The sequence below is a fragment of the Candidatus Walczuchella monophlebidarum genome (assembly GCF_000709555.1).
GTDB classification, from domain to species: Bacteria; Bacteroidota; Bacteroidia; order Flavobacteriales; family Blattabacteriaceae; genus Walczuchella; species Walczuchella monophlebidarum.
In genome coordinates, this window is the sequence record NZ_CP006873.1 from 115,224 (window position 1) to 172,894 (window position 57,671).

43 protein-coding genes, 10 tRNA genes and 3 pseudogenes (2 of these 56 cut by a window edge) are annotated in these 57,671 nt (G+C 33.3%); 23 read left to right on the forward strand and 33 right to left on the reverse strand.

All coding sequences use genetic code 11. The features are described from left to right. The 3 genes in view from thrA to thrC are tightly spaced (at most 15 nt apart) and all read left to right on the forward strand, a layout consistent with a single transcriptional unit that may run on beyond the window. Positions 1-2,026: the 3' portion of a bifunctional aspartate kinase/homoserine dehydrogenase I gene (gene thrA, locus FNIIJ_RS00600; RefSeq protein ID WP_038436120.1), read on the forward strand. The gene continues 398 nt to the left of window position 1, outside the view; 2,026 of the gene's 2,424 nt are visible here — the last part of the coding sequence; its start codon lies off the left edge, out of view; the stop codon is at positions 2,024-2,026. Between the two features lie 4 nt (positions 2,027-2,030). Then, the gene (locus FNIIJ_RS00605) at positions 2,031-2,972 is read left to right on the forward strand and encodes a homoserine kinase (protein ID WP_038436121.1); all 942 of its coding nucleotides are present in this window, start codon (positions 2,031-2,033) and stop codon (positions 2,970-2,972) included. A gap of 15 nt (positions 2,973-2,987) precedes the next feature. Further along, entirely contained in the window at positions 2,988-4,301 is a 1,314-nt protein-coding gene (gene thrC / locus FNIIJ_RS00610; RefSeq protein ID WP_038436122.1) for a threonine synthase, read from the forward strand. A gap of 2 nt (positions 4,302-4,303) precedes the next feature. Here thrC and clpB read toward each other — a convergent pair whose 3' ends face one another. Beyond that, complete coding sequence (gene clpB / locus FNIIJ_RS00615; RefSeq protein WP_038436123.1) at positions 4,304-6,904, reverse strand: ATP-dependent chaperone ClpB; 2,601 nt, start codon at positions 6,902-6,904, stop codon at positions 4,304-4,306. Between the two features lie 192 nt (positions 6,905-7,096). On the opposite strand from clpB, the gene prfB reads away from it, so the two are divergent. Beyond that, positions 7,097-8,188 carry a peptide chain release factor 2 gene (prfB, locus tag FNIIJ_RS00620; RefSeq protein WP_038436124.1) on the forward strand — a complete coding sequence of 364 codons (1,092 nt, stop codon included), beginning with the start codon at positions 7,097-7,099 and terminating at the stop codon, positions 8,186-8,188. 147 nt (positions 8,189-8,335) lie between these two features. Here prfB and secA read toward each other — a convergent pair whose 3' ends face one another. The 3 genes from secA to metE all read right to left on the reverse strand — a co-directional run bounded on the left by secA (position 8,336) and on the right by metE (position 14,088). After that, complete coding sequence (secA, locus tag FNIIJ_RS00625; RefSeq protein WP_051673238.1) at positions 8,336-11,431, reverse strand: preprotein translocase subunit SecA; 3,096 nt, start codon at positions 11,429-11,431, stop codon at positions 8,336-8,338. Further along, complete coding sequence (locus FNIIJ_RS00630; RefSeq protein ID WP_051673254.1) at positions 11,388-11,642, reverse strand: DUF2795 domain-containing protein; 255 nt, start codon at positions 11,640-11,642, stop codon at positions 11,388-11,390. Before FNIIJ_RS00630 ends, secA begins: the two co-directional genes overlap by 44 nt. Before the next feature lie 160 nt (positions 11,643-11,802). Then, a complete protein-coding gene (metE, locus tag FNIIJ_RS00635) occupies positions 11,803-14,088 on the reverse strand; it encodes a 5-methyltetrahydropteroyltriglutamate--homocysteine S-methyltransferase (RefSeq protein ID WP_038436126.1) in 2,286 nt (761 codons plus the stop codon). A gap of 52 nt (positions 14,089-14,140) precedes the next feature. Here metE and fmt point away from each other — a divergent pair, with 52 nt between their 5' ends. The 4 genes from fmt (at position 14,141) to pheT (ending at position 18,483) form a co-directional block, all read left to right on the forward strand. Next, positions 14,141-15,091 (forward strand): methionyl-tRNA formyltransferase, encoded by a 951-nt coding sequence (gene fmt, locus FNIIJ_RS00640; protein WP_038436127.1) that lies wholly within the window; start codon positions 14,141-14,143, stop codon positions 15,089-15,091. A gap of 62 nt (positions 15,092-15,153) precedes the next feature. Next, positions 15,154-15,227 (forward strand) — tRNA-Met (locus FNIIJ_RS00645). Positions 15,228-15,287: 60 nt separating this feature from the next. Continuing rightward, positions 15,288-16,394 (forward strand): DNA polymerase III subunit beta, encoded by a 1,107-nt coding sequence (gene dnaN / locus FNIIJ_RS00650; RefSeq protein ID WP_038436128.1) that lies wholly within the window; start codon positions 15,288-15,290, stop codon positions 16,392-16,394. Between the two features lie 10 nt (positions 16,395-16,404). After that, complete coding sequence (gene pheT, locus FNIIJ_RS00655) at positions 16,405-18,483, forward strand: phenylalanine--tRNA ligase subunit beta (RefSeq protein WP_051673239.1); 2,079 nt, start codon at positions 16,405-16,407, stop codon at positions 18,481-18,483. A 295-nt stretch (positions 18,484-18,778) separates the two neighbouring features. Here the strand turns inward: pheT and obgE are convergent, their stop codons facing one another. From obgE to FNIIJ_RS01780, 4 genes and pseudogenes are all read right to left on the reverse strand, one after another. Continuing rightward, the gene (gene obgE / locus FNIIJ_RS00660) at positions 18,779-19,774 is read right to left on the reverse strand and encodes a GTPase ObgE (RefSeq protein WP_038436130.1); all 996 of its coding nucleotides are present in this window, start codon (positions 19,772-19,774) and stop codon (positions 18,779-18,781) included. Between the two features lie 48 nt (positions 19,775-19,822). Beyond that, positions 19,823-20,106, reverse strand: a pseudogene (locus FNIIJ_RS01915) (dihydrolipoyl dehydrogenase); the annotation flags it as partial. A gap of 97 nt (positions 20,107-20,203) precedes the next feature. Then, a complete protein-coding gene (locus FNIIJ_RS01720; RefSeq protein WP_038436131.1) occupies positions 20,204-20,557 on the reverse strand; it encodes an FAD-dependent oxidoreductase in 354 nt (117 codons plus the stop codon). After that, the gene (locus tag FNIIJ_RS01780) at positions 20,517-20,732 is read right to left on the reverse strand and encodes a hypothetical protein (RefSeq protein ID WP_038436132.1); all 216 of its coding nucleotides are present in this window, start codon (positions 20,730-20,732) and stop codon (positions 20,517-20,519) included. The genes FNIIJ_RS01720 and FNIIJ_RS01780 overlap by 41 nt, the downstream gene beginning before the upstream one ends. Before the next feature lie 325 nt (positions 20,733-21,057). Between FNIIJ_RS01780 and dapA the strand changes: the two genes are divergently transcribed. From dapA to FNIIJ_RS01570, 4 genes and pseudogenes are all read left to right on the forward strand, one after another. After that, positions 21,058-21,963, forward strand: coding sequence for a 4-hydroxy-tetrahydrodipicolinate synthase (dapA, locus tag FNIIJ_RS00675; protein ID WP_038436134.1), 906 nt, complete (start codon positions 21,058-21,060; stop codon positions 21,961-21,963). 62 nt (positions 21,964-22,025) lie between these two features. Continuing rightward, positions 22,026-22,313 carry a DNA-directed RNA polymerase subunit omega gene (locus tag FNIIJ_RS00680; RefSeq protein ID WP_038436136.1) on the forward strand — a complete coding sequence of 96 codons (288 nt, stop codon included), beginning with the start codon at positions 22,026-22,028 and terminating at the stop codon, positions 22,311-22,313. Positions 22,314-22,517: 204 nt separating this feature from the next. Further along, positions 22,518-22,810: pseudogene (locus FNIIJ_RS01855) on the forward strand (histidine--tRNA ligase); the annotation flags it as partial. Between the two features lie 543 nt (positions 22,811-23,353). Next, positions 23,354-23,605, forward strand: a complete 252-nt coding sequence (locus tag FNIIJ_RS01570) for a His/Gly/Thr/Pro-type tRNA ligase C-terminal domain-containing protein (protein ID WP_051673241.1) — start codon at positions 23,354-23,356, stop codon at positions 23,603-23,605. On the opposite strand, the gene lipB is transcribed toward FNIIJ_RS01570, so the two are convergent. Then, positions 23,599-24,318 (reverse strand): lipoyl(octanoyl) transferase LipB, encoded by a 720-nt coding sequence (lipB, locus tag FNIIJ_RS00690; RefSeq protein WP_038436137.1) that lies wholly within the window; start codon positions 24,316-24,318, stop codon positions 23,599-23,601. The genes FNIIJ_RS01570 and lipB overlap by 7 nt on opposite strands. 72 nt (positions 24,319-24,390) lie before the next feature. Continuing rightward, complete coding sequence (gene rplS, locus FNIIJ_RS00695) at positions 24,391-24,765, reverse strand: 50S ribosomal protein L19 (protein ID WP_038436324.1); 375 nt, start codon at positions 24,763-24,765, stop codon at positions 24,391-24,393. 127 nt (positions 24,766-24,892) lie between these two features. Here rplS and FNIIJ_RS00700 point away from each other — a divergent pair. The 5 genes from FNIIJ_RS00700 (at position 24,893) to FNIIJ_RS00720 (ending at position 29,338) form a co-directional block, all read left to right on the forward strand. Next, a tRNA-Arg gene (locus FNIIJ_RS00700) sits at positions 24,893-24,967 on the forward strand. 521 nt (positions 24,968-25,488) lie between these two features. Beyond that, entirely contained in the window at positions 25,489-27,915 is a 2,427-nt protein-coding gene (lon, locus tag FNIIJ_RS00705) for an endopeptidase La (RefSeq protein ID WP_038436138.1), read from the forward strand. Between the two features lie 5 nt (positions 27,916-27,920). Continuing rightward, entirely contained in the window at positions 27,921-29,159 is a 1,239-nt protein-coding gene (gene lysA / locus FNIIJ_RS00710) for a diaminopimelate decarboxylase (protein ID WP_038436139.1), read from the forward strand. Between the two features lie 9 nt (positions 29,160-29,168). Further along, positions 29,169-29,253: transfer RNA gene (locus tag FNIIJ_RS00715), tRNA-Ser, on the forward strand. Positions 29,254-29,263: 10 nt separating this feature from the next. Further along, positions 29,264-29,338, forward strand: a tRNA-Val gene (locus FNIIJ_RS00720). Positions 29,339-29,374: 36 nt separating this feature from the next. Here the strand turns inward: FNIIJ_RS00720 and FNIIJ_RS00725 are convergent. The 6 genes from FNIIJ_RS00725 to ilvD all read right to left on the reverse strand — a co-directional run bounded on the left by FNIIJ_RS00725 (position 29,375) and on the right by ilvD (position 36,420). Then, positions 29,375-29,449, reverse strand: a tRNA-Val gene (locus FNIIJ_RS00725). Positions 29,450-29,669: 220 nt separating this feature from the next. Continuing rightward, positions 29,670-31,616 (reverse strand): ATP-dependent helicase, encoded by a 1,947-nt coding sequence (locus FNIIJ_RS00730; RefSeq protein ID WP_051673242.1) that lies wholly within the window; start codon positions 31,614-31,616, stop codon positions 29,670-29,672. Between the two features lie 115 nt (positions 31,617-31,731). Further along, a complete protein-coding gene (gene ilvC, locus FNIIJ_RS00735; RefSeq protein ID WP_038436141.1) occupies positions 31,732-32,778 on the reverse strand; it encodes a ketol-acid reductoisomerase in 1,047 nt (348 codons plus the stop codon). 40 nt (positions 32,779-32,818) lie between these two features. After that, on the reverse strand, positions 32,819-33,043 hold the full coding sequence (locus FNIIJ_RS00740) for an ACT domain-containing protein (protein ID WP_038436142.1): 225 nt from the start codon (positions 33,041-33,043) through the stop codon (positions 32,819-32,821). Between the two features lie 3 nt (positions 33,044-33,046). Further along, on the reverse strand, positions 33,047-34,732 hold the full coding sequence (gene ilvB, locus FNIIJ_RS00745; protein WP_038436144.1) for a biosynthetic-type acetolactate synthase large subunit: 1,686 nt from the start codon (positions 34,730-34,732) through the stop codon (positions 33,047-33,049). Next, positions 34,729-36,420: a dihydroxy-acid dehydratase gene (gene ilvD, locus FNIIJ_RS00750; protein ID WP_038436145.1), complete on the reverse strand. Its 1,692-nt coding sequence runs from the start codon at positions 36,418-36,420 to the stop codon at positions 34,729-34,731. Before ilvD ends, ilvB begins: the two co-directional genes overlap by 4 nt. Positions 36,421-36,556: 136 nt before the next feature. Between ilvD and lysS the strand changes: the two genes are divergently transcribed. Then, positions 36,557-38,053 (forward strand): lysine--tRNA ligase, encoded by a 1,497-nt coding sequence (lysS, locus tag FNIIJ_RS00755; RefSeq protein ID WP_038436146.1) that lies wholly within the window; start codon positions 36,557-36,559, stop codon positions 38,051-38,053. On the opposite strand, the gene argH is transcribed toward lysS, so the two are convergent. Both argH and FNIIJ_RS00765 read right to left on the reverse strand, forming a co-directional pair. Continuing rightward, the gene (gene argH / locus FNIIJ_RS00760) at positions 38,048-39,376 is read right to left on the reverse strand and encodes an argininosuccinate lyase (RefSeq protein WP_038436328.1); all 1,329 of its coding nucleotides are present in this window, start codon (positions 39,374-39,376) and stop codon (positions 38,048-38,050) included. The two genes, lysS and argH, sit on opposite strands and share 6 nt — an antisense overlap. Positions 39,377-39,394: 18 nt before the next feature. Next, positions 39,395-39,742, reverse strand: a complete 348-nt coding sequence (locus FNIIJ_RS00765; RefSeq protein ID WP_038436148.1) for a 4Fe-4S binding protein — start codon at positions 39,740-39,742, stop codon at positions 39,395-39,397. Positions 39,743-39,879: 137 nt separating this feature from the next. On the opposite strand from FNIIJ_RS00765, the gene rpsU reads away from it, so the two are divergent. From rpsU to truA, 3 genes are read left to right on the forward strand one after another with little or no spacing between them, the layout of a single operon-like run. Then, complete coding sequence (gene rpsU, locus FNIIJ_RS00770; protein WP_233485132.1) at positions 39,880-40,074, forward strand: 30S ribosomal protein S21; 195 nt, start codon at positions 39,880-39,882, stop codon at positions 40,072-40,074. Between the two features lie 27 nt (positions 40,075-40,101). After that, on the forward strand, positions 40,102-40,896 hold the full coding sequence (locus FNIIJ_RS00775; protein ID WP_051673243.1) for a CPBP family intramembrane glutamic endopeptidase: 795 nt from the start codon (positions 40,102-40,104) through the stop codon (positions 40,894-40,896). Positions 40,897-40,908: 12 nt separating this feature from the next. After that, the gene (gene truA, locus FNIIJ_RS00780) at positions 40,909-41,652 is read left to right on the forward strand and encodes a tRNA pseudouridine(38-40) synthase TruA (RefSeq protein ID WP_038436152.1); all 744 of its coding nucleotides are present in this window, start codon (positions 40,909-40,911) and stop codon (positions 41,650-41,652) included. Between the two features lie 12 nt (positions 41,653-41,664). Here the strand turns inward: truA and rpoC are convergent, their stop codons facing one another. The 15 genes from rpoC to prfA all read right to left on the reverse strand — a co-directional run bounded on the left by rpoC (position 41,665) and on the right by prfA (position 55,450). After that, complete coding sequence (gene rpoC / locus FNIIJ_RS00785) at positions 41,665-45,897, reverse strand: DNA-directed RNA polymerase subunit beta' (RefSeq protein WP_038436153.1); 4,233 nt, start codon at positions 45,895-45,897, stop codon at positions 41,665-41,667. Positions 45,898-45,966: 69 nt separating this feature from the next. After that, positions 45,967-49,764 carry a DNA-directed RNA polymerase subunit beta gene (gene rpoB / locus FNIIJ_RS00790; protein ID WP_038436154.1) on the reverse strand — a complete coding sequence of 1,266 codons (3,798 nt, stop codon included), beginning with the start codon at positions 49,762-49,764 and terminating at the stop codon, positions 45,967-45,969. Between the two features lie 25 nt (positions 49,765-49,789). After that, positions 49,790-50,146 (reverse strand): 50S ribosomal protein L7/L12, encoded by a 357-nt coding sequence (gene rplL / locus FNIIJ_RS00795; protein WP_038436155.1) that lies wholly within the window; start codon positions 50,144-50,146, stop codon positions 49,790-49,792. Between the two features lie 24 nt (positions 50,147-50,170). Continuing rightward, positions 50,171-50,713, reverse strand: coding sequence for a 50S ribosomal protein L10 (gene rplJ, locus FNIIJ_RS00800; RefSeq protein ID WP_038436156.1), 543 nt, complete (start codon positions 50,711-50,713; stop codon positions 50,171-50,173). Continuing rightward, positions 50,710-51,405, reverse strand: coding sequence for a 50S ribosomal protein L1 (gene rplA, locus FNIIJ_RS00805; RefSeq protein WP_038436158.1), 696 nt, complete (start codon positions 51,403-51,405; stop codon positions 50,710-50,712). Before rplA ends, rplJ begins: the two co-directional genes overlap by 4 nt. After that, a complete protein-coding gene (rplK, locus tag FNIIJ_RS00810; RefSeq protein ID WP_038436159.1) occupies positions 51,406-51,858 on the reverse strand; it encodes a 50S ribosomal protein L11 in 453 nt (150 codons plus the stop codon). Positions 51,859-51,881: 23 nt separating this feature from the next. After that, a complete protein-coding gene (gene nusG, locus FNIIJ_RS00815; RefSeq protein ID WP_038436160.1) occupies positions 51,882-52,424 on the reverse strand; it encodes a transcription termination/antitermination protein NusG in 543 nt (180 codons plus the stop codon). A gap of 12 nt (positions 52,425-52,436) precedes the next feature. Beyond that, positions 52,437-52,616, reverse strand: a complete 180-nt coding sequence (secE, locus tag FNIIJ_RS01900; RefSeq protein WP_038436161.1) for a preprotein translocase subunit SecE — start codon at positions 52,614-52,616, stop codon at positions 52,437-52,439. Between the two features lie 17 nt (positions 52,617-52,633). Continuing rightward, a tRNA-Trp gene (locus tag FNIIJ_RS00825) sits at positions 52,634-52,706 on the reverse strand. A gap of 19 nt (positions 52,707-52,725) precedes the next feature. Beyond that, positions 52,726-53,913: an elongation factor Tu gene (tuf, locus tag FNIIJ_RS00830; RefSeq protein WP_038436163.1), complete on the reverse strand. Its 1,188-nt coding sequence runs from the start codon at positions 53,911-53,913 to the stop codon at positions 52,726-52,728. A gap of 34 nt (positions 53,914-53,947) precedes the next feature. Beyond that, a tRNA-Thr gene (locus FNIIJ_RS00835) sits at positions 53,948-54,019 on the reverse strand. Between the two features lie 3 nt (positions 54,020-54,022). Beyond that, positions 54,023-54,095 (reverse strand) — tRNA-Gly (locus tag FNIIJ_RS00840). A gap of 9 nt (positions 54,096-54,104) precedes the next feature. After that, a tRNA-Tyr gene (locus tag FNIIJ_RS00845) sits at positions 54,105-54,186 on the reverse strand. A 9-nt stretch (positions 54,187-54,195) separates the two neighbouring features. Beyond that, positions 54,196-54,269, reverse strand: a tRNA-Thr gene (locus tag FNIIJ_RS00850). A 122-nt stretch (positions 54,270-54,391) separates the two neighbouring features. Next, entirely contained in the window at positions 54,392-55,450 is a 1,059-nt protein-coding gene (prfA, locus tag FNIIJ_RS00855; RefSeq protein ID WP_394332473.1) for a peptide chain release factor 1, read from the reverse strand. 290 nt (positions 55,451-55,740) lie between these two features. Here prfA and rho point away from each other — a divergent pair. Further along, positions 55,741-56,880, forward strand: a pseudogene (gene rho, locus FNIIJ_RS00860) (transcription termination factor Rho); the annotation flags it as partial. 34 nt (positions 56,881-56,914) lie between these two features. Further along, positions 56,915-57,671, forward strand: the 5' portion of a protein-coding gene (locus FNIIJ_RS00865; protein WP_038436167.1) for an anthranilate synthase component I family protein. It continues 653 nt past the right edge of the window; only the first 757 of its 1,410 coding nucleotides appear in the window; the start codon lies at positions 56,915-56,917; the stop codon falls past the right edge of the window.

Sequence of the window (57,671 nt, forward strand, 5' to 3'; positions counted from 1 at the left end):
AATAAAGGAATACGGGTTTAAAACCATTTGGAAAGATAGTCAAGAACTCATAGTTACTGATGAACGATATGGTTGTGCGCAGGTAGATATTATAAAGAGTTATAAAAAGATTCAATATTTTTTTTCTATCGAATCTGCTCCATATGCCATATTACCAGGATTTATTGCATCTTCTCCTCGTAAAGAAGTTACAACGCTAGGACGTGGAGGATCAGATTATAGCGCTGCTATTATTGCAGCAGCTTTAAAAGCAGAAGTATTGGAAATATGGACTGATGTTAGCGGTATCATGACAGCTGATCCACGGATAGTTTTGCAAGCTTTTCCTATTGAAAATCTGTTTTATGAAGAAGCTATAGAGCTTTCTAATTTAGGGGCTAAGGTTATTTATCCACCTACGTTACACCCAGTCATAGAAAAACAAATTCCGATTTTGGTTAAAAATACTTTTTCTCCATCAGAAAAAGGCACCAGAATAAATAACGCCCCATGTTTTAAACATTCAGTTACAGGAATTTCAGTAAAGAAAAATATGACAATGATCACCCTTAAAGGCATAGGGATGATAAATATATTGAATTATTTAAAACGTCTATTTACAGTTTTGTCTCGTGAAAAAATTCAGGTACTCTTTTTTAGTACTTCAGAGCATTCCATTCTCCTGGGGATAGAAGAATCTGAGGTAATGCAAATAAAAAATAGTATAAACAATGAATTTTCTCAAGAGATTGATAAGAAGTATTTATTTCCAGTATTAGTAGAGCAAGATTTATCTATTATAACTGTTATTGGAGATAAGACAAAAAATATGCATAGGACTTCTGCTAGAATGTTTATCACATTATCCAAAAACAATATTTACATACGGGATTTAGCATATAATGTTTCTAAAAAAAATATGTCAGCAGTCATAAAGAACAGTGATTTTAAAAAGGCATTAAATGTCCTTCATGAAACTTTTTTTGAAATCCCTCCTAAGCCAATCAATCTGTTTGTTGCCGGGATCGGAAAAGTAGGCAGAAAACTTTTAGAACATATTTCCATCCAAAAAACTTACCTTATAAAAGAACTTCAGATTCAAGTTATGGGTCTTTGCAATAGTAAAACTATGTATTTTGAAGAGCAAGGTATCGATGTGAAAAACTGGAAAAAAAATCTAGAATCTGGTAATAGGATGAGACTTCACAGATTTATTGAAAAAATTCATCTAATGAATATGCATAATAGTATTTTTATAGATGCTACCGATAGTCAAGATGTAGCGAGAACTTATGATAAGTTATTTGTAAAAGGAATTGGGGTCATCACTTGTAATAAAATCGCGTGTTCTTCTTCTTACAAAGATTATAAAAATCTTAAAAAGATAGCACGATATTTTAAAGTCCCTTTTTTTTTAGAAACAAATGTAGGGGCAGGATTACCTATCATTAGTACTCTGAATGATTTATTGAATAGTGGAGATAAAATTCATTTAATAGAGGCGGTATTGTCAGGTAGTATTAATTTTATTTTTAATCACTTCAAGTCAGGTCGTACTTTTTCAGAAACGGTTAGAGAAGCACAGAAAAGAGGATATACTGAACCTGACCCTCGCATTGATTTAAGTGGCATAGATGTAATGAGAAAAATACTCATTTTAGTTAGAGAATGTGGAGACTCAATGGAGTTGTCCCAAATTAGACAAAAACCTTTCCTACCTGAGGAATGTGTAAAAGCTAATAACGTTGAATCCTTTTATGAAAAACTATCCCAATATGAAAACTATTTCGGAAGACTTCGTGAAGAAGCTAAAAATAAAGGGAAAAAATTACGATTTATGGCAAAATATGAAAAAGGCAACGCTAATGTTGAACTTAAATCCATAGGACCTGAACATCCTTTTTATCAATTGGAAGGGGATGATAATATTATTCTTTACAAGACACAGCGTTACTACGAACAACCCCTTATTATTAAGGGTGCCGGTGCTGGGGCTGAAGTGACTGCTTCAGGGATTTTATCAGATATCATAAAGGCGTCTAGATAAAATCATGCAAAAAAATGCCATAAAAATATTTTCTCCAGCTACTATTGCTAATGTTTCTTGCGGATTCGATGTTATTGGTATGGCATTAGAAAGACCCGTTGATGAAATTATCTTAAGAAAATCATCCCATTCTGGGATCCGTATTCTTAATATACATGGAGCCAGACTTTCGACCCGACCGGATAAAAATGTAGTTGGGGTAGTTCTCTATACCATGTTAAATCAGCTTCCTAACATCAAATATGGGTTAGAAGTAGAAATCTTTAAGAATATCCAGCCTGGAAGTGGCATTGGTTCTAGTGCTGCTAGTGCTGCCGGAGCAGCCGTGGGGGCTAACCTTTTGCTAGGAGATCGTTTTACCACAACTGAACTTGTCAAGATTGCCATGGAAGGAGAAAGATTCGCCAGTGGAATTGCACATGCAGATAATGTAGCCCCAGCAATCATGGGCGGATTTACTCTTGTAAGAAGTTATCATCCTCTAGATCTAGTTGAACTGCACGTACCAAAAAATTTGTGGGCAACCGTACTTCATCCTAAGATAGAAATTAAAACTTCTGAAGCAAGAGAAATACTTAAAAAAAAAGTCCTAATGAGTGATGCTATTAAGCAATGGGGTAATGTAGGAGCACTTATAGCAGGGCTTTATCAGGAAAATTATGAACTTATTAGCCGATCTCTGGAAGATGTCATTGTTGAACCAGTACGGTCTATACTTATTCCGTCTTTTTACAAGCTGAAAATGGAATGTAAAAAAGCAGGGGCCCTTGGAGGAAGTATTTCTGGTTCAGGTCCATCAGTATTTATGCTAAGTTGTGGTAAAGCAAAAGCCCAATACGTAGCTAAGTGCATGGATGAGATATATGCAAAATTAGGAATAGATTATACCATCTATGTTTCTCCCATTAATTCTCAAGGAATACAATGGGAATGGATCACAGAATAAAAATTTAAGAAAATAATGTGGTTTTTTAGCCTAAAAAATTCTCAATATCGCGTAGAATTTAAAGAGGCTCTTAGTACAGGGTTAGCTCCGGATAAAGGATTATTTTTCCCGGAAAAAATTCCCCAAATATCAAAAAACTTCATTAATCAGATTTCAGAGCATAATTTATATGATCTCACTTTTGAAGTGATATATCCGTACGTTACGAACACGATTACAAAAGAATATCTTAAAAAAATAATTCGGGAAACACTTAGTTTTCCATTTCCTATTCAAGCTATAAAAAAAGATATATACGCACTTGAACTTTTTCATGGACCAACACTCTCTTTTAAAGATATAGGAGCTCAATTCATGGCTCGTTGTATAAATTATTTTCAGATAGACCACCCTTCAAAGATTACTGTTCTAGTAGCTACTTCCGGAGATACTGGAGGAGCTGTTGCAAACGGATTCTATAAAGTTCCTAATGTCAAAGTACTTATTCTTTATCCTTCTAAAAAAGTAAGTCCATTGCAAGAATTGCAATTAACTACTTTAGGAGAAAATGTTAGTGCTATAGAAGTAGAAGGAGATTTTGACGATTGTCAAAGTCTTGTTAAAAGCGCTTTCCTGGATGAACAATTGCAAAAAAAAATAACGCTTACTTCAGCTAACTCTATAAATATAGCAAGATGGCTACCACAGATGATTTATTATTTCATAGCCTATCGGTCATTGATAGGGGGTAAATCCAATAAAAAAATTGTTTTTTCTGTTCCAAGTGGGAATTTTGGAAATTTATGTGCTGGAATGATGACTTCTAAAATGGGACTACCTATAGAACATTTTATTGCCTCTACCAATATAAATGACACAGTCCCAAGATTTATGCAAAATGGCATATATTCTCCAATAGAATCAAAAGCTACTATTTCAAATGCTATGGACGTAGCTGATCCTAGCAACTTAGGACGACTATTGCATTTACACCCTTATTATAAGGATTTACAAAAGTATATGACCGCTTATAGTTTTTCAGACTATCAAACAATTGATAGTATACAGAAAATATGGAAAAATACAGGGTATATGCTAGACCCACATGGTGCCATTGCTTATCTAGGACTAGAACAATACTTCAATAAAAAAGGTAGAGATTCTTCTACTATTGGTGTTTTTTTAGCAACAGCTCATCCCGTAAAATTTGTAAACAAGTTTCCCCAAAAATTCCGTTCTCAGATTTGTATTCCTGATACGTTAAAACCGATGATGAAAAAAAATAAAAAAAGATCTAGGATATCAAAAGATTATAGTACCTTTAAAAGGTATCTTCTTGATAAAATATAAATTTAGGAATCTTTTCTAAAGACTATCCCTTTTTCTGGAAAAAAATCGAGTCGTAATGTACTTCCTTCAGGGATATTACCAGCGAGTATTTCCTTTGAAAGCTCATTCAATACTTCATGTTGAATGAGACGTTTTAATGGACGTGCTCCAAAATAAGGATCATATCCTTTTTCACTTAGATATTTTATGGCTTCAGGGCTCGCATTTAGTATAATATTGTTCCGATACAAAATTTGCGTAAGTTTTTTTAGCTGTATACTTGTAATAGCATAAATTTCTTCCTTAGTTAATGGCTTAAAAAGCACAATTTCATCAATTCGGTTAATAAATTCAGGTCTTACTACTTTTTGAAGTAGACTTAATAGTTCTTCTTTCACCGGTTTTATACTATCATATTGGGAGCCTATACGCTCAAAATGTTTATGAATGAGTTCAGAACCTATGTTAGAGGTCATTATTATAATAGAATTTTTTAAATTTACTGTCCGTCCCTTATTGTCAGTGAGCCTACCATCATCTAGCACCTGCAATAGTATGTTGAAAACATCTATATGAGCTTTTTCTATCTCATCTAGCAGAATAACAGAATAAGGACGGTGTCGTATTGCCTCAGTGAGTTGCCCTCCTTCTTCATAACCTATATATCCAGGAGGAGTACCGATAAGTCTACTTACAGAATGTCGTTCTTGATATTCACTCATGTCAATACGAACCATATTGGTTTCATCATTAAAAAGATATTCGGCTAGTGCTTTGGCGAGCTCGGTCTTACCTATCCCGGTAGTACCTAAAAACAGAAAGGAACCGATGGGACGTTTTTCATCCTGAAGTCCTGCACGTGAACGACGTACAGCATTAGAAACGGATGCTATAGCAGCATGTTGCCCAATTACCCTTTTATGTAATTCTTTTTCCATATTTAAAAGTTTTTCTTTTTCACTCTGCAACATCCTTGTAACGGGTATTCCTGTCCATAGAGAAACTACTTCAGCTATTTCTTCACGGGTTACCTCTTCTTGAATTATTTTTTTCTCTGGACTTTTCTCCAGAAGTTCTTTTTCTAGATTTTTAACTCTTTCTTCCTCTTCCTTAATTTTCCCGTATCTTAATTCCGCCACTTTTCCATAGTCTCCGTAACGTTCTGCTTGTTCTGCGGCTATTTTATATAATTCTATACTTTCCTTAGATTTCTGAATTCCTTCTACTAGTTCTTTTTCAGATTGCCATTGTGCGTTGAGTTCCTTACGTTCGTCATTAAGCTTATTTAATTCTTTCTTCAGAAGAGCAACTTGTTTATCATCGTTTTCTCGTTTAATGGCCTCTATCTGGATCTCAAGATGCGTAATTTTCCTATCTAGAACATCAAGAGATTCAGGTTTTGAATTAATCTCCATCCTAAGTTTAGCAGCGGATTCATCCATCAAATCTATGGCTTTGTCTGGAAGAAAACGATTACTTATATAACGTTGTGAAAGTTCAACTGCTGCGATGATTGCCTCATCTTTTATACGGACCTTATGATGAGACTCATATCTTTCTCGAATTCCACGAAGAATAGAAATAGCTGACTGAGTATTCGGTTCATCTACATAAACATGCTGAAATCGACGTTCTAGTGCCTTATCTTTTTCAAAATATTTCTGATACTCATTTAAGGTCGTAGCTCCTATAGCACGTAAATCCCCACGAGCTAAGGCTGGTTTTAGAATATTAGCAGCATCCATAGCACCTTCCCCACCTCCACCAGCTCCAACAAGAGTATGAATTTCATCTATGAAAAGCACGATATGACCTGCAGATTGCGTTACCTCCCTAATCACAGATTTTAGACGTTCTTCAAATTCTCCTTTATATTTTGCTCCGGCAATTAATGCACCCAGATCTAAGGATGATATTTGTTTATCTTTCAAATTATCTGGTATATCTCCATTAATAATCCGATGCACTAGCCCCTCGGCAATAGCCGTTTTTCCTACTCCTGGTTCTCCAATAAGTATGGGGTTATTTTTTGTACGTCGTGAAAGGATTTGTAGCACACGACGAATTTCCTCGTCACGACCAATTACTGGATCTAGCTTTCCTTCACAAGCTAATTTATTAAGATTTTTAGAGTATTTTTCCAATGCGTTATAAGTTATATCCACTGTTTTAGAACTAATAGGACCGTTATTCTTACGAATATCTGCTATAAGTTTTTCAATATCTATTTCCTTAACTCCTTGATTTTTAAATAGTTGTGAAACCGAATCATTTGCTTGAAAAATCGCCCATAAAAGATGTTCGATAGAAACAAAACTATCTTTAGTTTTATCAGCAAGGATTTCAGCCTTATTAAGTGTTTGCAATATTTTTGGACTAAGATGTTGCGCAATATTTCCGGTTATTCTTGGCAACTTGTCAAGTAGTCGATAGATTTCTTGCTCTAGGGATTTCCGATTTACTTGAAGCTTTTTTAAAAAAAAGTGAGTCAAATTTTCATCTATTTCTAATATTCCCTTTAAAAGATGCACGTTCTCAATAGATTGTTGATTTAGTTCTTGGGCTATAGTTTGAGCCCTTTGCAAGGCTTCCTGTGACTTTATTGTCAATTTATTAGGATTCATAAGTAATTCCCAGTTTCTTTGATTTCAAAAGAGTTTGACGTATAAAATAATCTCTTAATAGACATCTTCTTGTAACAGAGAATAATAAAAACATGTTTTGGATGAGAGATGATAATTATCGTAATATCTTATGCCTTACTTGGATACTTTTTCTTAAGTATATTTAAAGTCTGAAAGATATTCTCTATCTGTATGGTAATACAAGAACAAGTAAAAGAGATAGTTCAGAGAGTAAAAGATCTTTATTCGTCTCTCGAAATAGAGAAGAAACAATTGGAAATAAGCAATGAAGAAGAAAAAACAACTTCTTCTTACTTTTGGAATGATCCTATACATGCGAAACAGGTTATGAAAAATATCCAATCTAACAAGAAATTAGTAAAAAAATACCTAAAAGCAAAATGTGCTGCAGAAGAATTACAAGTACTTTATGATTTTTTTAAAGAAGGAGAAGCTAATGTAAAAGAAATAGAAAAACAGGTAGAAAAAACAGAAAAAATTCTGTCGTATATAGAATATAAACATATCCTGTCTGAGGAAGAAGACCTGTTAAGTGCAGTCCTACAAATTTCTTCTGGAGCAGGAGGTACAGAGAGTTGCGATTGGTCTAACATGCTTATGAGGATGTATTTAATGTGGGGACAAAAAAACAACTACAAAATAACAAAAATTCACCATGTTCCAGGAGATATAGTAGGGATTAAATCAGTCACGTTAGAATTTGAAGGGGAATATGCCTTTGGTTACCTCAAAGGAGAAAATGGCGTTCACCGGCTAGTCCGTATTTCTCCTTTTGACAGTAATGCTAAAAGACATACTTCTTTTGCCTCGGTCTATGTTTATCCTCTGATCTCGGATTCTATTGAAATAGAAGTCAAATCTTCCGATATTGTTTGGGAAACTTTCCGTTCTAGTGGAACAGGAGGACAGAATGTGAACAAAGTAGAAACAGGAGTTCGGTTACGATATCAAGGTCTTATAATAGAAAATACAGAATCTCGATCACAGCAAAGAAATAAAGAGAAAGCTTTACAGCTTCTAAAATCTAGGCTTTTTGAAATAGAAATGCAGAAGCGTCTCTATAAACGAGAAGCAATAGAGACAAAGAAAAAGAAAATTAAATGGGGATCCCAAATTAGGAATTATATTATGCATCCGTATAAACTGGTAAAGGATTTACGCACGGGTTACGAAACTTCAGATGTAGATTCGGTGATGAATGGGGAATTAAATGATTTACTAAAGAAAAGTTATATGGTCAAAAGTGCTATTCAGACTTCTTGACCACTATTGTTAGCGTAGGGTGACCTTCTCTTACGTGGTTAATCATCGGTTTTAGACGTAATTAGGTGTAGACACTTTTTTTATGTGTAAAGATATCGCTAAGGCAGGACTAGCAATGGGGGGGGACATAATTATGGTGCTTACTCATTAGTTGGGTGATATAATTTTTTCCTGGGAATCGTCAAACTCCGGGAAAGAAAAATTTGCTTGAAAAAGGAAAGAAATAGTTTCTCTATTAATCTCGTTCATAGTCTTATGAAAGAGATTGAAAGCTTCCACTTTATAAATTAGTAAGGGGTCTTTTTGTTCATATACGGCATTTTGTACAGAATCACGTAGTTCATCAATCTCTTTGAGATGTTCTTTCCACTTCTCATCTATAAGAGATAAAACCGTTGCGCGTTCACATTCACGGATCAAACTTTTTCCTTTACTTTCATAAGCTTTCTTAATATCTAAAACTGCATAAATATTCCTAACACCATCAGTAATAGGGACTTGTATTAGTTTATATTGTGAATGATAAATATTTTCAATAAGAGGAAAAAATATTGCTGCAATATGTTCTTGTCTCAATTGAAGACTATTGATAGCATCATGATAGAGACTATTTACAATTTCTTTTCTCAAAGAAAAATCTTCATCCTTTATCAGTGACTCTGATGCAAAATGATGAACCCATTCAGATTGGAAATGCTCAAAATGATTTAATTCTTTGTTACTTGAAACAAGATTCTGTATAGTATAATATAGCATAGTTGCTATATCAATAGAAAGACGTTCTCCTAATAAGGCATTTTTTCTTTTCCTATAGATTACTTCACGTTGTTTATTGATAACATCATCATATTCAAGTAAACGCTTTCGAATCCTAAAATTCTTTTCTTCTATTTTTTTCTGTGCTTGCTCAATTGAACGAGTAATCAATGGGTGTTGTATAAGATCTCCTTCTTTATGACCCAATTTATCCATTACTTTAGCAATCCTAGATGATCCAAATAAACGCATTAAATTATCTTCTAATGATATAAAAAATTGAGAACTTCCTGGATCTCCTTGTCGTCCAGAACGTCCACGTAACTGCTTATCTATTCTTCTAGAATCATGACATTCTGTCCCTAATATCGCTAATCCCCCAGCTGATTTGGCTTCAGGAGAAAGTTTAATATCAGTTCCTCTTCCTGCCATATTTGTAGCTATAGTAATTACTCCTTTATTCCCAGCTTTTGCAATAATATTGGCTTCTTCTTTATGTAATTTAGCGTTCAAAACATTATGGGGTATTTTTTTAAGCTTAAGAGTACGACTTAATAATTCTGATACCTCTATTGAAGTAGTTCCTACAAGAATAGGACGTTTTTCGATTTTATAAATTTTTAATATTTCATTAATAATAGCATTATATTTTTCTCGTTTAGTTTTAAAAACAAGATTTTGATAATCTTTACGTTGGACTGGTTTATGTGGAGGTATAGTTACTACATCAAGTTTATAAATTTGCCAAAATTCTCCAGATTCAGTGGCTGCTGTCCCAGTCATTCCAGCTAATTTTTTATACATTCTAAAATAATTCTGCAAAGTAATAGTAGCAAAAGTTTGCGTCGCTGATTCGATTTTAACGTTTTCTTTTGCTTCAAGAGCTTGATGCAATACATCAGAATAACGACGACCTTCCATAATTCGTCCAGTTTGTTCATCAATAATTTTTACACTGCCATCTAAAACAATATAATCTATATTTTTGTCAAAAAAAGTATAAGCTTTAAGTAATTGATTAAACATATTCAGACGTTTTGATTTAATAAAAAATTCTTTTAACAGTTCTTCTTTTTGTTTCTTTTCTTTTTTTTTAGGTAATTTTTTAGATTCAAGTTGAACAATATCAGTAATAAGATCTCGTACAATAAAAAAATTTGTATCAGAAATCTCTTTTGAAAGAAAATTTATTCCTTTATCCGTAAGTTCGATTGTATTATTTTTTTCGTAAATAATAAAATAAAGATTCTCAGAAATTTGATGCAGATCTTTATCCTGCATAAATTTATATTCAGTATTTTGAAGTAATAGACGAATGTTTTCTTCATTGATAAATTTGATTAAAGGCTTAGATTTAGGGAAGCCACGATATACTTGCAATAATTTAAATCCTCCATTTTTTGTATCTCCTAATTCAATAAGTTTTTTAGCTTCATTAAATGTTTTGTTCAGTTGAATTCGTTGTTGCTGAATAATGTTTTCAACTTTTGGTTTAAGTATATTAAATTCATTATAAGTTTCTGGAGAAATTGCTCCTGATATAACTAATGGAGTCCTCGCGTCATCTATTAAAACAGAATCTATTTCATCTATTATAGCATAGTTAAGTTCATGTTGAACAATTTCTTCTGTAGAACAAGCTATATTATCACGTAAATAATCAAATCCAAATTCATTGCTAGTACCGTAAGTAATATCAGCAGCATAAGCTTTTCTTCGCATATATGTATTAGGAAAATAATTATTTATGCAATCTACACTTAAACCATGAAATTCCATTATAGGAGCCATCCAAGCTGCATCTCTTTGAGCTAAATAATCACTAATTGTTACTATATGTATTCCTCTTCCTGTAAGAGAATTCAGATAAATAGGCAAAGTAGCTACTAATGTTTTCCCTTCTCCTGTAGCCATTTCAGCAATTTTTCCTTGATGAAGAATCACTCCTCCTATTAGTTGGGTCTCATAATGTACCATATCCCACACAATAGGTTTCCCATTAGCATCCCAAATATTTTTCCAAATAGCTCTATTTTTTTGTAACCCTACATATTTTTTTTTATAGGATAAAATTTTATCAAAAGGAGTAATTTGAACCTGAATTTCTACATTTTCTTTAAACCTACGTGCTGTTTCTTTAATTACCGCAAAAGCTTCTGGTAAAATTTCTAAAAGTATTTTTTCTTCAAGATTATATAATATTTTTTTTTTGCTATCTATAATTTCATAAAGGTTTTCTTTAACATCAACATCTTTCTCTTTGTCAGCTTGTTTATGTAAAGAAATAATATTATTATAAATTTTTTTAGTCTTTTTTTTTAATATTTTTTTAAATAAAATAGTTTGATACCGCAATTCATCATGAGAAAGTGAACTAATAGTTGGCTCAAACTTTTTGATTTTTTTTAAAAATTGTTTCGCGTTCTGAATATCTATTTCATTCTTATTTCCGAAGAAACTTTTTAGGATTTTTTCCCGAAAATTCATCTTCATTGAAAAATAAATCCTCATTAGTAGGATAATCTATCCATATTTCTTCTATAGATTCATAAGTATCACCGTCATCTTCAAGTTGTTGAAGATTCTCTATTACCGCCAAAGGAGCTCCACTACGCATGGCATAATCTATAAGTTCATCTTTATTCGCTGGCCAAGGAGCATCCTCAAGATATGAGGCTAATTCTAACGTCCAGTACATAAAGGACAGAAAATAATTTTCAGGTCCAAAAACTTGATCAGTTGGGAACATAATGACGGGGATTCCCACTTCCCTAATAAAAATAAGCATAGTAGAATTTTCCGCAAGTAGGAGAGGACTTATGTGTACTACATAATGCTCTTTATTGGTTATTGGGCAGCTAGGTTATATTTATAAATTCTCTACGTGCTTTTTTCGCTGCTAAGACCATATTTTTAAGAGATTGTATAGTTTCTGGCCATTTCCGTGTTTTTAATCCGCAATCAGGATTAACCCAAATGTTTTTCGCGGGTAATAACCGAGTAGCCTGGTCTAACAAAGAACTTATTTCTTCTACACTGGGTATCCTAGTCGAATGGACATCGTATACGCCTGGACCAATTTCATTGGGGTATTTGAACCGTGAAAAAGCCTCAAGTAGCTCCATATGAGAACGAGAAGTTTCTATAGTAATGACATCAGCATCCATTTTGGCAATATATTCTAAGATCTCATTAAACTCGCTATAGCACATGTGGGTATGAATCTGCGTGGAATCTGTTACTCCACTAGAGGCTATTTTAAAAACATGAATAGCCCATTCTAGATATTTATTCCAATTATTTTTTTTCAATGGCAGACCCTCTCTTAGAGCAGGTTCATCAATTTGTATGATCCCTATCCCTGCGTCTTCCAGAGCTAAGAGTTCATCACGAATAGACCAGGCTATTTGTCGTGCTGTTTCCGAACGAAGCTGATCATTACGAACAAACGACCATTGTAAAATGGTAATAGGACCAGTCAGCATCCCTTTTATAGGTTTTTTTGTTTGTTTTTGAGCAAAACTACTCCATCGAACAGTCATATCTTTCGTACGGCTTACATCTCCATAAATCACGGGCGGTTTTACACAACGACTCCCATAACTCTGTATCCAGGCATTTTTCGTAGAAAGGAAACCTTTAAGTTGCTCACCGAAATATTCTACCATATCATTACGTTCGAATTCTCCATGTACTAAAACATCTAGATCTATTTGTTCTTGTTTTTGTATGACATCTTTGATAGATGTTTCTATTTCTTTTTCATAATCCTGAAGACTCAATTTCCCTTTTTTAAAATTCGCTCGAAATTTTCTGATTTCAGAAGTTTGTGGAAATGATCCTATAGTAGTAGTAGGGAATAATGGGAGTTGAAGACATTCACGTTGAATCGGCCTACGAGATTCAAATGTACTGTTTCTATGAAAATCTTGCTCTTTAGTAGAGGCCATACGTTTCTTTACTCCTGAATCATGAATAATTGTTGAATCAACAGAGCGTTTATGCGATTTACTATTTTCTTTTAGAAGAAGAGTATTTCCTTCAAAAATGCAACACAAATCAGTTATTTCATGAATCTTTTGACGGGCAAAAGCCATTCTATCTTTAATTTCTGGATGAATATCAGTTTCCAAATTCAAATCAAAAGGAACGTGTATAAGAGAACAACTTGGTGCAATCATCAACCGTTCTTTTCCTAATACATTGGCAGCTTTCTTAATATGTTCTATGGAAACAGAATATTTGTTTTTCCAAATGTTTCTTCCGTCAATAACTCCTAATGAAAGGAGTCGATCTTTTGGAAAAGAGTAAAGAATTCCGTCTAGTTGATTAGGACATCTGACAAGATCAATGTGTAGAGCAGATACTGGAAGTTTGAACGCTAGAGAACGATTTTCATATAATCCTTCGAAATATGTAGTTAAAAGAATTTTTATACCGGAATCTTCTTGAGTAAGATGTTCATAAGCTTTTAGGAAAGCATGTTTTTCTTTCTCACTTAGATCCATTACTAAAAATGGTTCATCTAATTGGAACCAATCAGCTCCTTGTTCTTTAAGACGTTTAAAGATTTCTATATATACAGGAATAAGCCGATCTAAAAGATCAATCCGATGAAAACCTTCTAGTTTTTCCTTTCCTAGCAAAAGAAAAGAAACTGGACCTATGAGTACTGGTTTAGGGACTTTCCCAAGTATTTCTTTAGCTTCATTAAATTCCTCAAAAATCTTGGTCCCATGTAAATTAAACGTTTGATTAGGTAAGAACTCAGGCACGATGTAATGATAATTTGTATCAAACCATTTAGTCATCTCCATCGCGGTAACATCAAAACCGTTTTTTTGATAACCTCGTGCCATAGAGAAATAGAGATCAATAGGGGAAATTAAAGAAATTAAAGGAGAATACCTATCTGGTATAGCGCCCAGCAAAAAAGACATATCTAGAACATGATCATAAAAACTAAAATCATTACAAGGAATTCCATCTAACTCTGATTGTAGGATCCAATGTTGTTTACGAAGTTCTTTAGCAGACTTAAACAATTGTTCCTCTCTGATTTTTTCTTCCCAGTATTGTTCTATAGCTTTCTTTAGCTCACGATCCATTCCTATTCTAGGATAACCTAGATTGTGTTTTCGCATCTCCTATTTTTTCTACAGGGTAAATTTATATTAAAAAAAAATTCCAATTCGGATGAAGAAGTATCCAAAAATAGTATTTATGGGTAGCTCAAGTTTTTCTGTTGTCTCTCTTGAAGAAATTTTGAGAAAAAAATATAATGTTATTGGGGTAGTTACTGCTCCAGATCATCCTTCTGGAAGAAAACAAAAATCTAAATTTTCGGTAAAAGAATGTGCAATTCAGAATAATCTGGCGCTTTTGCAACCAACAAATTTGCAAAATACTGATTTCTTAGAAGTTTTCCTGTCTTGGAAAGCTGATCTAATTGTCGTAGTTTCCTTCCGTAAAATTCCAAAGTGTATTTGGGAAATACCTCCTTTAGGTAGTTTTAATCTTCATGCTTCTTTGCTTCCAAATTACCGTGGCGCAGCTCCTATACAGTGGTCTATTATGAATGGAGAAAAAGAAACTGGAGTCAGTACTTTACTATTAAATGATAAAATAGACACAGGAGAATTGCTATTGCAGAGAAAAACTTTTATTGGGCCAAAAGAAACTGCCGGAGATCTTTATCAAAGATTGGCTAATATCGGTGCTAATGCAGTGATTGATACTATTCAAGGAATTATTGAAAATAAAATAAAACCTAAACCACAGGCTATAAACGGGACTATAAAAAAGGCTCCTAAGCTATTTCATAGAGATGGAAAAATTAATTGGAAAGATTCCATCGAAACTATTTATAACAAAATTCGTGGTCTTAGTCCTTTTCTTGGAGCTTGGACGCAGTTAATGGATAATTCAGGTAAAAAATGGAAGTTGAAAATCTATTATGCCAACTGTATACGTGAAAAACATGATCTAACAGTAGGAAATATTCTCATAGAGAATAAATATATGAAAGTCTCTATAAAAGAGGGATATATTTCTATTGTAGAAGCACAAATAGAAGGAAAACGACGTATCCCTGTAAAAGATATCATAAACGGAATGCAAGGAAAAAATTATACCATAATTACATAATCTACTTATTAAAAAAAAATAAATGTATATTTAATATCCTTAACCGTAATATCCTTAACCGTGGCGTGGTAGCTCAGCTGGTTAGAGCGTCGGATTCATAACTCGGAGGCCGGGGGTTCAATACCCCCCCACGCTAAAATTTTGGAGAGACCCTATTTGTAGAGATCCCCTATCAATATTATAAAATATAGTTTCTATGAAATTCATAGTTTCAAGTTCACAACTTTTAACCCAACTTAAAATATTACTTGGACTAATTAGCAGTAGTAATGCTCTACCTATTTTAGATAATTTTCTTTTTGAATTACAGGGAGACCAGCTTATTATTACTTCGTCCGATTTAGAGACTACTATAAGTTGCAAAACGCAAGTAAATTCTTACACAGTAGGTAAAATAGCAGTTCCAGCAAGGTTGATTACTGATATAATAAAAAATTTTGATGAGCAAACACTAACGTTTTCTACAAGAAGAGATACTCTAGAAATTACTTCAGAACAAGGATCTTATTCTTTACCCTTCCAAAATGGTGAAGAATTTCCTAAAGCTCCTATTCTAGAGAGGCAAAATCTGTTGCTGTTAAAAACAAATACTTTATTAAAGGTGATCAATAAAACTCTTTTTGCTACCAGTTCCGATGAATTTTTACTAGTAATGACGGGTGTTCTTTTCCAACTGACTCCTGAAGGATCTACTTTTGTCGCTACCGATGCTCATCAACTGGTTAAACATGTGATAAAAGATTTAAAGACCGAAAAAATTACTGAATTCATTCTTCCCAAGAAACCATTGAAGCTGCTTAAAAATATGCTTCCTGAAGAAGGGGAGCTAACTATAGAATATAATGAAACTAATACCCGTTTTATTTTTGACCACCAAATTCTGACATGTCAACTAATTATTGGAAAATATCCAAATTATGAAACAGTAATTCCAAAAGAGAGTAATAAAGTTCTTACTATTAACCGAAAGTTATTTTTAAGAATTCTTAAAAGAATTTCTATTTTTTCTAATAAAACCACAAATAAAATTTGTTTCCATTTCAATAGAGACCAAACAAAAATAATTACAGAAGATGTTGATTTTTCAAACAAAGCGCAAGAAATCTTTCCTTTCGATTATAAAGGAGAAGACATTACAATAGGTTTTAATTCAAAATTTATGATAGAAATACTATCCCATCTACGTTCTGAGGAGATAATATTTAAAATGTCGGAACCTCACCTAGCCGGTATTTTAATCCCTTTAGAAAATGAAGAAGGAGAAGTTCTGATGTTAGTTATGCCTATAATGCTTAACGATTAAAAATATTTGCATGAAAATATCTTACAACTGGCTTACGAAATATTTATACTCTGAATTAACGGCTAACCAGATTTGTGAAATACTTACTGATATAGGGCTTGAAGTAGAAAATTGTGAAGAATTATATAGTCCACTTTTAACGAAAAAGGATTATCTACTTGAAGTAAATATTACACCTAATCGGTCATATGCTATGAGTCATTTTGGTATAGCAAGAGATATTTATGCTGCTCTCAAGGTGAGAAAATATAAAGTAGAAATTCATAGACCTGATATAAAGAATTTTAAATCAGAGAAAAATGTTTTATGTTTCCCTATCTCTATCAAATCTCCTGAACATTGTATTCGTTATAGCGGATGTTTTATAAAAGGTGTCAGAATCGCCCCCTCTCCAACTTGGCTCCAGAAACGGTTACAATCTATACAATTAAATCCTATTAATAATGTCGTAGACGTTCCCAACTTTGTTATGAACGAGATAGGGCAACCTATTCACGTTTTTGATTCTGATAATATTAAAGGAGAAAAAATATACATAAAAACATTATCTAATAATGGGATCCCGTTTCAAACAGTAGATAAGAGAAAATATCTCCTTCATAAGGACGATCTAATGATTTGTGATACTCATAGACCACTTTTTTTAGCTGGGATTTTAGGAAGTATTCATTCAAGCGTTACTGATAAAACACAAAATATATTCCTTGAAAGCGCCTGTTTTAATCCTATGAATATCAGAAAAAGTGTTAAAAGACATGCCGTGAACACTGATGCTTCCTTTCGAGTGGAACGTGGAACAGATCCAGAACAAGTACTTTATGCTCTAAAACGAGCAGCACTACTAATACAAGAAATTGCAGGGGGAAGAATATCTGAACCTATAGATCTTTATCCTAAACCTGTAAAATGTTTTACAATAGAATTGCGTTATGAAACAATCAATCGTATTTTAGGTGAAACGCTTAGGAAGAATGAAGTAAAAAAAATTCTTTACTTATTGGATCTAAATATTTTATCAGAAAATAAAAAAATGCTAAGGGTTTCTGTTCCACCTTATAGGATAGATGTCCAAAACGAATGTGATATCATCGAAGAAATTTTCAGAATGTATGGATATAATAGGGGAAAAACATCTGGAACCTTTTGTTTTTCTCTAAAGGGAGAAAAAAAAATACCTAATTCTGAAACAACGAAAGAAAAAATATCAACTTTTTTGAATGCACAAGGCTTTTATGAAGTAATTAATTTATCTCTTACGCATTCCAAATATAAACAATTCTTCAGGGACGAATCTTTTAAAGATATTGAACTATTAAATCCGCTTAGCGAAGATTGCTCCCTTTTGAGACAAAGTTTATTGTTCGGACTTTTAGAACGTGTTTCTCATAACATTAATCATAGGAATACTTTTTTAAAACTCTTCGAATGGGGAAAAATTTATGGAAAAAACCCCGAAAAATATATAGAAAATGAACGGTTATCGTTGGTAATAAGTGTCAAACAAAATAAAAAACATTGGTTACACTCCAAAGAATTCTTTTCATTTTTTGCCCTAAAAGGGATTGTGGAAGCTTTACTAAAAATAAGTGGGGTTACCCATTTTGAACAAATACTTACAGAAGACAACCTTTTAGGTAAAAGTATTTTGTTTACCTATAAACAGTATGATCTAGTTAGACTGGGAAGTGTCAAGAAATCTATAATAGAGCATTTTGATATTAAACAAGAAGTATTTTATGCTGAAATATATTGGGAATATTTAATAAAAATATTTCAGGTAAACAGAATTGTTTTTAAGAAATTGCCTAAATATCCTGGGGTTCGTAGAGATTTATCTATTTTGATAAATAGAAATATATCTTTTGAAGAACTCTATCAAGAGTCGAAAAAAACAGAAAAAAAACTTCTTAAAGAAGTACATCTATTTGATGTATATGAAGGAGAAAAGCTCCCTTTCGGTAAAAAATCTTATGCTTTGAGTTTCTATTTTGAAGACCAAGAACGGACTCTAACTGTTGATCGTATAAATCAGGTTATGGATAACATACGTCACGCTCTTAAAAAATCCTTTGATGCAGAGTTTAGATAGAATTATGGATCCCCATTACTATTTATCTCAAACAATATGAGAATCCAATTTTTAGTCTTTTTATTTTTTTTATTCCTGACATTCTCAGGATTTTGGTGTATAATATTCTTAGTTTCTATAATTCCCTACTGGATCACAGCTGAAGTTTCTGGGATAATAAGGATGAAGTGCAAAGAAAACCTTTAACCCAACAAAACAAAAAAATATACAATTCATTTGTGGCCTGGAGCTATAAAAGCATCTTAGAGAAAATTATTAATGGCAGAAACAAATTGTTTAAATCCGCTGCCTGAAGTTATTTTTGTCCTGAAGGGGTTTTAATACGTTTCCATAAAGCCTCTTTGAGTTCTTCTAATCCTTTTTTATGATGAGAAGATATGAATATAGTATGTAAATCTATAGGAATTTTTTCTTTAAGACTTTGGTAGTCTAATAAATCAGATTTAGAAATAACCAAAAGATGCTTTTTATTCATCATATTAGGATTATAAGCCGATATCTCTTTCAAAAGAATATCATATTCTTTTACAATATCTCTCGAATTAGCAGGGATCAAAAAGACAAGCACTGCATTACGTTCAATATGACGAAGAAAACGATCCCCTATCCCTCTTCCTTTACTTGCCCCATCTATAATGCCAGGAATATCAGCCATTATAAAGGATTGTTTATATTTGTACTGCACAATTCCTAGTTGAGGAACTAGAGTCGTAAAAGCATAATCTGCAATTTTAGGTTTGGCTTCTGTAAGTACGGAAAGTAGTGTAGACTTTCCTGCATTAGGAAATCCTACAATACCAACATCTGACAATATTTTTAGTTCTAAAAAAATCCATTCTTCTTTTCCTGGACACCCAGGTTGTGAATATTTCTTTGTTTTATTTAACGCATTTCTAAAATGCCAATTACCTAGACCACCTCTTCCTCCCTCTAACAGCATTTTTTTTTGCCTTTCCTGAGTTATTTCAAAAATAAGATTTTCTTTTTTATCTTTGACGATAGTTCCAATAGGAACTTGCAATACTAGATCTTGTCCTGACGCTCCTTTCATCCTATTTCCTTTTCCTGGTAGTCCGTTTTCAGCTTTAAAATGTCTGTTATATTTAAAATGAAGTAGCGTCCATATTTTACAATTCCCTTGCAAGAAAATACTTCCTCCATTTCCTCCATCTCCTCCGTCAAAACCACCTTTAGACACAAATTTTTCCCTCCGAAAATGTAATGACCCGGAACCGCCAGCTCCACTTTTGCAACAAATTTGGACTTGGTCTATGAAATTACCTGTATACATACTATTTTGGTACTTTTAGATGATAACGTAAAAGATCTCCGGTTTAAATTATATATGAATACATGTCCCAGTCCCAAAGGCATCAGCTTCCATAATTGCTTCACTAAGAGTAGGATGTATAGACTTAAGAATTTCATGACTGGTTGTTTCTAATTTCCGAGCGATCACAGCTTCTGTAATTATGTCCGTAACCCCTGTCCCTATTATATGACATCCTAGCCATTCCCCATAGCATCAAAAATAACTTTAATAAAACCTTCCTTCATTTTCACCATTAATAGCGTCCAAGAGCAGTCTTTAGTTTCTTTTTCTACCGGAATATTTCCATAATCTCACCCTTGCTCTACACAGGTCAGGCCTGGGACGACATCATAATAACCATCAATATTCGTTCTATGATCCACTTCTTCTAATCCTAGTAATTCCACATTAGGGGTAGACAGCAGACAGTACTACATCAGTTTCTATAATTCTTTCTTGTTTAGGACCTTTAATAGAAACTTTTATGTCTTTCCCAGAGGGATCTACTTTAAATACTGATGAAGAAGTAAGAACTTCTATACCACTTTTTTTAAAAGAAAGTTGTTGAGAAATTTCCGAGTCTACTGTTGGAAGAATATTTGCAAGCTTTTCTATTAAAGTAACTTTCGTTCCCAACGTATTATAAAAATAGGCAAATTCTACTCCAATTGCTCCTGTAGCAAGGATAATGTTCTGGGATTCACATTCTTTTTCATTTTCTTTAAATAACTTTTTTACCAGGATGAATTTTCGCCCTTCCAAAAATCACTTCTATTTTATTTTTCCGCATCAAAAAATTAATCCCTTTTCTCATCTTTTCAGATATATTTCTGCTCCGTTTAATCATACTAAGAAAATCGAAATGAATATTTTCAGCGATCAATCCATAATCTTCGGCATGTTTAAGAGAATGAAATGTATTTGCACTTTTAAGCAAAGATTTAGTAGCCCAGACAAACCAAGATGCTCTTTTTCAATAATGGCTGAGACCTAATTGTGCAGCTATGATCGCAGCACGGGACCAATAACGATTAAATCAAAATCCATATGACGTTTTCTCTATAGAAAAATTCTAATATATATTTTTTTTTAATATATATTTTAAGTTTAATTTCAGTAATAAATTTGCCTCCAAACATGGGTAAGTATAATCGGAGTTACGTAAGGCAAAGAAAAGTATGACGGTCACACACTGAGTGGAAGAAAAATAATCGGAGCACGAGATAAACATTGATATTTCTATTACGTATTACGTATAAAAGATGAAGAAAAAACTACGAGGGATAGGTCTAGCTCTCGCAACGCCTTTTGACGAAAAAAATAGAGTCGATTTCAAAGGTTTAGAACGACTAACAGAACACGTTTTAAAAGAAGATATAGATTATCTAGTTCTTCTAGGTACTACTGCTGAATCAGCAACATTGAAAAATGAGGAAAAGAACGATATTATACGTTGTATTCATTCTCTGAATAAAAAAAAAGTCCCTATTGTCCTCAGTATAGGAGGTAATAATACCGAAAAAGTAATTAAAAAAATTGAACAGACCCAGATTTTTTATTTTGAAGCTTTTGAAGCTATTCTTTCAATAGTCCCTTATTATAATAGACCTTCCCAAGAAGGGATTTATCAGCATTTTAAACAAATAGTAGAGAAAACCAAGGCTAAAATTATTTTATATAATGTACCCTCGAGAACTGGATCTAATATTCTTCCAAAAACTGTATTACGACTTTCGAAAGAATTTGAAAATATTGTAGCTATTAAAGAAGTTTCTGGAAGCCTGATACAATCTTATGAGATCATAAAGGAAAAGCCTAAGCATTTCAGTGTCATTTCCGGAGACGATATCCTAGCTCTTCCTACTATTTTAGGTGGAGGGGACGGTCTGATATCAGTTCTTGGACAAGGTCTTCCAAATGTCTTTTCTCAAATGGTACATCACGCACTAGAAGGTAATGTGAAAGAGTCGTTTAAACATTATTATCAAATGTTAGATCTTATGAATCTGATTTATAAAGAAGGAAACCCTTCAGGGATTAAATCATTATTACATATATTAAACGTCTGTGAATCTTATGTTCGTTTACCTCTGGTTAGAGCTTCAGAAATTCTTTCAAGAAAAATAGAGGAGGCTTACAAGCGTTATATAAAAATATGTACCGTATAGGAGCTTGAAACGATTTTCTTTACAAAGCGATAGCCAAATTAGTATTTCGTAATTAAAAAAATATGAACGAAATTTTCGACCTAAACGAATTAGAAAAGTGTGGAGAAAATATTTATGTAATTATAAATATACTTGGGAAGCGTTCTAATCAAATTATCAATTATATTAAAATGAAATTACAGAAACCACTTGAATCGTCCTCTAATAATTTATTAGAGAATATTCTTGAAAAGAAAGAACAGATAGAAATCTATAGAACTTATGAAAATCTTCCTAAACCTACCTCCATGGCTATTCAAGAATTGATAGATGGAAAGTTATTTTTCTATAACCCAAATGAGTCTAATTAACAAGATTTTTAATAACCCCTAATCGAGCATCTAGAATTTAAGTTTAAAACCCGTATTCGTATATCATGAATTAGTTTAAAGTTTAAAGTTTAAGTTCCTCATCTGAAAGGTGATACTGCGACAAGTGCTTGTCCTAGCGTCTCTGTGGCCATTTCGCAAATACTTTTATAATGTTTAGCGATCTATAAAATTTAACCCAATAACATGTATAAGCTTAGCATTCCAAAAGGAACACGAGATTTTTCACCGTTGAAAACCTTTCAGTTCTCATGGGAACAGAAAGTAATAGGTTGATACGATTTAATAAATATTCTCCAGAGAAATATTTTAGTTCTCAATCTTTGTTATCAAATATATCTGGAAAAGCCCTTCGTTATGATTTAACAGTGCCTTTTGCACGTTATGTTACTATGCATCGGAATGAAATATTTTTTCCTTTTAAAAGATATCAAATCCAACAAGTATGGCGTCCTCAAAAAGCTAGATTTAGAGAATTTTATCAATTTGGCTAGAACTTTTACAACTTTACGATGCCATTTTGACTGAACTAAGTTTCCCAGTTATTATTCATATTAATCACAGAGAATTACTTGTAGCGTTATCCTAAATCTTATTGGAACATTTTTCCCACTGCATTAGATAAATGGTAGAAAATCGGTTCTAAACTAGTATATAAAGAAATGATTCAAGGAGGTATTCCAGAGAATATAATTAAACAACTTCAAATCTTTTTAGAAAAACAAATAAATTGATTTTTAAAATCAACAAAAAATTCTTTTTAATATATTTTCTGGTTCGAACCGAGGAAAGAAGGCTTTAAATGATCTTAAATTTATATGGAAAAATCTGCAAATGCAAAATTAAATTTTAACCTTAGATTAGTTCGTGGGTTGAATTATTACACAGGAATGATATGCGAGCCGAAAGCCATCAATTGGAGGCGGTTATGATGAACTGACTAGAATTTTTGGTTTTAAAAATGTTTCAGGAATAGGGCTATCTCTTGGTTTAGAGAGAATATATATTTCCATGAAAACAAATTGAAGATACCAATTTTGTTTGGAGAATGGGAAGCATTACACGCTATACGTCATATTCAATTCCTTCGAAAAAAGGACATTCCATCAGAATTATATCCTGATAGTGTTAAACTGTCTAAACAGCTTAAGTATGCTAATAAACGTGGATTTTACATCATAGCTATTGTTGGAGAAAAAGAAATAGAAAAAGGAATTATTAAAATAAAAAATCTAAGAACAATCAATTTCTCACGATGTAGACCTGGTCAGTGAAAGAAAATATTTGAGGGCAGACAATATACCTTAAACACGTCTGAAAAAATATTCTGGAACTCAAAAATAACTTTTTCCATAGAAAATTTCCGTCCTAATTCTTGATACATTGAACTGACTCCTTTTCCTTTTATCCCACAAGGGATAATCTGATTAAAATAACTAAGATCAGTATTAATGTTTAACGCCAATCCATGCATACTAACCCAATTACTCATTTTAATACCTAGAGCACATATTTTTCGTGCCGAAGACTTTCCTACATCCAACCAAACTCCTGTTTCTCCTAATAATCTGTCACAAGACAATCCGTATAGAGATAATAAACGAATGACAACTTCTTCTAAATCACGTAAAAATTTATGTATATCTCTAAAAACAGATTCTAAATCTAATATAGGATAAACTACCAGTTGTCCAGGACCATGGTAAGTCACATTACCGCCTCTGTCAATTTGGTAAAAACGGGCTCCTAATTGGTTCAGACGCTTTGTAGATAATAAAATGTAATCGTCATATTTAGCTTTTCTACCTAAAGTATAAACATGCGGATGTTCGGCTAATAAAAGATAACCGACATTTCTTTGAGAAACATCTTTAAAAGACAGACATTTTTTTTTATTGATAAGTTGTTGAAACAGATATTTTTGATATTCCCAAGACTTTAAATAATCTATAAGACCTAAATTATTTACCCAAACAATTTTTTTCATTGTTCAAACATAAAATCTCCTCCGAGAGCAATTTTTACGTATTAGACGCTCTTAAAAAAACCGACATAAGTGTTATTCGACCCTCTCTGCTAAAGAGGAGTTTCTTTTTTCTTTTATATACGATTTTTTACCTCTTAGTTTAGAAAAGTAATAAATTTTTGATCGTCTTACTTTTCCTTTTTTATTAACTTCTATTTTTTTAATATTAGGTTGGCTTATTATAAATAAACGTTCAACTCCCACGTCTCCACTCATTTTTCTAACAGAAAAAGTGGCTGTATAACCTTCTCCTTTTTTTTTAATGACTACTCCTTTAAAGGATTGGACCCGAATTTTTGATCCTTCTTTTATTTCATAAAATACAGTAATGGTATCTCCAGTATTAAAATTAGGACTCTCTTTTTTAGAAAGATATTTTTCTTGGACATATTTTATGAGTGTGTGCATGGCGTAAAAAAAACATTTGAAACAAATATACATCTTAAAAAAATGACCATGGTAATTATTGATCGTGGTTATTAATAAATTGTCGTTCTATTTTTATTCTTCTTGGCAAGATATAATTTTGCAGTCAGGCCTCGTAGCTTAATTGGACAGAGCATCTGACTACGGATCAGAAGGTTTGTGGGTTCGACTCCCTCCGAGGTCACACAATAATTAGTTATTTATCAAAACGTTATGCAAAAGTTTCCTAATTCTGTCTTGTAATGTTCGCAGATCTATAAATAAGGGATGATTTACAATTTCTTCCCGAATAATGCTGTATATTTGCTCAGAACCAATAATACGTTTATCGTAGATATCGTCGGATGACGTAAAGTGATGTCTGTAACTACTCACTCTAGGGTTGTAGGAATACTACTTTATTATAGCACCAATCGAATTCCTTTTTGTCTAACCTTAAATTAGAAGAGCCTTCGTAAGGAACTTTACGAACATACTAAGCGTTCACCTAAGCCCTTATGATTGGTAGAAACGGATTCAACGAGTGCTGTATGCATTATGCTGTATGCATTATGCTGTATGCATTATGCTGTATGCATTATGCTGTATGCATTATGCTGTATGCATTAGAGCAAAAAAATTCTCACTATATTTTAAGAGTATAGACAACCTTTTTTCTCCTAAAAATACTTAAAGAGGACGGGTTGAATGTAAAAAAAATGAACGATGAAATATATTGAAAATCAAATCATAAACATTTTAGAATCGTATTTTGAACCTGAGACAGAATTTATTCCTTTGATAAATCAGGATGAGGAAGAACCTCTACTAAAAGAGGGAGGGGTTCCAGAACAAATTACTATTTTACCAGTCCGAAACGTTGTTTTGTTCCCTGGAGTAGTTATTCCTATTACAGCTGGACGCACTCGTTCTATTCAATTACTTCAAGATACTTACCGTGCAGACAAAACAGTAGGAGTACTTACCCAGAAAGATATGAATATAGACCAACCTACTGAAAAAGACTTGCATCCTATTGGAACAGTATCTCAGATTTTAAAACTATTAAAAATGCCAGATGGCAATACTACAGTAATTCTTCAGGGAAAACACCGATTTCTCATTAAGCAATTCATTCAAGAAAAACCCTATTTCAAAGCTGAAATTTTCCCATTACAAGAACTACATCCTCTTCTTGATGATAAAGAATATCTTACTTTAGTCGAATCCATAAAAGAGTTAGCTATCAAAATTATACAAGAAAACACCAACATCCCATCTGAAGCAAATTTTGCTATTAGAAACATAGAAAACCCTTCATTTATGATTAATTTTGTGGCAGCTAATATGGGTTTCCCTATCAAAGATAAACAAAATCTTCTAAATGAAAACGATATAAAAAAAAGAGCGGTAAAAACCTATCGTTTTTTGAGCATAGAACATCAGCAAATCCGTCTGAAAAATGAGATTCAATCTCGAGTTCGTAGCGATATGGACCAACAACAACGGGAATATTTTCTCCAACAGCAAATCAAGGCTATACAAGAGGAATTGGGTGATCTTTCTGATGAAAAAGAAATTGAAGAGATGCGGACTAAGGCTGCGAGAAAAAAATGGCCTAAGGAAGTATCTGAACAATTTGAGAAGGAACTTTACAAGTTCCAAAGGAGTAATTATCAAATGCCTGAATATCCTGTACAACGCAATTATTTAGATCTAATGCTTGATTTACCTTGGAAAAAATATTCGAAAGACCATTTTGATTTATATAGAGTGCAGAAAATTCTTGACAGAGAACATGCTGGACTTGAGAAAGTCAAAGAGAGAATTATTGAACATTTAGCTGTATTAAAGCTACGTGCGGATATGCGTTCTCCTATTCTATGTTTCTATGGGCCTCCTGGGGTTGGAAAAACTTCTCTAGGAAAATCTATTGCTTCCGCACTTAAAAGAAAATACGTCCGTATTTCATTAGGAGGGATGTACGATGAAGCTGAAATTCGCGGACATCGTAGAACTTATATAGGAGCTATGCCAGGACGAATATTACAATCTATAAAAAAATCAAAAACTTCTAATCCTGTTTTTGTTTTAGATGAAATTGATAAAATGTGTTCTGGAGCACATGGAGATCCTTCATCAGCTATGCTTGAAGTCTTAGATACGGAACAGAATACTTCTTTTTACGATAATTTTTTAGAATTAGGTTATGATCTTTCTAAGGTGTTTTTTATAGCTACTGCCAACTCACTTTCTAGCATAGACTCTCCGCTTTTAGATCGTATGGAAATCATTGAAATAAATGGATATACTATTGAAGAAAAAATAGAAATTTCTTACAAACATATACTGCCAAAACAATTAAAAGCTCATGGGTTAAAAAGAACTGATTTAATACTGGTAAAAAAACAATTTGAAAAAGTTATCGAAAGTTATACAAAAGAATCCGGGGTCAGAGAGTTAGAAAAACAGTTTGCTAAGTTGGCTAGACATGCAGCTAAAAATATTGCGATAGGAAATACATTTTCAAAACGATTGAGTGTAGAGGATATCGAAAAAATATTAGGAGGACCTAAAGATATAGAACGTTATGAAGGAGAGAGCATACCAATTGGTGTTGTTACTGGATTAGCTTGGACTAGTACAGGTGGTGATATTCTTTATATTGAATCTATTCTTTCACAAGGAAAAGGTCTATTAAGTATTACTGGAAACCTGGGAGAAATTATGAAAGAGTCTGCTACTATTGCGTTACAATACATAAAAGCTCACTATCAGGAGTTTAATATAGATCCCAATCTGTTTTCAAAAAAAAATATCCATATTCACGTTCCTGAAGGTGCTGTTCCGAAAGATGGCCCATCGGCTGGTATTACTATGCTTGCTTCCTTGATATCAAGTTATACAGGGAGAAAAGTAAAACCTGATTTAGCAATGACAGGTGAAATTACTTTACGAGGAAGAGTATTGCCTGTGGGAGGCATTAAAGAAAAAATATTGGCAGCGAAACGTTACTGCATTAAGGAGATCATTCTTTCTCATCAAAATAGAAAAGATATTGCTGATATTAAGAAAGAATATCTGGAGGGCTTGACGTTTTTTTACGTGAAAGATATGAAAGAAGTAATCGATATTGCTTTAATGAAAAATTAGTATACATGAAAAAATTAGAAAATTTCTCATATACTCTAGATGTAGAACTATTACGAACTTTAGCAGAAAAGTATGGGACTCCCCTATATGTATACGATGCTGAGAAAATGATGAATCAGTATGAAAAAATAAAGCAAGCCTTTTCTTGTATAGATAAACTTGGAATACACTATGCTAGCAAAGCTAACACGAATATAAATATTTTAAAATTATTTAAAAAAAAAGGAATAGGATTAGATACTGTTTCTATTCAAGAGGTAGAGATTGGAATAATGGCCGGATTTCCCCCAAAACAAATTATATATACTCCTAATGGAGTCTCTATGGAGGAGATAATAAAAGCGAAAGAATTTGGGGTCCGGATTCACATAGATAATCTTTCTCTATTGGAGCAATTTGGACAAGAATTCTCTTTAGATTATCCTATAGGGATTCGTCTTAATCCACATATTGTGGGTGGAGGTAATGAAAAAATTTCTGTTGGACATATCGATTCTAAATTTGGGATTTCTTACTATCAATTTCCCCATATAAAACGGATTGTAGAAAATACTAAGTTAAAAGTAGAAGGACTTCATATGCATACAGGCTCTGATATATTGGATGTAGAAATTTTTTTAAGAGGTGCTGATATTTTATTCGATGCAGCTATCAAATTCAAAGATCTAGAATATATAGATTTTGGCAGCGGTTTTAAAGTATCTTATAACCCGGGAGATGTACCAACAGATATTCAAAAGTTAGGACCTTTATTAGGTAAAAAAGTTAATAAATTTTATAAAGAATATGGGAAAACACTTTGTTTAGTGTTTGAACCTGGAAAATTTATCCTGAGTGAATCAGGTTATTTTCTTGTCAAAGTAAATACTATTAAACAAACTATTTCATCAGTTTTTGCTTGTGTAAATTCAGGTTTTAATCACTTTATTCGACCAATGTTTTACAATGCTTATCATAACATAGAAAATATTTCTAATCCGTCAGGACGTGTTCGTTTATATACAGTGGTCGGATATATATGCGAAGCAGATACTTTTGGTTTAAATCATCAAATCAGTGAAATTCATGAGGGAGATATTCTATGTTTTAGTAACGCCGGAGCTTATTGTTTTTGTATGTCCTCAAATTATAATTCGAGATATCGTCCAGCCGAAGTGATGATTTATAAAAAACAGGATTATCTAATCAGACAAAGAGAAACTATTCAAGATCTATTAAGAAATATAGTGGAAATAACTCTATAAGAGAGAGTTGGAGAGGTGGCAGAGTGGTTAATTGCGGTGGTCTTGAAAACCATTGAGAGTAACATCTCCGGGGGTTCGAATCCCTCCTTCTCCGCAAGATTTTAGGACATTTAGCTCAGTTGGTTAAGAGCAATACCTTGACAGGGTATAGGTCATCGGTTCAATTCCGATAATGTCCACGAGATAAATTTTTTACTGAACGTATTTAAAATGAGTGGGCAGTACTGGATTCGAACCAGTGACCTCCTACTTGTAAGGTAGATGCTCTAACCCAGCTGAGCTAACCGCCCTTTTACAAAGATAACATATTTTTCGATTCCTTCAGTTAATCCAACGTGCATCGTTTTATTCTAGCTGGAGAGAGGACGACGTTGTTGATCACTCCAACTACCTATTTTGATGCTGACGAAGGAACTAACTACGTTTACAGTAAGAAAATAGTAGTGAGCAGTCTGGCAATTAGAGGATGCATATTTTTATTACGCACATAGGTTTCGTGTCTCTCTATCTTTAATTTTTACGGTGTACATATCTTGTTAAACGTTCTTGTCCTATTTCTTCTATAAAACGACTAGGGAAACCGCCCCAACGATGACGAGTTGTCGCGTAACTTAAAATGACCTGTTTCTTAGCTCGGGTTAGAGCTACATAAAAAAGACGTCTTTCTTCTTCAAGATTAGCAGAATTTTTTACGCTAAGCATAGATGGAAAAAGATTTTCTTCCATACCCACTATAAAAATGATCGTAAATTCTAATCCTTTTGATAGGTGAACAGTCATAAGAGAAACCCGATCATCATCAGTTTTTTCTATATCGCTAGCTAAGGCAATATTTTTTAAAAAAACAGAGAGTGAGTTATCTCCATAACCGAGGCGTTCAGAGACAGAGGCCTGTATACTGTTTATAAATTCTTGGACATTTTCATAGCGGGAAAGACCTTCAGTCGGATTGTCTTTACATAAATCACTCAGGAAATCAGAAGTTTTAACCACTTCTTTAGCAGTAGCATACGCTCCTTCAGCTAATTTGATAGAACAATGTTTGATAATTACAAAAAACTCTTTCAGTTTGGCGGTTATTCTTTTATGAATACACATCTCTTTCGCATAAAAAGAGATATTATTTAATACTTCATACAGTGTTTTTCCATGGTTTTTTGCAGTTACAAGAAGTTTATTAATAGTAGATGGTCCTATTCCACGAGGTGGATAGTTGATAATCCTAAGAAGAGCTTCCTCATCGTTTGGATTTACCAAAATCCGGAGATAAGCAAGTAAATCTTTAATTTCTTTTCTTTGATAAAAAGAAATCCCTCCATAGATTTTATAGGGAATCTTCTTTTTGTTAAGAGACTCTTCCAGGGCTCTTGACTGAGCATTGGTCCGGTAAAGAATAGCGAAATCCTTGTTCTGTAATTTATATTGCAATTTTATTTCAAAAAGGGTATTTGCTACAAAATCACCTTCCTCTTTATCAGAAAGAGCACCATAAAATTTAATTTTTTCTCCTTTTTCGTTATTAGTCCAATTTTTTTTAGACATCTGTTCCTTATTACAAGCAATGACATTATTAGCGGCCTGTACAATATGTACAGTAGATCTATAATTCTGTTCTAATCGAAAAATTTTAGCATAGGGATAATCCAACTGGAAATTTTGTATATTTTTAATATTTGCTCCACGAAAAGCATAAATACTTTGTGCATCATCCCCTACTACAAATAGGTTTTTATAACGAGAGGCTAAAGCTCTGATGATAAGATATTGAGAGTAATTTGTGTCTTGATACTCATCTACAAGAATATATTTGAACTGTTCTTGGTACTTGGATAACACCTCTGGAAAACGGGTGAAGAGTTCATTCGTACGTAATAGAATATCATCAAAATCCATAGCACCGTATTTAAAACAACGATCTATATAGGCTTGGTAAATATATCCTATACGGTTAGCGTTTTGTGAATGACGTGTAAAATTATCAAAGTAATTCTGGACGGTTATCAAATTGTTTTTTAGCCTCGAAATTCGAGAAAGAACTGTTTTAGGTTTAGAAAAACATTTTTCTAAATGTAGCTCTTCAATGATTTTTTTAATGACGTGTTCAGCGTCTTTCTGATCATAAATCGTATAATCTGAAGGATATCCTAAACGATAAATTTCTGTATGGAGTATTCGAGCAAATACTGAATGAAAAGTCCCAATACACAGATTTTGAATGTTGATATTTCCTGTTAAATGAGCAATCCGTTGCTTCATTTCTCTAGCAGATTTATTGGTAAAAGTCAGTGCTAGTATATGCAACGGATCAATACCTTGATTCATCAAATGAGCAATCCTATAAGTAAGTATCCGAGTTTTTCCTGAACCCGCTCCCGCAATCACTATGATAGGTCCTGTTACAGTAGTAACAATTTTTAATTGAATAGGATTCAGATCGGCTATATAATTAAATTTCATACGAAACATTAATTAGGTCCACGAAAGTATTACAGCGATTAAAAATGTGCTATGCGTTCGTATGCTTCATTTAACTTCTATCGTGTACGATAAGATGAGGAGGACGAACAACAGCTCAGTTTTCTTTTCCAGGTCTAAGTCGTCGTATAGTATCCCCTACTTCCCAAAGTTCACTTTTTCTCAATTCCTCAAGTTCTTCTTGAAGTTGTTCTTTATAATTATTTTGGAGATTGGATGTGATAGTGCGCTCAGCCTCATTTCCTGAGGCTACTTCTTGGTAAAGTTCTTGAAAAACAGGCATCACAGCATCTTTAAATCTTTTCCACCAGTCTAAAGCTCCTCTTTGAGCAGTAGTTGAACAATTAGAATACATCCATTCCATCCCATTTTCTCCAATAAGAGGCATCAAACTTTCGGTCAATTCTTCAACCGTTTCGTTAAAGGACTCTGAAGGAGAATGACCATGGTCACGTAAGATTTGATATTGAGCAGAAAAAATTCCCTGGATAGCTCCCATCAAAGAACCCCTTTCTCCTACAAGATCTGAAAACACCTCATTTCTAAAATTAGTTTCAAACATATAACCAGAACCTATAGCGATTCCTATTGCAAAAGTCTTTTCCTTAGCACTACCGCTATAGTCTTGATAAATAGCATAGCTCGAATTAATTCCTGTACCTTTTAGAAATAACCTTCTAACACTAGTCCCAGAGCCTTTAGGAGCAACTAGAAAAACATCAATGTCTTTAGGAGGATAAATCCCTGTTTTATTTTGAAAAGTAATACCAAATCCATGAGAAAAATATAGAGATTTCCCAGTAGTCAGATACTTCTTAAGTAAAGGCCATACCGAAATTTGTCCTGCGTCAGACAACAAATTCATAATAATTGTACCACGACTAACGGCTTCTTCTATCTCAAATAGATTCTTTCCTTCTATCCAACCGTCTTTCAAAGCTTTTTCCCATGAAAAAGAATTTTTCCTCTGTCCTATAATTACAGTAAAACCATTATCCCTCAGATTTAAAGCCTGTCCAGTACCTTGGATCCCATATCCTATTACAGATAGGATTTCATCTTTCAAGATTTTTTTTGCCCTTTCTAAAGAAAATTCATTTCTCAGAAGAACATTTTCTTCCATGGGGCCAAATTTAATTTTCACCTTTATTAAGTTTATATTTATATTTATATTTATATTTATATTAATAATAAAGTATTGAAATAATTCCTAGGTGTTTTTCTATTTGTTTTGCTATTTTATCAATAGACACTTCAGTACATTTGACCTCTAAGGTATAACGCATTATATATGGTTTTTTTGCATAAGAAATATTTAGATAAATAAGACTAAAATTACTCCGATTCAATAAAATAATAACACGGTTAATCAACCTTTCAATATTACTGGCTAGAATTGAAATTTTCATATTTTAATACAAACGTATTTCATCTCCGTATGTTCCAATCGTTATCATGGGGAAAACATTATATTCTCTTTCTACGATTATTTCCAGTAGATAGGCTGTATTACAATCAAACATTTCTTTTACAGCTTCTGGTATTTTTTTTCTTTTTTCTATTTTCTTACCACTAATATTATAAGCTTGAGCTAAACGGATAAAATCAGGATTGAGTAATGCGCTGAAAGCATAACGTCTTTTAAAAAAAAGCTCTTGCCATTGTCTCACCATACCTAAAAATCCGTTATTGAGTAACACAATTTTTATTGGAAGATTATTTTTAAGAAGAATTCCTAATTCTTGAAAGGTCATTTGAAAACCTCCATCTCCAATTACGCATATAATTTGACGATATCTCGCTCCGAATTTAGCTCCCATAGCTGCTGGCAAAGAAAAACCCATTGTACCTAATCCTCCTGAGGTAATTTGGCTTTTACTAGAGGAAAAATAAAAATATCGTGAAGCTATCATCTGGTGTTGTCCTACATCGGTTACCATGACAGCATTTTTATTTTTATATTGATTAATCCACTGTATTATTTCTCCCATAGTCAAGCTTTCTTTTTTGGTATACAAATCTTTTTGGCCAATTTTTTCCTCTTGCTTTTGTATAGTTATGAAATCCGATATCCATTCTTGACGAATATTTTCCTGAACTCTTTCAGTCAATAAAGGTAAAGTCTTTTTGCAATCTCCTAATACAGGTACATCACATGGAATGTTTTTTCCAATTTCACAAGCTTCTATTTCCAAATGAATTATTTGAGCTTGGATAGCATATATGTTTATATTTCCAGTGACTCTATCGTCAAAACGCATTCCTATTGCAATAAGAATATCACATTGATTAGTTAAGACATTGGGGGCATAATGACCATGCATACCAATCATTCCAACAAAAAGAGGATGATTATTATCTCTAATACCCAAAAGAGTACTTGCTATAGGTATATTTGCTTTTTCTGAGAGAGCTTTTAACTCTTCTTCTGCTTCAGCTAGAATTACTCCCTGTCCGACTAAAATCAATGGTCTTTTTGCTGCATTAATTAAAATGGCAGCTTCTTCTATTTTATTTACCTCCACCTTGGGACAGGAACGAAAATACGAGACTTTATGAAAAAGGATTTCTTCAAAAATAGCTTCTTGAAGCTGAGCATCTTTCGTGATATCTATCAGGACTGGACCAGGACGTCCACTACGAGCGATGAAAAATGATTTCCGGATTGTTTGACAAATATCCTGTGCTCTAGGAATTTGCACATTCCACTTAGTTACAGGGAATGAAATATCTAAAATATTGGTTTCCTGAAAAGCGTCTGTACCCAAAAGATTATATGACACTTGTCCAGTAATACAAATTATTGGAGTGCTATCTATAAGCGCATCAGCTAACCCGGTAATTAGATTAGTAGCTCCTGGACCTGAGGTAGATATACAGACTCCAACCTTTCCACTAACCCTAGCATATCCCTGAGCAGCATGTATAGCTCCTTGTTCATGACGCGTAAGTATATGACATATATGACCTGCATGTCGATCTAAAGAATCAGAAACAGACATAATAGCCCCTCCGGGATAACCAAAGAGATACTCTACACGTTCTATTAACAGATTTTTGACTAAAATCTCACTTCCTTTATATTTTTTTATATTCATGTTTCTATGAATTGGTCTGTAACGCACCCTTCGTTAGCGTAAGAAACTGTTTTTGAATATTTATAGAGATATCCCATATTTACTTTCAAATTCGGAGCTCTCCATTTTTTTCTCCGTATATCCCATTCATTTTCATTGATTTCAAGGTTAATAGTATTATTAACTGCATTTATAGTAACAATATCTCCATCATTTATTAAGGCGATAGGACCACCTTCTTGGGCTTCAGGAGTGATATGACCTACAACAAAACCGTGTGACCCTCCAGAAAATCTCCCATCTGTGATAAGAGCTACTTCTTTTCCCAAACCTGCTCCTGTTATATAAGCTGTAGGTTTTAGCATTTCAGGCATACCAGGGCCTCCTTTAGGACCTACATATCGAATAACTATGACTTCTCCTTTATTTATTTTACAAGATAAAATAGAACGATTGAAAGCATCCTCTGAATTAAACACTCTAGCACGTCCTGAAAATTTCATTTTTTCTTGTCCAGTAATCTTTGCCACAGATCCTCCAGGAGCAATATTTCCATAAAGAATGCGAAAATGTCCTTCTTTTTTAATGGGATGATTTATAGAAGAAATAACTTTCTGATCAAAAGACAGCGAGGGTACATATTTTAAATTTTCTTTTAAAGTGTCTCCAGTAACTGTCATACAGTCTCCTTCAATGAGGCCATTTTCCAACAAATATTTCATAATCACTGGAATTCCCCCAATAGCATGAATATCTTCCATTAAAAATTTTCCACTCGGTTTTAGATTTCCAATGAGAGGAACACTATCGTTAATTTTTTTAAAATCTGGAAGTGTTAGGTCAATTTCTGCTGTTTTAGCAATTGCTAATAAATGCAGTATTAGATTAGTTGACCCGCCTAAAGCAGTAGTTAGACTTATCGCATTTTTTAAAGAGTTTTTGGTAATAATATTTTTAGGTTTAATATCTTTCTGCAAAAGTTTTTGAATCACTCCCCCCATCTTAAAACACTCCCATTCTTTATCTGCACCGATAGCAGGTGTAGAAGAAGAATAAGGTAAGGTCATTCCCATTGCTTCAAGAGCAGCTGCCATAGTATTAGCTGTATACATACCACCGCAAGCCCCAGCACCAGGACAAGAATTTTTTATAATATTTTTATATTCTTCTTCGGATATTTTTTTAGTTTTCCTTTTACCTAAAGCTTCAAAAGATGATACGACGTCTAGTTTTTCACCTTTATAATAACCTGAAGCAATACTACCACCATATACGATAACTGAAGGACGATTAATTCTAATGAGAGCAATTAGAACACCAGGCATATTTTTATCGCAACCAGGGAGGGCTATTATACCATCATAATGCTGAGAGTTTGCTACTGTTTCTATACTATCAGCAATAATTTCTCGAGAAGGTAAAGAATATCTCATCCCTGGAGTTCCCATAGATATACCATCACTTACGCCTATAGTGTTAAATCGGAAACCGACTAACTCTTTTTCGTGAACAGATTTTTTGATACTCCTTCCTAATCTATTCAAATGCATATTGCAAGGATTTCCCTCGTACCAGTTGCTAACAATCCCAACCTGCGCTTTTTTAAAATATTCTTCTGGAAGTCCTGTAGCATACAGCATCGCCTTAGCTGCTGGAAGATTTGGATTTTGCGTGAGTTGTGCACTCAAATAGTTAATCTTTTTATTCATGATTTACAAAGTAGATTATGGATTCCCTATCCAGAGAGAACACCATATGGGATTCAGCAGAAAGTAGGCTCGATATGATTTTATATATTTATTTAGGAATGAGTCCCATTATTAAGTCGACTAAAAAAAATCGCCTATGTATTTATCAGAACAAGAAATTATACGGAGAAAGAAATTGAAAAAAATAAGTGAATTAGGGATAGAAAACTATCCAGCAGCTACTTATAATACAAGTGCTTCTATAAAAGAACTTATAGAAAAGTATGAAAAAAATAAAAACGCTAGTGTAGCAGGACGTATTATGCGGATGCGGATCATGGGAAAATCGTCTTTCGTTGAATTAAAAGACTATAGCGGAATAATCCAACTTTATGTAAAGCGTGACGATATTTCGGAGAATAAAGAAAAAACTTTTTATAATATTTTTTTTAAAAAATTGTTAGATGTAGGAGATATTATTGGGGTAAAAGGATTCATGTTTAAGACTAGAACTGGAGAGATTACTCTTCATGTAAAAGAACTTGTATTGCTCTGTAAGTCGCTACGACCCCTTCCTCATGTAAAAACCGATAATAATGGAAATATCTATGATGCCTTTTCTACCCAGGAACAACGATACCGTATGCGTTACATTGATCTTATTGTAAATGACAAAATAAAACAAATTTTTCTACAACGAACTCGGATCATACAATATATCCGAAACTTTCTCAATGAATATGGTTATCTCGAAGTGGAAACTCCTATACTTCAGTCAGTTGCTGGGGGAGCCCATGCCTTACCGTTTGTTACTTATCACAATACTCTAAATATTCCTTTATATCTACGTATTTCTAATGAACTTTATCTAAAAAGACTCATTGTAGGTGGATTTAATGGAGTATATGAATTTTCTAGAGATTTTCGCAACGAAGGTATGGACAGAACTCATAATCCTGAATTCGTTATTTTAGAGTTATACGTTGCCTATAAAGATTATTACTGGATGATGAATTTCACTGAAATTCTTCTGGAAAAACTTTGTTTCAACATTCATGGAAGTACAGAAATTAACATAGAAGGCCAGACAATCTCTTTTAAAAAATCCTTTCCGAGGATCCCAATTTATGAGGCTATTCAAATTCATACAGGATTTGACATTAGTAAGATGAATGAGAAAGAATTACAAATGGTTTGTAAAAAATTGGAGATAGAAGTTGACAAAACGATGGGAAAAGGTAAACTTATTGATGAAATTTTTAGTAAAAAATGTGAAAAACACTACATACAACCTACCTTTATTATAGATTATCCTGTAGAAATGAGTCCTTTGACTAAAAAACATCGGGAGAAAAAAGGACTAACTGAACGGTTTGAACTATTTATCAATAAAAAAGAGATAGCTAATGCTTATTCAGAACTAAATGACCCAATCGATCAATTAGAACGTTTTAAAGAACAAATATACGAAAAAGGAAATGATGAATCTATGCGTATAGATTATGATTTTATTCGATCCCTTGAATTTGGCATGCCACCAACGTCAGGGATTGGTATAGGTATAGATCGATTGGTCATGTTACTTACTAAACAAAATTCAATACAAGAAGTTTTGTTATTTCCACAAATGCGTCCTGATAAAAATAATTTATGAAACTGTAAGTAACCTATATACGGCTTCGTTGGCTTTTTCAAAATGAAAAGAATTTACTACAGACTTCATAAAGTGATGAATATTTTCATTACATAAATTTACTACGTGGGTAGTGACTTCCCTTGTCAAGGTTTGAAAATTTCCATTCTGGATCTCACACCCTACTTTTTTATAAGCATCTCGGAAAGACATTCCTTCTAGCACGTATTTATTTACCGATTCAACGCTAAAAAGATAATGATATTTACTATAATTTAGTATATTGTTATTAATAATCATCTGTTCAAACAGATATTTATAGATCTGAAGACAACTTTTAAGATCATCGAATATTGGGAGTAATATTTCTTTTATGATTTGAAAATCACGGTGATATCCAGAAGGTAAATTCGCTATAATCATAGCTATTTCGTTAGGCAACGAATTTATTTTATTACATAGAGAGCGGATCAGTTCTAAAACATCTATATTTTTCTTATGCGGCATGATGCTGGACCCGGTAGTAATATGATCAGGAAAGGTAATAAAGCCAAAATTTTGGCTGGTGGATAAGCAAATATCCTGTGATAGTTTGGCCAAAGTATACGAAATAGATGCTAGGGCATCTGCCACTACACGTTCACTTTTTCCACGTACCATTTGGGCATATATGACGTTATAATTAAAATTTTCAAATCCTAATATATGTGTCGTAAATTCTCTATCTAGGGGTAAGGAAGATCCAAAGCCAGCTGCTGATCCTAAGGGATTTTTATTCGTTATGCGATAGGCAGCTTGTAGCAATAGGAAATCGTCTGTCAAACTTTCAGCATACGAAGAAAACCAAAGTCCAAAAGAAGAAGGCATAGCTATCTGATCATGTGTATATCCTGGCATCAATATCTCCTTGTAATTATCACTAAGAGTGAGAAGTGTTTTAAAGAGACTATATACATTTTCAACCACAGATTGAATTTTTTGTCTTATGAAGAGTTTTAGATCTAACAATATTTGATCATTACGTGATCGTCCGCTATGTATTTTTTTACCAATTTCTCCAAGTCGGTGTGTTAAAATAATCTCGACTTGAGAATGTACATCTTCCACATAGTCTGAAATATAAAAATTTCCCTCTACAATTTCTAAATAAATTTTTTTTAGCTCTTGCATCAAAACTTTAAATTCATTTCCTTTTAATAGTTCTATGCTAGAAAGCATAGAGCTATGAGCCATCGTACTTATAATATCATAAGGAGCTAGTAACAAATCCAATTTTCTCTCTTTCCCAAAAGTGAATTTTTCAATTTCTTTACTGAGGTTCTTTTTTTTCTTCCAAAGCTTCACCATCATGATAATTAATATTTAGGTGTGCAAGAATTTTTTTTTCTCTAGTAGTTCATCTTTACTTTCTATAGATTCTTCATCCAGAACGCAACAATCCACTGGACATACAGAAGCACATCTGGGCTCATCGTAAAAACCTACACATTCAGTACATTTTTCTGCTACAATAAAATAAATATCATTTTTTTTAGGTGCTTTCGGTTGACAGGCTTCTGTAGTGACACCTGATTTCAGGGTAATTACACCTTTCAAATTTGTCCCATCTGAAAAACGCCACTGAAACGATCCTTCGTAAATAGCATTATTGGGGCATTCAGGTTCGCAAGCTCCACAGTTAATGCATTCCTCAGTAATTTTTATAGCCATATTATTTGATTTGGAAAAAACGGGTATATTTGTTAGAGAATAATAGCTAGTCTAATGAAGATTTTTCGGTAATAAATCTGACTTGAATTGAAAAAGAGTTATAAATTAACACAAATTAAAAAATCTAAAAGATGCTAATGATTAAGATAAAAGATGGAGAGTCTATTGAAAAAGCAATTAAGCGTTATAAACGAAAATGCGAGAAAATACGTCTTCTGAAAGAATTTAGAAAAATCCAATTTTATGTTAAACCTTCAATAAAAAAAAGAGAGGCATTTTTAAAAGCCTATTATAAACAATGCTTAATTTCTAAAAAGGATAATTCTGCATGAGATTTCATAAAAAAACGGAGATCATGAATGTCCTATCTTAAGGTATTACCTCGGAGCATTTATAAAAAAAAGAATGAATATTTATTCTTTTTATTATGTTTATTTTGCAATGAGTTTTTACGTTTAATAATAAATTTTTTGTTTATAAAAATATTCGGGTTTGATTGGATAGATCAATTTTTAAATTTTATTTTATCTACTACTTGTATTTCTATTTTAATTGCATATTATAATAATAATTTTAAACCAAACTCAATTAAATTAACATGGTATATTTATTTAAATGTTTTTTTAATGATGTTTATTTTTATTTATTTAAGTGAATATGTCGTTTCTATTATTCCAATAAATGGTCCTCTTTTTGGAAAGATGTATAAATTTTTTCATGTTACACAATATCCAATTTCATTTTTTTTAAGTGCTATTTTATTTGCTCCTATTTATGAAGAAATTTTATTCCGTGGAATTTTTTTAAGAAAAATATTTAAAACAAGTATTTCTTCTATAAAATCTATTTTTTTTTCGGCTTTATTATTTGGAATAATGCATTTAAATCCATGGCAAATTATAATAGCGTTTTTATTTGGAATTTTTATCGGAATAATTTATATAGGGACACGTTCGATATCCATATGCATATTTTTGCATGCTATTTATAATAGTATGCAGATATTGCATAGCATTCAGATATTAAATGTCTTTTTAGCCATTATGGGAATTCTGTTGATTTTGTTTATAATTCTGTTGATTTTGTTTATTTTTCAAACAAAATCGTCATGGAAATATGATAATTGTTTAAAACAAAGTGCGATTATTTTTTAAAAATTAAAATTATTGCGTTATTTTATTGAACTATCTTTTAATGGAACTAAATATCATGGTTGGCAGATCCAGAAAACCGGAATCTCCGTAGAGGAAGTGTTAGAAAATTGTCTATCCTATCTATTAAAGATGCCAGTTAATATTATTGGAGCTGGAAGGACAGATAGCGGGGTCCACGCCAAACAATTTTTTGCTCACTTTGATTATCCATATTCTCTTCCCCCAAGGTTTAGACAGAAACTTAATTCATTCTTACCTAAAGACATTAAAGTATACAATATTTACTTGATGCAACCGAAAGCACATGCTCGGTTCAGTGCTCTATGCCGAACTTATGAATATTTTATTTCTTTAGGGAAAAGTCCTTTCTTTAAAGAATTTAGTTGGCAATGGTTATCTAATCCCCCTGACATTGCAAAAATGAACCAAGCAGCTATGATCTTAAAAAGATACGAAGATTTTAGTACTTTCTGTAAGTCTCATTCTAATAATAAAACAAGTTTTTGTAAAATAGAATATTCTTATTGGAAATACAAGAAGGGGTTATTGTGTTTCCAAATTACGTCTAATAGATTTTTAAGAAACATGGTTAGATCTATTGTTGGAACTCTTATTAGAGTCGGCATAGGTAAAATTGATTCAAAAGATTTTTGCCAAATTGTTGAATCTAAAAATAGTCAAATGGCAGGATGTTCAGTCCCAGCAAAAGGATTATTTTTAAAATCTGTATCTTATCCAAACGATATTTTTTTATAAAAATTTTTGGTCTTACTCCCTCTCTTTTGATGATACGAGAAATTGGTCGTATTCTTTAAGACCTGTTCCTGCTGGAACTTTGTGTCCTACAATAACATTTTCTTTTAATCCAAGTAAGTAATCAGATTTTCCACTAATTGCAGCCTCATTCAATACTTTAGTTGTCTCTTGGAAAGAGGCTGCAGATATGAACGACTTTGTTTGCAAAGATGCCCGTGTAATGCCTTGAAGTACAGGTTTAGCTATAGCAGGAATAGCATTGCGAGCACGCATAATCCTCTTCCCATTTTGTCTAAGAATATCATTTTCATTATTCAATTCGGTTAAATTTATTATTTGTCCAGGTTTAAACTGCTCAGAATTCCCAGGATCTTCTACTACTTTCAGACTTGAAATTCTTTCGTTTTCTTCAAAAAAATCAGTTTTAGATTCTATCCTATTTTTTATAAACCGTGTATCTCCAGAATCTATAATTTTGACCTTTCGCATCATTTGACCAACGATAATTTCAAAATGCTTATCATTTATTTTTACTCCCTGTAACCGGTAGATCTCTTGGATTTCATTGACTAAATATTTTTGAACTTCTTTAGCTCCCTTAATATGAAGTAGATTTGAAGGGGTAATCGCACCTTCTTCCAGAGCTGTACCTGCTTTAACATAATCATTTTCTTGAACTCGAATTTGATTGGATAACTTAACAAAATATTTTTTTGAGTATCCGCTTTTCGATGCAATAATAATCTCACGATTACCTCTTTTAATATTTCCAAAACTCACCACTCCATCAATTTCCGATATAACTACTGGATTAGAAGGATAACGTGCTTCACACAATTCAGTTACACGCGGCAATCCTCCAGTAATATCCGTTGTTTTTCCATCTGTTCTAGGAATCTTTACAAGAATTTGTCCTGCTGTAATTACTTCCCCATCTTCTACAATTAAGTGAGCACCAACAGGAAGATTGTAAATTTTTAAGTCGTTTCCTTCCTTATCAAGGATCCTTAAAGAGGGAATTATGTTTTGATCTCTAGATTCATAAATTACTTTTTCTTGGAACCCGGCTTGGTCATATATTGTATAGGTTTTTCCCTGTTCAATATATTCATAGGCTATGGTTCCGGAATACTCAGAAATAATAACAGCATTATAAGGATCCCATCGACAAATTTCCGTTCCTTTTTTTATAGTAACTCCATGATGGACAAATAAAGTTGATCCGTAAGGGATATGATTCTGCATTAAGATGGAATCATCTCTTCCTAAGAGTCTCATATCTGTAGAGCGTGAAACCACTAATTCGAGATTGTTTCCTTTTTCATCTGGTATCTGTACTGTACTAAGATCTTCAAATTCTATAATTCCATCAAAACGAGCACGTATTTGGGAAGATTCAGAAATATTTACAGCCGTTCCACCTACATGAAACGTCCTTAGTGTCAATTGTGTCCCCGGCTCTCCTATAGATTGAGCAGCAATAACACCTACTGCTTCTCCTTTATTAACCAATTGTCCTGTTGACAGGTTTATACCATAGCATTTAGCACAAATCCCTCTTTTCGATTGACAGGTCAGTGGGGATCGAACTTCTACCGTTTCTATTCCCAATTCTTCTATAAGAAGAGCTTTATCTGCATCAAACATTTCATCATAAGCGACTATAATTTCATCCTTCCTCGGATGATAGATATCATAAAGAGCAATTCTTCCCAAAAGACGTTCAGATAAATTTTCTATAATTTCTTCATTCTTTTTAAGAGCACTTATTTCAATTCCTATAATCGTACCACAATCTTCTTCCGTAACGATAATATCTTGAGCTACGTCGACAAGACGTCGTGTGAGATAACCTGCATCAGCTGTTTTTAGAGCTGTATCTGCTAACCCTTTTCTAGCCCCGTGCGTAGAAATCAAATACTCGAGGATAGAAATACCTTCACGGAAATTGGATAAAATTGGATTTTCAATAATTCCTACGCTAGTACGTTGTGGTTTTGCCATCAAGCCACGCATTCCAGAAAGTTGTCGAATCTGTTCTTTCGATCCCCTAGCTCCTGAATCAAGCATCATATATACTGAATTAAACCCTTGATGGTCTTCAGACATTTGTTTCAGAACTTTTTCAGTTAATAGGGTATTGGTACTTGTCCAGATATCAATAACTTGATTATAACGTTCATTATTAGTAATCAAACCCAGATTATAGTTAATTTGAACTGCATCTATTTGCTCAATAGCACTATTAATCATAGTTTGTTTCTCCTTAGGGATAATAATATCACCTAAACTAAAGGAAAGACCACCTTTAAAGGAATTATAAAAACCTAGTTCCTTAACATCGTCTAGAAATTTTACTGTGGTAGGAACATTAGTAAGCATCAATATTTTCCCAATTATATCACGTAAAGACCTCTTAGTTAGTAACTCATTAATATATCCGACTTTTTTAGGAACCACTTGATTAAATAGGACTCTCCCTACAGTCGTTTCCACAATTCTATCTACAAGTTTATTCTTTTCTCGAATAAGGACTTTTACTTTTATCCCAGCATGGATTTCAGCCGCACCTTCATTATACGCTATCTGGACTTCTTCTGTTGAAGAAAATACTAATCCTTCACCTTTAATTTTCCTATCTGATGTAGATTTAAAACATTTTGTCATATAATAAAGTCCTAGGACCATGTCTTGTGATGGAACAGTAATAGGAGATCCATTAGCAGGATTTAAAATGTTTTGTGAAGACAGCAGAAGTAATTTAGCTTCGAGAATAGCCTCTGGTCCAAGAGGGAGATGTACTGCCATCTGGTCACCGTCAAAATCGGCGTTGAAAGCTGTGCAGACCAATGGATGCAGTTGGATAGCTTTACCCTCAATGAGTTTGGGATAAAAAGCTTGAATTCCTAATCTATGCAATGTCGGAGCACGGTTCAGTAGTACGGGATGCCCTTTAAGCACATTATCCAAGACATACCATACAACCGGATCACGGTTATCAACAAGTTTTTTAGCTGATTTGACGGTTTCAACAATACCACGTTCGAGTAATTTCCTAATAATAAAAGGTTTGTAAAGTTCTGCAGCCATCTCTTTGGGAAGTCCGCATTCGTATAGTTTTAACTTCGGTCCTACTACAATTACAGAACGTGCTGAATAATCGACACGTTTTCCTAAAAGATTATGACGAAATCGTCCTTGCTTACCTTTAAGTGAATCAGATAAAGATTTCAAAGTTCGATTCCTATTCTTAGCGGAGGTTTTCTTTGTGTTATCATATAATGAATCCACCGCTTCTTGAAGCATCCTTTTTTCATTTCGTAGAATAATATCAGGAGCCTTTATTTGTAAAAGACGTTTCAATCGATTATTACGAATAATAATTCTACGATAGAGATCATTTAAATCTGAAGTTGCAAAACGGCCACCCTCTAAAGGTACTAAAGGACGTAATTCAGGTGGAATCACTGGAAGAGCATGAATAATCATCCACTCTTTACAATTTTTCTTTTTTTTAGATGATTCTATAAATGCTTCTACTACCTGCAACCGTTTTAGAGCTTCTATCCGTCGTTGTTTATATGTTTCATTCTCGGCTTTATGACGAAGACTAGAAGAAAGTTCATCTAGATTTACTCGTTTAAGTAGTTCTTCTATACATTCAGCACCCATCTTAGCGATAAATTTATTAGGATCTCTATCATCAAGGTCTCGATTTTCCTTTGGGAGATTCTCTACTATTTGGAGATACTCTTCCTCCATTAAAAATTCAAGATGTTTCAAAGGGGTCCCATCGGTATATTGGGCAATCCCCGGCTGTATGACCACATATCGTTCATAATAAACGATCAGGTCAAGTTTTTTTGAAGGAAGACCTAAAAGGGAACCAATCTTATTGGGTAATGATCTAATATACCATATATGGACCACAGGTACTACTAAATTAATATGTCCAAGACGTTCCCGTCGTACTTTTTTTTCTGTAACCTCGACACCGCATCTGTCACAGACAATCCCCTTATAACGAATTCTTCTATATTTTCCACAAGAACACTCATAATCCTTTATGGTACCAAAAATTCGTTCACAAAATAGTCCGTCACGTTCTGGTTTCTTAGTACGATAATTAATTGTTTCAGGTTTTAGGACTTCTCCGTAAGATTCTTGAAGGATCTCCTCCGGAGAGGCCAAACTTATAGTAACCTTGTTAAAGTTTTTAACTTTTTTAGTTGTTTTGATAGACATTTAGACTTTTTTAGTTGTTTTGATAGACATTTATAGAGAATATTTTTCTCGAAGAGTCCTACGATATCTTTATTCTTCAAGATGGAGGTTTAATCCGAGTCCTTTAAGTTCATGGAGCAATACATTGAAAGATTCAGGAATCCCGGGTTCAGGCAGAGTTTCTCCTTTAACAATAGATTCATAGGTTTTAGAACGACCTACTACATCATCAGATTTTACAGTCAGTATTTCTCTTAGAATGTTTGAAGCTCCAAAAGACTCTAGAGCCCACACTTCCATTTCTCCAAAACGTTGTCCTCCAAATTGCGCTTTTCCCCCTAACGGTTGCTGGGTGATCAGTGAATAAGGACCTATGGAACGAGCATGCATCTTGTCGTCTACCATATGACCAAGTTTTAACATATAAATAATTCCCACGGTCGTTGGCTTATCAAAACGTTCTCCAGTTTCCCCATCATAAAGATAGGTGCTTCCTAAGTGAGGTAATCCTGCCTTACTAGTATATTCAGTAATTTGTTCGATTGAAGCCCCATCAAATATAGGGGTAGAAAATTTTATTCCCAGCTTATGACCTGCCCATCCCAATATTGTTTCATATATTTGTCCCATATTCATTCTAGATGGAACACCTAATGGATTTAGCACAATATCTACAGGGGTCCCGTCTTCCAAAAATGGCAGATCTTCATCACGAACAATACGTGATACAATTCCCTTATTACCGTGACGTACGGCCATTTTATCACCGACTTGAAGTTTTCGCTTTTTAGCAATGTATACTTTTACTAGTTTGACTATTCCCAGGGGCAATTCATCACCTACAGAAAGAGTCAATTTGTGACGGTTGAGTTCTCCTTGGAAATTTCTAACCTTAATTTTATAATTATGTAATAGCATTGATACTAAACGATTCGTATTTTCATCTGAAGTCCATTCAGAAGAAGAAATATTGATATAATCAGAAATATTCTCTAGAAGATTTTTAGTAAAGATGTTTCCTGCAGGAATAATTTCTTCTTGCATATCATTCTCGATTCTCCGAGAGATTTTAGATTGTAAAAGTATATATAATTTCTCACATAGCAGCTTATGCAATTCCGAAAAACGACTTTTATATTGAGATTCAAAATATTCTATGTCCATTTTATCTAGGGCACGGATTTTTTTATCTTTAATACTTCTTGAAAAAAGCTTTCTATCAATAACCACTCCGTAAAGCGAAGTATCTGCTTTTAATGACGCATCTTTTACATTCCCAGCTCTTTCTCCAAATATCGCTATGAGAAGTTTTTCTTCCGGGGTCGGATCATATTCTCCTTTTGGAGTTATCTTTCCTATAAGAATATCCCCAGGTTTTACCTCTGATCCTACACGAATAATCCCATTTTCATCAAGGTTTTTAGTAGCCTCCTCACTCAGGTTAGGAATATCACTGGTAAGTTCTTCCATACCTAATTTTGTATCACGGACTTCGAGAGAATATTCATCTATGTGAATAGATGTAAATAAATCTTCACGAACTACACGCTCCGAAAGAACAAAAGCGTCTTCAAAATTAAAACCCTTCCAAGGCATAAAAGCCACAAGTATATTACTACCTAAAGCTATTTCTCCTTTTTCCGTAGCATAACCTTCGCAGAGCACTTGTCCTTTGGATACTTTCATTCCCTTTCTAACAATAGGCTTAAGTCTAATTGAAGTATTTTGATTAGTTTTTTTAAACTTCATCATATTGTAAGTTTTAATGTTAGAATCAAAACTTAGAAAAGCTTCTTCTTCAGTTATGTTATAACGTATAGAAATATGATCTGATTCTACGTCTTCTACAAGACCTTCTCCCTCCGCATTAATAAGTAGACGGGAATCAGTAGCCACTTTTTTCTCTAGACCAGTTCCTACAATCGGAGATTCAGGACAAAGCAAAGGCACAGCTTGACGCATCATATTTGAACCCATTAGAGCACGATTGGCATCATCATGTTCAAGAAAAGGAATTAGAGAAGCTGAAAGAGAAGCTATTTGATTGGTTCCGACGTCAATGTAATCAATTTTCTCATATTCAACCAGAGGAAAATCTCCGTCTTTCCGAGAAATAACTATTTCGGTTAGAAAATATCCATCTTCATCCACCTTTGCTTTAGCCGTAGCTATAGTTTTTTCAGACTCTTCTTCAGAGGGCAGATAAATAGAAGAAGAAAAGTCAATTTGACCATTTGTTACTTTTCTGTAAGGGGTTTCTATGAATCCCAGACGATTCACTTTAGCAAACACACAAAGTGAATAAATTAATCCAATATTGGTCCCTTCTGGGGTTTCTATGGGACAAAGTCTACCGTAATGGGTATAATGAACATCACGAACTTCGAACCCAGCACGGTCCCTCGAAAGGCCTCCTGGTCCAAGAGAAGAGAGTCTTCTCTTATGCGTGATTTCAGAAAGTAAATTAGTCTGGTCCATAAATTGAGAAAGTGGGCTAGTACAAAAAAACGAATTGATGACAGAAGAAAGAGTTTTTGCATTGATTAAATCTATAGGAGTAAAAACTTCATTATCACGGACATTCATTCTATCACGAATAGTACGTGCCATACGTGATAACCCAATATTTAATTGTGCCGATAATTGCTCACTTACTGTTATCACTCTACGATTTGAAAGATTATCCATGTCATCTATTTTTGAGTGAACTCTCTTCAGAATATATTTGACAATATAGATCAAATCTTCTTTTGTAATTACCTGTATTTCAATAGGAATATTTATTCCTAAACGTTGATTTAGTCGGTATCTTCCTACTTCTCCGAGATGGCATCGATTAAAGAAAATTTTTTCAATTACTCCTATAGCTGTTTCTTCGTCTGGAGGGGAAGAATTTCGGAATTGTCTGTATATATGTTCAAGCGCTTCCTTACCAGAATTGGTCGGATCTGTGTTAAGCGTATTTTGAAGAATGATATAATCGATAGTGTTCTTTTCTTTTTTTTGTAAAATCACGCTATCAATACCTGATTCTATGAGGTGATAAATATGCTCATGTTCAAGGATAATATCACGATCAAGAATAACCTCATTTCTTTTAATGGAAATAACTTCTCCGGTGTCTTCATCAACGAAATCTTCTATCCATTGTTTTAAAACACGTGCTCCAACTTTAGCCCCTATTAATTTGTTGTAATTAGATTGAGTGACCTGAACTTCTTCAGAGAAGTTGAAAAGATAAAAAAGATCTTGATCTTGTTCGTATCCAATAGCACGAAAAAGCGTAGTAACTGGAAACTTTTTTTTACTATCGACATAAGCATACATTACATTGTTTATATCGGTAGAAAATTCAATCACTGATCCCTTTACGGGTATTACTCTAGCTGAGTATAAACGTGTCCCATTAGCGTGTATAGATTGACCAAAACAGATTCCTGGAGAACGATGCAGTTGTGAAACCACTACACGTTCAGCTCCATTGATTATGAAAGACCCTGTTGGAGTCATATAGGGAATAGTTCCAAGATAAACGTCCTGAATAACTGTCTTAAAATCTTCATGTTCAGGATCTTGACAAGAGATCTTCATCCTTGCCTTCAAGCTTACACTAAAAGTTAACCCTCTTTCAAGACATTCTGAGATCGAATACCTTGGAGGATCTAAGAAATAATCTAGAAATTCTAGAACAAATTGATTTCTTACATCGTAAATAGGAAAATTTTCCCTGAAGGTTTGAAATAATCCGTCATTTTTTTTCTTTTCGTATTGGGTTTCTAGTTGAAAGAATTCCTTAAAAGATTGGATCTGAATTTCAAGAAAATCCGGATACTCTACTTGCTTCTTCACAGAAGCAAAACTCACTCTCGAAGTCAACGTTAATTTGATTTATGTTTTTAGTATTCTCAAGAATTTATTTCAATTCGACTGAAGCACCAGCTTCTTCTAATTTTTTTTTAAGGGATTCGGCTTCATTTTTAGTTATCCCTTCTTTAACATTCTTTGGAGCACTATCTACTAGTTCCTTAGAATCTTTAAGTCCCAATCCAGTAATTTCTTTAATAAGTTTAACTACGGTTAGTTTAGAACTTCCTGCCGATTTAAGTACGACATCAAAAGACGTTTTTTCTACACTGGGTTTACCTGAATCAATAACTGGAATAGGAGCTGGTTCAATCCCGTATTCTTCCTTTAGAATTTTAGCCAAATCATTGACTTCTGAAACTTTTAGGTTAATCAAAGTTTCTGCTAATTTTTTTATGTCTGACATATAGAAATAATTTTTCGTGATTTTTTACGTTATTTGTGAAAATTGGGGTGATCCTTTTGATAATATTTCAAGGCATCCTAAAATTTTATGATCTACTGATTTTAATGTAGAAATCATATTTGTTAGAGGAAAATGTAATAAACTAATTACATCACTAATCAATTCTGTTTTAGATTTTATATTAACTAATGTTTCGAATTGTTCAGATCCAATATAAAAGGATTCTTCTACATAAGCGCACTTAAATAAGGGTTTATCACTATTATTTTTTGTTTTGAAATCTCTAATGATTTTTGCAGGAACATTATTCACTTCCGAAGTCATCACAAAGGTATTTCCTTGAATAACACAAAATAACGGAGACCATTTTGTTATATGGCTTTCCATAGCTTTGCGTAATAAGGTATTTTTAACTAACCGAACCTTAACCTGATAATCGGAACAATTCCGTCTTAATTCAGAAATTTTATTTGCATTTATTCCAGATATATCGATAAAATATATATTCTTTGAAGATAAGACAGAAGTAAGGGTTTTTATTGATTGTAATTTTTGTTCTTTTGTCATATTATACTTTTAACATCTATCTGAATTCCAGGACTCATAGTTCCTGAAAGAAAGATACTTTTAAGATAAGTTCCACTAGATGAAGAGGGTTTCAACCTATTGATAATTTTAATTAACTCAAGAGAATTATCGACTACCTTTTCAGGTAAAAACGAAGCTCTTCCAACAGTAGCATGCACAATCCCGAATCGATCTACTTTAAAGTCTATTTTCCCAGATTTCACTTCTTTAATAGATTTTCCAATTTCTGTACTAATCGTTCCAGTTTTAGGATTGGGCATTAATCCTCTAGGACCAAGTATTTTACCTAAACGTCCTAACTTTGGCATCATCATTGGCGTGGTAATAATCACGTCAATTTCAGTCCACCCATGATTAATCTTTTCAATATATTCATCTGAACCAACATAATCTGCTCCAGCCTCTTTCGCTTCAACTTCTTTGTCAGGTCCAACAAGGGCTAAAATACATATATTTTTCCCAGTACTATGAGGTAACTTAACTACGCCACGAACCATTTGGTTAGATTTTCTAGGATCTATACCTAGACGGACAGCAATATCAATTGAAGAGTCAAACCTACTATAGGAAGATATTTCTTTTACAATCTTTGCAGCCTCAGATAGTGGATAAGCTTTATTTCGATCGTATTTCTGAGAAATTTGTTTTCTATTTTTAGTGAGTTTTCTCATCTATTTATTATTTTTATGAATAGGAGACTCACCATAGATTTCTATACCCATGGATCTAGCTGTCCCTGCCACCATAGACATAGCGGATTTTAGGTTAAAACAATTAAGATCCGGCATTTTATTTTCTGCAATTCTTTTCACTGTATTCCAATCTATTTTTGCCACTTTATTTCTATTGGGTTCTTTAGAACCTTTTTTTAACGAAGTTGCCTCCATCAACTGAACAGATACAGCAGGATTTTTTACTCTAAAGTCAAAAGATCCATCATCATAAATATTTATTAATACTGGTAACAATTTTCCCAAATTATTCTTAGTCCTATCGTTAAATTGTCGACAAAAAGACATAATATTTATCCCAGCTGCTCCACAGGCAGGTCCTATCGGAGGTGAAGGGTTAGCTGTTCCTCCATTGATTTGAAGTCTTATAACTTTTTTTATTTGTTTTTCCATTGTTATGATTATGTTGTAAATATTTATATTATTTTTTCTATTTGCGTCAAACTTAAATATAATGGAGTTTTTCTTCCAAAGATTAATACTGATAAAGAAACTTTTTCTTCATGTATTTTCTCTATAGTTCCAGAAAATCCTACAAAGGTCCCATCTATTATTTTTACTTTTTCTCCTCGAATGAAGGAAACACTGGCATTCCTTTCGGAGAGTTCATTTACTATTCCAAACATCCTATTTACTTCGTATTTTCTCATTGGAATAGGGTGACCACCTTTTTTTTCACTTAAAAAGGAAATCACTCCAGGAATATTTTTTAGAGTCTGTTCGACTTGACTTTTTAAACAAGTTTCTATCAACACATACCCAGGATAATAGATTTTTTCTTTTTTAATTTTTTTACCATTACGGATCTGAATTATTTTTTTTACAGGAACTAGCACCTTCCCTATATTTTCTTTAATCCCTAAATGCTGTATTTCATTTTCTATGTAGTATTTAACTTGATTTTCTTTGCCACTTACAGTTCTAAGGATATACCACTGTTTTTCGTGAGTCTTTTTCATATTATCTTTTCTTTAAAAAATTACGTGGAAAACAATTCCAAAAATTGCATCTATGCAAGAGACAATAAGAGATAATATAAAAACAGAAACTGAGACCATAACAGCAGAAGATTGTAATTCTTCCCATTTTGGCCAAGTCACATTCCTTACAAATTCATTAAAAAAGTGGTCTAAATTTGGAATTTTTCTCATCAGTTTCCAGGTTTTTGCACGGGTGATAAGAATCGAACTCACGACCTTCGGTTTTGGAGACCGATGCTCTACCAACTGAGCTACACCCGTTTTTTTAAGAGGAATAATATTAATCAAATATTTTTGTCACTTTACCTGCTCCAACAGTTCTTCCTCCTTCACGTATAGCAAAACGTAGTCCCTCACTTAAAGCAACAGGTTGAATCAATACAACTTTGACAGATATATTATCTCCTGGCATTACCATTTCTACACCATCAGAAAGGTGAATTTCTCCAGTAACATCCGTGGTCCTAAGATAAAATTGAGGACGATATTTATTATGGAACGGGGTATGTCTTCCACCTTCTTCTTTGGATAGAATATACACCTCTGCATTAAAGATCCTATGAGGTTTTACAGAACCAGGTTTCCCAATGACCATACCACGTCGAATATCTGTTTTTTCAATACCACGCAACAGTAACCCAACGTTGTCTCCCGCTTGACCTTTATCAAGAATTTTCCTAAACATTTCCACACCAGTTACGGTAGAAGCAAGTTTTTTTTCTCCCATACCTACTATTTCTACAGAATCCCCCGTACTAACAACACCAGTTTCAATACGGCCGGTAGCTACAGTCCCCCTTCCGGTAATAGTAAATACATCTTCGACAGGTAGCAAGAAAGTTTTATCAACATTACGAATTGGTTCAGGAATATAATTGTCTATAGCCGTTATTAATTCGTTAATTTTTTCCATCCATTTTACTTCTCCATTTAAAGCACCTAATGCAGAACCATGTATTATAGGGGTATTGTCCCCATCAAATTCATATTTTGATAATAATTCGCGAAGTTCAATTTCTACAAGTTCCAGCAGTTCTGGATCATCTACTATATCTACTTTGTTCATAAAAACCACGAGTTTAGGAACACCTACCTGACGTGCTAAAAGAATATGTTCCCGAGTTTGTGGCATGGGACCATCGCTAGCAGCAACCACTAAAATAGCACCATCCATCTGCGCTGCACCGGTTACCATGTTTTTGACATAGTCAGCATGTCCTGGACAATCGACATGCGCATAATGACGTTTAGGTGTTTGGTACTCAACATGTGATGTATTAATAGTGATACCACGTTCTCTTTCTTCAGGAGCATTATCAATGGCACTAAAATCTTTTGCTTCAGCCAACCCTTGCTCAGATAATACTTTAGTAATAGCAGCTGTCAAAGTAGTTTTCCCATGGTCTACGTGACCAATTGTCCCGATATTCAAATGAGGTTTGTCACGTTTAAATTTTTCTTTTGCCATGATTTCTAATTGTGTTTATCCTTGTAATTTATAGAGCCAATGACGGGTATTGAACCCGTGACCTCTTCCTTACCAAGGAAGCACTCTACCTCTGAGCTACATCGGCTAGAGCGGAAGACGGGACTTGAACCCGCGACCTTCAGCTTGGAAGGCTGACGCTCTACCAACTAAGCTACTTCCGCATTTCATTGTGGGGAGAGCAGGATTCGAACCTGCGAAGATTTTATCAACAGATTTACAGTCTGCCCTCGTTAGCCACTTGAGTACCTCCCCTTTAATTTTAGCCGGTGAAGGGATTCGAACCCCCGCCCCCGAGATTACAAATCACGCGCTCTAGCCAACTGAGCTACACCGGCAAGTCTGAGTACCTACAAGGTGAAAATACAAAACAAAAAACAAAAAACAAAACAAAACAAAACAAAACAAAACAAAAAATTATCAGAACCTATACAGTAAAGATAATATATAAAAAAAAAATCTAAACTTTAAGATCAGCTATATCAGCTATTTTCAGAGCATTGATCATTTCTTGAATATGTCCATTCATAAACTCATCAAGAGAATAAATTGATTTGTTGATACGATGATCTGTCACTCTTCCCTGAGGGTAATTGTAGGTCCGAATTTTAGCCGATCGATCTCCAGTAGAGACTAATGATTTTCTTTCATTGGCTCGTTCTTGAGTATTCTTTTTTAATTCGGTTTGATATATACGTGCACGAAGTACATTTAAAGCTTTTTCATAATTCTTATGTTGATAACGTTCTTCTTGACATTCTACTACTATTCCTGTTGGAATATGTGTTAACCGAACTGCTGATTCAGTTTTATTCACGTGTTGTCCTCCTGCTCCGCTAGATCGAAATGTTTCTCTTTTAATATCATCCGAGTTAATATTTACATTAAGAGCGTCCACTTCAGGTAAAACCGCAACTGTAATAGCTGAAGTGTGGACTCTCCCTTGAGATTCAGTTTCAGGAATTCGTTGCACACGATGTATTCCAGATTCAAATTTTAAAATCCCATATACTTTTTCTCCTTGGACATCTAGGATAATTTCTTTATAACCATGACCAGTTGATTCTTGTGCGTTTAAAATCTTATATTTCCAATTTCTCTCTTTAAAGTACATGGTGTACATTCGTAAAATATTTTTCACAAATAGACAAGCCTCATCACCTCCAGTTCCTGCACGTAACTCAACAATAGCATTTTTATCATCTTCAGAATCTTTAGAATCTACTAAAGATTGAATTTTATTTTCTATTTGTTCTAAATCTATCAAAAGTTGATTTTTTTCTTCTTGTGCCATTTTTTTTATTGAAATACATTCATTAGCATCACAAAGGATTTTTTCATTTTCGTGTAAAGATTTAGATTTAGATTTATAGTCGTGATAGATTTGTATAATCTTTTCCAGATTTTTATATTTTTTTGAAAGAGATACAAAACGTTGTTTATTTGCAATAATATTAGGTTGAATAATAAGATCATAAATATCGTAAAATTCTTGCTCTAGTTTATCAAGCTTTTCCATTAGAAACCTTTTTTTCATATTTTACTGTTTTATAAATGTTTGACTGAACTTTACTATCACTAATGAATTACAAGAAATAAATGACGAAATATATCTAAAGATAGAGAAAAAGGACATAAAACTGATATGCACTATAAAGAACAAATTTAGAATGAAAATAGGTTGTCACGATTTCATAAAAACCATTGGAATACTCAGTATAACACAAAACGTCCAATTTATATGAGGAAAAATAAAACCAAATAGACATTATGCCTTTGGAAAACAAATATCGTTATCGTTATCGTTATCGTTATCGTGCAGCAAATTATGAATTTGAAGGAATTGTGGCTAGTGAAGGAGTTCTTGAAATTATGCAAGAAAATTATGGATTTCTAAGATATTCAGATTTTAATTATCTCTCGTCTCCAGACGATGTTTATGTTTCTCAATCGCAAATTAAACTTTTCAGTCTTAAAACAGGTGATACAATCAGTGGAGCAATTAGGCCACCTAAAGAAAGTGAAAAATATTTTCCTATGATTAAAATAATTAAAATTAACGGGAGATCTCCTTATGACATACGTGAGAGATCTTCTTTTGAACATATGACACCTTTATTTACAGAAGAAAAATTGAATTTGTCTGATAAGAACCCTACTGTTTCTACGAGAATTTTAGATATTTTTGCTCCAATCGGAAAGGGACAACGTGGGATGATTGGAGCCCCTCCTAAAGTTGGAAAAACTATATTATTGAAAGATCTAGCTAATGCTATAGCAGCAAATCATCCTGAAGTCTATTTAATGATCTTATTAATCGATGAACGTCCTGAAGAGGTGACTGATATGCAACGTAGTGTAAAAGGTGAGGTAGTAGCCTCAACTTTTGATGAATCAGAAGAAAGACATGTTAAAGTAGCAAATATTGTTCTACAAAAGGCAAAACGAATGGTGGAATGTAATCACGATGTAGTGATATTGCTAGATTCTATAACTCGTTTAGCAAGAGCGTATAATACTGGAGCTCCGGCTTCAGGAAAAGTCCTTTCAGGAGGAGTAGAAGCTAATGCTTTGCATAAACCTAAGAGATTTCTTGGTGCTGCTAGAAATATCGAAGGCGTAGGCTCTCTTTCTATTATAGCTACAGCTATGATAGAAACTGGGTCAAAAATGGACGAAGTTATCTTTGAAGAGTTTAAGGGTACAGGGAATATGGAATTACAACTTGATAGAAAAATAGCTAATAGAAAATTATATCCTGCTATAGATCTAGTTGCTTCAAGCACCCGGAGGGATGATTTATTATTGAACGATCCTACATTGCAGAGAATGTGGATTTTGCGAAAACATATTTCAGAGATGAATCCTATAGAAGCTATGGAATTTTTGATAAAACGAATTAACCAAACTCAAAGTAACGACGAATTCCTTATTTCGATGAATAAGTGATTTAAAAATATAAGTTTCTACACATTTTTTTATTATGTTCTCTTTCAAATTCAAAAGCTTTAAGAAAAAAATTAGAGCAGATATTACTACTCCTATTAAGCTTTATATGCAATTAAGAGATCATTTTACAAAGACATTACTTTTAGAATGTGCAGATTCTCCCCAAAAACAAATTTCCATTATTTGCCTACAATCTGTAGCAGAGATTATTGTATGTGATAGATATATATATAAACGTTATCCAGATTATACTTCCGACCAAATAAAATTAAAAAATCGTCTAAGTCTAAGTCTAAATGCTTCTCCATTTTTAGCCCCTTTTTTTTCCCAATTTATAGTAGAACCAAGTTTTTCACCTTATTCAGGTTTGTACGGTTATATAACTTACGATAGTATTCCTTTTTTTGAAAATATCATTTTTACCTCCCCTTCTTTTGAAGAGGATCAAGTACCCAAAATTCGTTTAGGTTTTTTTAAGAATCTTATAGTTTTCGATCATTTTCATAATAAACTTATTGTTATAGAACATCGATTCTTTGAAAAGGAAGATTCCCAAATGGAAACAATTTTGAATATTATTCATCAGAGTAGATTTAGAAATTTTCCTTTTAACAGAATAGGTAATTCTGTATCAAATATGACTGATTATCAATATCGGGATTTGGTGTCCAAAGGTATAAAAGCATGCGTGTTGGGACAAGTGTTTCAAATTGTACTTTCACGACAATATAGTCAAAAATTCAAAGGAGATGAATTCAATGTATATAGAACCTTGCGTTCTATTAATCCTT

Excerpts from the sequence above, each read along its gene's own strand:
- FNIIJ_RS00605 (WP_038436121.1), top strand. The coding sequence starts at position 2,031 with ATGCAAAAAAATGCCATAAAAATATTTTCTCCAGCTACTATTGCTAAT.
- thrC (WP_038436122.1), top strand. The coding sequence starts at position 2,988 with ATGTGGTTTTTTAGCCTAAAAAATTCTCAATATCGCGTAGAATTTAAA.
- clpB (WP_038436123.1), bottom strand. The coding sequence starts at position 6,904 with ATGAATCCTAATAAATTGACAATAAAGTCACAGGAAGCCTTGCAAAGG.
- prfB (WP_038436124.1), top strand. The coding sequence starts at position 7,097 with ATGGTAATACAAGAACAAGTAAAAGAGATAGTTCAGAGAGTAAAAGAT.
- secA (WP_051673238.1), bottom strand. The coding sequence starts at position 11,431 with ATGAATTTTCGGGAAAAAATCCTAAAAAGTTTCTTCGGAAATAAGAAT.
- FNIIJ_RS00630 (WP_051673254.1), bottom strand. The coding sequence starts at position 11,642 with ATGTACTGGACGTTAGAATTAGCCTCATATCTTGAGGATGCTCCTTGG.
- metE (WP_038436126.1), bottom strand. The coding sequence starts at position 14,088 with ATGCGAAAACACAATCTAGGTTATCCTAGAATAGGAATGGATCGTGAG.
- fmt (WP_038436127.1), top strand. The coding sequence starts at position 14,141 with ATGAAGAAGTATCCAAAAATAGTATTTATGGGTAGCTCAAGTTTTTCT.
- dnaN (WP_038436128.1), top strand. The coding sequence starts at position 15,288 with ATGAAATTCATAGTTTCAAGTTCACAACTTTTAACCCAACTTAAAATA.
- pheT (WP_051673239.1), top strand. The coding sequence starts at position 16,405 with ATGAAAATATCTTACAACTGGCTTACGAAATATTTATACTCTGAATTA.
- obgE (WP_038436130.1), bottom strand. The coding sequence starts at position 19,774 with ATGTATACAGGTAATTTCATAGACCAAGTCCAAATTTGTTGCAAAAGT.
- dapA (WP_038436134.1), top strand. The coding sequence starts at position 21,058 with ATGAAGAAAAAACTACGAGGGATAGGTCTAGCTCTCGCAACGCCTTTT.
- FNIIJ_RS00680 (WP_038436136.1), top strand. The coding sequence starts at position 22,026 with ATGAACGAAATTTTCGACCTAAACGAATTAGAAAAGTGTGGAGAAAAT.
- lipB (WP_038436137.1), bottom strand. The coding sequence starts at position 24,318 with ATGAAAAAAATTGTTTGGGTAAATAATTTAGGTCTTATAGATTATTTA.
- rplS (WP_038436324.1), bottom strand. The coding sequence starts at position 24,765 with ATGCACACACTCATAAAATATGTCCAAGAAAAATATCTTTCTAAAAAA.
- lon (WP_038436138.1), top strand. The coding sequence starts at position 25,489 with ATGAAATATATTGAAAATCAAATCATAAACATTTTAGAATCGTATTTT.
- lysA (WP_038436139.1), top strand. The coding sequence starts at position 27,921 with ATGAAAAAATTAGAAAATTTCTCATATACTCTAGATGTAGAACTATTA.
- FNIIJ_RS00730 (WP_051673242.1), bottom strand. The coding sequence starts at position 31,616 with ATGAAATTTAATTATATAGCCGATCTGAATCCTATTCAATTAAAAATT.
- FNIIJ_RS00740 (WP_038436142.1), bottom strand. The coding sequence starts at position 33,043 with ATGAAAATTTCAATTCTAGCCAGTAATATTGAAAGGTTGATTAACCGT.
- ilvB (WP_038436144.1), bottom strand. The coding sequence starts at position 34,732 with ATGAATATAAAAAAATATAAAGGAAGTGAGATTTTAGTCAAAAATCTG.
- ilvD (WP_038436145.1), bottom strand. The coding sequence starts at position 36,420 with ATGAATAAAAAGATTAACTATTTGAGTGCACAACTCACGCAAAATCCA.
- lysS (WP_038436146.1), top strand. The coding sequence starts at position 36,557 with ATGTATTTATCAGAACAAGAAATTATACGGAGAAAGAAATTGAAAAAA.
- FNIIJ_RS00765 (WP_038436148.1), bottom strand. The coding sequence starts at position 39,742 with ATGGCTATAAAAATTACTGAGGAATGCATTAACTGTGGAGCTTGCGAA.
- rpsU (WP_233485132.1), top strand. The coding sequence starts at position 39,880 with ATGATTAAGATAAAAGATGGAGAGTCTATTGAAAAAGCAATTAAGCGT.
- FNIIJ_RS00775 (WP_051673243.1), top strand. The coding sequence starts at position 40,102 with ATGTCCTATCTTAAGGTATTACCTCGGAGCATTTATAAAAAAAAGAAT.
- rpoC (WP_038436153.1), bottom strand. The coding sequence starts at position 45,897 with ATGTCTATCAAAACAACTAAAAAAGTTAAAAACTTTAACAAGGTTACT.
- rplL (WP_038436155.1), bottom strand. The coding sequence starts at position 50,146 with ATGTCAGACATAAAAAAATTAGCAGAAACTTTGATTAACCTAAAAGTT.
- rplJ (WP_038436156.1), bottom strand. The coding sequence starts at position 50,713 with ATGACAAAAGAACAAAAATTACAATCAATAAAAACCCTTACTTCTGTC.
- rplA (WP_038436158.1), bottom strand. The coding sequence starts at position 51,405 with ATGAGAAAACTCACTAAAAATAGAAAACAAATTTCTCAGAAATACGAT.
- rplK (WP_038436159.1), bottom strand. The coding sequence starts at position 51,858 with ATGGAAAAACAAATAAAAAAAGTTATAAGACTTCAAATCAATGGAGGA.
- nusG (WP_038436160.1), bottom strand. The coding sequence starts at position 52,424 with ATGAAAAAGACTCACGAAAAACAGTGGTATATCCTTAGAACTGTAAGT.
- secE (WP_038436161.1), bottom strand. The coding sequence starts at position 52,616 with ATGAGAAAAATTCCAAATTTAGACCACTTTTTTAATGAATTTGTAAGG.
- tuf (WP_038436163.1), bottom strand. The coding sequence starts at position 53,913 with ATGGCAAAAGAAAAATTTAAACGTGACAAACCTCATTTGAATATCGGG.
- prfA (WP_394332473.1), bottom strand. The coding sequence starts at position 55,450 with ATGGAAAAGCTTGATAAACTAGAGCAAGAATTTTACGATATTTATGAT.